The organism is Erythrobacter tepidarius (assembly GCF_002155695.1).
Taxonomy (GTDB): domain Bacteria; phylum Pseudomonadota; class Alphaproteobacteria; order Sphingomonadales; family Sphingomonadaceae; genus Erythrobacter; species Erythrobacter tepidarius.
The window spans coordinates 223,862-279,112 of sequence record NZ_MUYJ01000001.1; the positions used below are offsets into that span (position 1 = coordinate 223,862).

The 55,251-nt window shown below is 66.0% G+C and carries 54 protein-coding genes and 1 tRNA gene (2 of these 55 only partly in view); 34 read left to right on the forward strand and 21 right to left on the reverse strand.

Annotated elements, in window-relative coordinates; translation table 11 throughout:
• A protein-coding gene (locus BZF61_RS01075) for a putative bifunctional diguanylate cyclase/phosphodiesterase (RefSeq protein WP_245804444.1) crosses the window boundary here: on the reverse strand, window positions 1-1,365 show its 5' portion. The gene continues 303 nt to the left of window position 1, outside the view; only the first 1,365 of its 1,668 coding nucleotides appear in the window; it begins with the start codon at window positions 1,363-1,365; its stop codon lies beyond the left edge, outside the window.
• Between the two features lie 193 nt (window positions 1,366-1,558).
• Here BZF61_RS01075 and BZF61_RS01080 point away from each other — a divergent pair, with 193 nt between their 5' ends.
• Window positions 1,559-1,966, forward strand: coding sequence for an EVE domain-containing protein (locus BZF61_RS01080; RefSeq protein WP_086616777.1), 408 nt, complete (start codon window positions 1,559-1,561; stop codon window positions 1,964-1,966).
• Between the two features lie 115 nt (window positions 1,967-2,081).
• On the opposite strand, the gene BZF61_RS01085 is transcribed toward BZF61_RS01080, so the two are convergent.
• Window positions 2,082-3,764, reverse strand: a complete 1,683-nt coding sequence (locus tag BZF61_RS01085; protein ID WP_086616778.1) for a thiamine pyrophosphate-binding protein — start codon at window positions 3,762-3,764, stop codon at window positions 2,082-2,084.
• 161 nt (window positions 3,765-3,925) lie between these two features.
• On the opposite strand from BZF61_RS01085, the gene BZF61_RS01090 reads away from it, so the two are divergent.
• On the forward strand, window positions 3,926-4,174 hold the full coding sequence (locus tag BZF61_RS01090) for a hypothetical protein (protein WP_086616779.1): 249 nt from the start codon (window positions 3,926-3,928) through the stop codon (window positions 4,172-4,174).
• An 18-nt stretch (window positions 4,175-4,192) separates the two neighbouring features.
• On the opposite strand, the gene BZF61_RS01095 is transcribed toward BZF61_RS01090, so the two are convergent.
• Window positions 4,193-5,521: an MFS transporter gene (locus BZF61_RS01095; RefSeq protein WP_086616780.1), complete on the reverse strand. Its 1,329-nt coding sequence runs from the start codon at window positions 5,519-5,521 to the stop codon at window positions 4,193-4,195.
• Window positions 5,522-5,672: 151 nt separating this feature from the next.
• Here BZF61_RS01095 and pgsA point away from each other — a divergent pair, with 151 nt between their 5' ends.
• A complete protein-coding gene (gene pgsA / locus BZF61_RS01100) occupies window positions 5,673-6,281 on the forward strand; it encodes a CDP-diacylglycerol--glycerol-3-phosphate 3-phosphatidyltransferase (protein ID WP_086616781.1) in 609 nt (202 codons plus the stop codon).
• Here pgsA and BZF61_RS01105 read toward each other — a convergent pair.
• From BZF61_RS01105 to rnd, 3 genes are all read right to left on the reverse strand, one after another.
• Complete coding sequence (locus BZF61_RS01105) at window positions 6,235-6,546, reverse strand: hypothetical protein (RefSeq protein ID WP_086616782.1); 312 nt, start codon at window positions 6,544-6,546, stop codon at window positions 6,235-6,237. The genes pgsA and BZF61_RS01105 overlap by 47 nt on opposite strands.
• 115 nt (window positions 6,547-6,661) lie before the next feature.
• A complete protein-coding gene (locus tag BZF61_RS01110; RefSeq protein WP_086616783.1) occupies window positions 6,662-7,558 on the reverse strand; it encodes a LysR substrate-binding domain-containing protein in 897 nt (298 codons plus the stop codon).
• 10 nt (window positions 7,559-7,568) lie between these two features.
• The gene (gene rnd, locus BZF61_RS01115; protein WP_086616784.1) at window positions 7,569-8,771 is read right to left on the reverse strand and encodes a ribonuclease D; all 1,203 of its coding nucleotides are present in this window, start codon (window positions 8,769-8,771) and stop codon (window positions 7,569-7,571) included.
• A gap of 176 nt (window positions 8,772-8,947) precedes the next feature.
• On the opposite strand from rnd, the gene aspS reads away from it, so the two are divergent.
• Window positions 8,948-10,738, forward strand: a complete 1,791-nt coding sequence (aspS, locus tag BZF61_RS01120; protein WP_086616785.1) for an aspartate--tRNA ligase — start codon at window positions 8,948-8,950, stop codon at window positions 10,736-10,738.
• Here aspS and BZF61_RS01125 read toward each other — a convergent pair.
• A complete protein-coding gene (locus BZF61_RS01125; protein WP_281251517.1) occupies window positions 10,735-11,769 on the reverse strand; it encodes a histone deacetylase family protein in 1,035 nt (344 codons plus the stop codon). The two genes, aspS and BZF61_RS01125, sit on opposite strands and share 4 nt — an antisense overlap.
• A 149-nt stretch (window positions 11,770-11,918) precedes the next feature.
• Here BZF61_RS01125 and BZF61_RS01130 point away from each other — a divergent pair, with 149 nt between their 5' ends.
• The 19 genes from BZF61_RS01130 to BZF61_RS15730 all read left to right on the forward strand — a co-directional run bounded on the left by BZF61_RS01130 (window position 11,919) and on the right by BZF61_RS15730 (window position 27,116).
• A complete protein-coding gene (locus BZF61_RS01130) occupies window positions 11,919-12,155 on the forward strand; it encodes an acyl carrier protein (protein WP_027443094.1) in 237 nt (78 codons plus the stop codon).
• 178 nt (window positions 12,156-12,333) lie between these two features.
• Window positions 12,334-13,593, forward strand: coding sequence for a beta-ketoacyl-ACP synthase II (gene fabF / locus BZF61_RS01135; protein ID WP_086616786.1), 1,260 nt, complete (start codon window positions 12,334-12,336; stop codon window positions 13,591-13,593).
• 4 nt (window positions 13,594-13,597) lie between these two features.
• Window positions 13,598-14,563, forward strand: a complete 966-nt coding sequence (gene mltG, locus BZF61_RS01140; protein WP_086616787.1) for an endolytic transglycosylase MltG — start codon at window positions 13,598-13,600, stop codon at window positions 14,561-14,563.
• A gap of 22 nt (window positions 14,564-14,585) precedes the next feature.
• Complete coding sequence (locus BZF61_RS01145) at window positions 14,586-15,116, forward strand: 2'-5' RNA ligase family protein (protein WP_086616788.1); 531 nt, start codon at window positions 14,586-14,588, stop codon at window positions 15,114-15,116.
• Between the two features lie 115 nt (window positions 15,117-15,231).
• A tRNA-Met gene (locus BZF61_RS01150) sits at window positions 15,232-15,308 on the forward strand.
• A 493-nt stretch (window positions 15,309-15,801) separates the two neighbouring features.
• The gene (locus BZF61_RS01155) at window positions 15,802-16,734 is read left to right on the forward strand and encodes an MBL fold metallo-hydrolase (protein ID WP_086616789.1); all 933 of its coding nucleotides are present in this window, start codon (window positions 15,802-15,804) and stop codon (window positions 16,732-16,734) included.
• Entirely contained in the window at window positions 16,731-17,180 is a 450-nt protein-coding gene (locus BZF61_RS01160; protein ID WP_086616790.1) for a YeeE/YedE family protein, read from the forward strand. Before BZF61_RS01155 ends, BZF61_RS01160 begins: the two co-directional genes overlap by 4 nt.
• Entirely contained in the window at window positions 17,177-17,593 is a 417-nt protein-coding gene (locus tag BZF61_RS01165) for a DUF6691 family protein (RefSeq protein ID WP_086616791.1), read from the forward strand. Before BZF61_RS01160 ends, BZF61_RS01165 begins: the two co-directional genes overlap by 4 nt.
• Window positions 17,594-17,595: 2 nt before the next feature.
• The gene (locus BZF61_RS15815; protein WP_169711918.1) at window positions 17,596-18,015 is read left to right on the forward strand and encodes a protein tyrosine phosphatase family protein; all 420 of its coding nucleotides are present in this window, start codon (window positions 17,596-17,598) and stop codon (window positions 18,013-18,015) included.
• Window positions 18,016-18,040: 25 nt separating this feature from the next.
• Complete coding sequence (locus BZF61_RS01170) at window positions 18,041-19,267, forward strand: NAD(P)/FAD-dependent oxidoreductase (protein WP_169711919.1); 1,227 nt, start codon at window positions 18,041-18,043, stop codon at window positions 19,265-19,267.
• Between the two features lie 10 nt (window positions 19,268-19,277).
• Window positions 19,278-21,035 carry a SulP family inorganic anion transporter gene (locus BZF61_RS01175; RefSeq protein WP_086616792.1) on the forward strand — a complete coding sequence of 586 codons (1,758 nt, stop codon included), beginning with the start codon at window positions 19,278-19,280 and terminating at the stop codon, window positions 21,033-21,035.
• Between the two features lie 251 nt (window positions 21,036-21,286).
• A complete protein-coding gene (locus BZF61_RS01180) occupies window positions 21,287-21,763 on the forward strand; it encodes a ferritin-like domain-containing protein (RefSeq protein ID WP_086616793.1) in 477 nt (158 codons plus the stop codon).
• 36 nt (window positions 21,764-21,799) lie between these two features.
• A complete protein-coding gene (locus BZF61_RS01185; RefSeq protein ID WP_086616794.1) occupies window positions 21,800-22,429 on the forward strand; it encodes a peroxiredoxin in 630 nt (209 codons plus the stop codon).
• A gap of 125 nt (window positions 22,430-22,554) precedes the next feature.
• Complete coding sequence (locus tag BZF61_RS01190; RefSeq protein WP_086616795.1) at window positions 22,555-24,006, forward strand: cytochrome ubiquinol oxidase subunit I; 1,452 nt, start codon at window positions 22,555-22,557, stop codon at window positions 24,004-24,006.
• A complete protein-coding gene (cydB, locus tag BZF61_RS01195) occupies window positions 24,006-25,001 on the forward strand; it encodes a cytochrome d ubiquinol oxidase subunit II (RefSeq protein WP_086616796.1) in 996 nt (331 codons plus the stop codon). The genes BZF61_RS01190 and cydB overlap by 1 nt, the downstream gene beginning before the upstream one ends.
• Window positions 25,002-25,143: 142 nt before the next feature.
• Window positions 25,144-25,278 carry a DUF2474 family protein gene (locus tag BZF61_RS01200; protein WP_086616797.1) on the forward strand — a complete coding sequence of 45 codons (135 nt, stop codon included), beginning with the start codon at window positions 25,144-25,146 and terminating at the stop codon, window positions 25,276-25,278.
• Window positions 25,275-25,622 (forward strand): thiol-disulfide oxidoreductase DCC family protein, encoded by a 348-nt coding sequence (locus BZF61_RS01205; RefSeq protein ID WP_086616798.1) that lies wholly within the window; start codon window positions 25,275-25,277, stop codon window positions 25,620-25,622. Before BZF61_RS01200 ends, BZF61_RS01205 begins: the two co-directional genes overlap by 4 nt.
• Window positions 25,623-25,691: 69 nt before the next feature.
• A complete protein-coding gene (locus BZF61_RS01210) occupies window positions 25,692-26,858 on the forward strand; it encodes an alpha-hydroxy-acid oxidizing protein (RefSeq protein WP_086616799.1) in 1,167 nt (388 codons plus the stop codon).
• Window positions 26,859-26,960: 102 nt separating this feature from the next.
• Window positions 26,961-27,116 carry a hypothetical protein gene (locus BZF61_RS15730; RefSeq protein ID WP_158094042.1) on the forward strand — a complete coding sequence of 52 codons (156 nt, stop codon included), beginning with the start codon at window positions 26,961-26,963 and terminating at the stop codon, window positions 27,114-27,116.
• Window positions 27,117-27,135: 19 nt separating this feature from the next.
• On the opposite strand, the gene BZF61_RS01215 is transcribed toward BZF61_RS15730, so the two are convergent.
• Window positions 27,136-28,587 carry an NAD-dependent succinate-semialdehyde dehydrogenase gene (locus BZF61_RS01215; protein ID WP_245804445.1) on the reverse strand — a complete coding sequence of 484 codons (1,452 nt, stop codon included), beginning with the start codon at window positions 28,585-28,587 and terminating at the stop codon, window positions 27,136-27,138.
• 95 nt (window positions 28,588-28,682) lie between these two features.
• Here BZF61_RS01215 and ald point away from each other — a divergent pair, with 95 nt between their 5' ends.
• Window positions 28,683-29,771 (forward strand): alanine dehydrogenase, encoded by a 1,089-nt coding sequence (gene ald, locus BZF61_RS01220; RefSeq protein ID WP_086616801.1) that lies wholly within the window; start codon window positions 28,683-28,685, stop codon window positions 29,769-29,771.
• A gap of 94 nt (window positions 29,772-29,865) precedes the next feature.
• Here the strand turns inward: ald and BZF61_RS01225 are convergent, their stop codons facing one another.
• From BZF61_RS01225 to tsaD, 9 genes are all read right to left on the reverse strand, one after another.
• Window positions 29,866-30,876, reverse strand: a complete 1,011-nt coding sequence (locus tag BZF61_RS01225) for a fumarylacetoacetate hydrolase family protein (protein WP_086616802.1) — start codon at window positions 30,874-30,876, stop codon at window positions 29,866-29,868.
• Entirely contained in the window at window positions 30,873-31,523 is a 651-nt protein-coding gene (gene maiA / locus BZF61_RS01230; RefSeq protein WP_086616914.1) for a maleylacetoacetate isomerase, read from the reverse strand. The genes BZF61_RS01225 and maiA overlap by 4 nt, the downstream gene beginning before the upstream one ends.
• A 124-nt stretch (window positions 31,524-31,647) precedes the next feature.
• Window positions 31,648-32,865 (reverse strand): acyl-CoA dehydrogenase, encoded by a 1,218-nt coding sequence (locus BZF61_RS01235; protein WP_211276690.1) that lies wholly within the window; start codon window positions 32,863-32,865, stop codon window positions 31,648-31,650.
• Window positions 32,866-32,930: 65 nt separating this feature from the next.
• Window positions 32,931-33,287, reverse strand: a complete 357-nt coding sequence (locus tag BZF61_RS01240; protein ID WP_169711920.1) for a response regulator — start codon at window positions 33,285-33,287, stop codon at window positions 32,931-32,933.
• Window positions 33,288-33,361: 74 nt separating this feature from the next.
• Window positions 33,362-33,886 (reverse strand): hypothetical protein, encoded by a 525-nt coding sequence (locus BZF61_RS01245; protein WP_086616803.1) that lies wholly within the window; start codon window positions 33,884-33,886, stop codon window positions 33,362-33,364.
• Window positions 33,887-33,976: 90 nt separating this feature from the next.
• Window positions 33,977-35,620 carry a vWA domain-containing protein gene (locus BZF61_RS01250; protein WP_086616804.1) on the reverse strand — a complete coding sequence of 548 codons (1,644 nt, stop codon included), beginning with the start codon at window positions 35,618-35,620 and terminating at the stop codon, window positions 33,977-33,979.
• A 190-nt stretch (window positions 35,621-35,810) separates the two neighbouring features.
• Window positions 35,811-37,349: a lipopolysaccharide biosynthesis protein gene (locus BZF61_RS01255; protein ID WP_086616805.1), complete on the reverse strand. Its 1,539-nt coding sequence runs from the start codon at window positions 37,347-37,349 to the stop codon at window positions 35,811-35,813.
• Window positions 37,346-38,353 (reverse strand): NAD(P)H-dependent glycerol-3-phosphate dehydrogenase, encoded by a 1,008-nt coding sequence (locus BZF61_RS01260; RefSeq protein ID WP_086616806.1) that lies wholly within the window; start codon window positions 38,351-38,353, stop codon window positions 37,346-37,348. Before BZF61_RS01260 ends, BZF61_RS01255 begins: the two co-directional genes overlap by 4 nt.
• Window positions 38,350-39,423, reverse strand: a complete 1,074-nt coding sequence (gene tsaD, locus BZF61_RS01265; protein ID WP_086616807.1) for a tRNA (adenosine(37)-N6)-threonylcarbamoyltransferase complex transferase subunit TsaD — start codon at window positions 39,421-39,423, stop codon at window positions 38,350-38,352. The genes BZF61_RS01260 and tsaD overlap by 4 nt, the downstream gene beginning before the upstream one ends.
• Before the next feature lie 44 nt (window positions 39,424-39,467).
• Between tsaD and hemC the strand changes: the two genes are divergently transcribed.
• The 3 genes from hemC to BZF61_RS01280 are packed head-to-tail and all read left to right on the forward strand — an operon-like array spanning window position 39,468 to window position 42,083.
• Entirely contained in the window at window positions 39,468-40,409 is a 942-nt protein-coding gene (gene hemC, locus BZF61_RS01270) for a hydroxymethylbilane synthase (RefSeq protein ID WP_086616808.1), read from the forward strand.
• On the forward strand, window positions 40,406-41,122 hold the full coding sequence (locus BZF61_RS01275) for a uroporphyrinogen-III synthase (RefSeq protein ID WP_086616809.1): 717 nt from the start codon (window positions 40,406-40,408) through the stop codon (window positions 41,120-41,122). Before hemC ends, BZF61_RS01275 begins: the two co-directional genes overlap by 4 nt.
• A 49-nt stretch (window positions 41,123-41,171) precedes the next feature.
• Window positions 41,172-42,083 (forward strand): MICOS complex subunit MIC60, encoded by a 912-nt coding sequence (locus BZF61_RS01280; protein WP_169711921.1) that lies wholly within the window; start codon window positions 41,172-41,174, stop codon window positions 42,081-42,083.
• Between the two features lie 62 nt (window positions 42,084-42,145).
• Here the strand turns inward: BZF61_RS01280 and BZF61_RS01285 are convergent, their stop codons facing one another.
• Window positions 42,146-43,372 (reverse strand): FAD-dependent monooxygenase, encoded by a 1,227-nt coding sequence (locus BZF61_RS01285; protein WP_281251518.1) that lies wholly within the window; start codon window positions 43,370-43,372, stop codon window positions 42,146-42,148.
• 50 nt (window positions 43,373-43,422) lie between these two features.
• Between BZF61_RS01285 and BZF61_RS01290 the strand changes: the two genes are divergently transcribed.
• Entirely contained in the window at window positions 43,423-45,579 is a 2,157-nt protein-coding gene (locus BZF61_RS01290) for a protein-disulfide reductase DsbD family protein (RefSeq protein ID WP_245804446.1), read from the forward strand.
• On the opposite strand, the gene BZF61_RS01295 is transcribed toward BZF61_RS01290, so the two are convergent.
• From BZF61_RS01295 to uvrB, 3 genes are read right to left on the reverse strand one after another with little or no spacing between them, the layout of a single operon-like run.
• A complete protein-coding gene (locus BZF61_RS01295; protein WP_086616810.1) occupies window positions 45,494-46,069 on the reverse strand; it encodes a hypothetical protein in 576 nt (191 codons plus the stop codon). The genes BZF61_RS01290 and BZF61_RS01295 overlap by 86 nt on opposite strands.
• A complete protein-coding gene (locus BZF61_RS01300; protein ID WP_086616811.1) occupies window positions 46,069-47,577 on the reverse strand; it encodes a S10 family peptidase in 1,509 nt (502 codons plus the stop codon). Before BZF61_RS01300 ends, BZF61_RS01295 begins: the two co-directional genes overlap by 1 nt.
• A 47-nt stretch (window positions 47,578-47,624) precedes the next feature.
• On the reverse strand, window positions 47,625-49,820 hold the full coding sequence (gene uvrB, locus BZF61_RS01305) for an excinuclease ABC subunit UvrB (RefSeq protein WP_086616812.1): 2,196 nt from the start codon (window positions 49,818-49,820) through the stop codon (window positions 47,625-47,627).
• Window positions 49,821-49,932: 112 nt separating this feature from the next.
• Between uvrB and BZF61_RS01310 the strand changes: the two genes are divergently transcribed.
• The 6 genes from BZF61_RS01310 to BZF61_RS01335 all read left to right on the forward strand — a co-directional run.
• A complete protein-coding gene (locus BZF61_RS01310) occupies window positions 49,933-50,469 on the forward strand; it encodes a DUF3617 domain-containing protein (RefSeq protein ID WP_158094043.1) in 537 nt (178 codons plus the stop codon).
• Between the two features lie 94 nt (window positions 50,470-50,563).
• On the forward strand, window positions 50,564-51,409 hold the full coding sequence (locus BZF61_RS01315) for an alpha/beta hydrolase (protein ID WP_245804447.1): 846 nt from the start codon (window positions 50,564-50,566) through the stop codon (window positions 51,407-51,409).
• A gap of 93 nt (window positions 51,410-51,502) precedes the next feature.
• Window positions 51,503-52,933: a circularly permuted type 2 ATP-grasp protein gene (locus tag BZF61_RS01320; RefSeq protein WP_086616813.1), complete on the forward strand. Its 1,431-nt coding sequence runs from the start codon at window positions 51,503-51,505 to the stop codon at window positions 52,931-52,933.
• An 18-nt stretch (window positions 52,934-52,951) separates the two neighbouring features.
• Window positions 52,952-53,896 (forward strand): alpha-E domain-containing protein, encoded by a 945-nt coding sequence (locus BZF61_RS01325; RefSeq protein ID WP_086616814.1) that lies wholly within the window; start codon window positions 52,952-52,954, stop codon window positions 53,894-53,896.
• Between the two features lie 5 nt (window positions 53,897-53,901).
• Window positions 53,902-54,744: a transglutaminase family protein gene (locus BZF61_RS01330; RefSeq protein WP_086616922.1), complete on the forward strand. Its 843-nt coding sequence runs from the start codon at window positions 53,902-53,904 to the stop codon at window positions 54,742-54,744.
• A 78-nt stretch (window positions 54,745-54,822) separates the two neighbouring features.
• Window positions 54,823-55,251 carry the 5' portion of a proteasome-type protease gene (locus BZF61_RS01335; protein WP_086616815.1) on the forward strand. 318 nt of this gene lie beyond the right edge of the window, so only the first 429 of its 747 coding nucleotides appear in the window; the start codon lies at window positions 54,823-54,825; its stop codon lies off the right edge, out of view.

Genomic DNA, 55,251 nt, shown 5'->3' on the forward strand with positions numbered 1-55,251 from the left:
GAAGTGGCGATCGATCTTGATCCGGTCGAACGGCAGATCGCGCAGCTGTTCAAGGCTCGCATAGCCGGTGCCGAAATCGTCGAGGCTGACCTTTACCCCCTGGTTTCGCAGGGAGGTGAGCATGGCGCGCACCAGTCCGATATTCTCGTGCAGGCAGCTTTCGGTGATTTCGATCTCCAGCCGCTGCGGCGGGAAATTGTTCGCCACCAATCGCTTCAGCAGGCGCTGTGCGAACCACGGATCGCGCAGCTGCACCGGCGAGATGTTGATCGACAGCATCAGTCCTTCGTCCCATTCGCGTGCATCGGCGAAGGCGCGGTCCATCAGCTGTTCGGAAAGCTGGGTGATCAGCCCCATTTCCTCGGCGATCGGGATGAAGATGTCCGGGCCGACAAGGCCGAGCTGTTCCGACTGCCAGCGCGCCAGCATCTCGAAGCCGACCAGCTCGCCGGTCTGGATGTCGATCTGCTGTTCGTAATAGGGGACGAATTCGTGCTGGCTGATCCCGCGGCGGATGCCGGTTTCCAGCTGGTTGCGGAACCTGATCTCGCTTTCCATGCCCGGATCGAACCAGAAGTGGCGGTTGCGACCCTGCTTCTTGGCATGGTAGAGCGCCATGTCGGCACGATGCATGAGGGTTTGGGCATCGAGCCTCGGACCAGGCGAAGCATCGGCATCATAATCGGTGGCAAGCCCGATCGATACCGTCAGCTCGACGGTGACATCATGCGTTTCGATCGGCGCGGCAATGCTGGCCAAGACCCGGACGACGAGATCGTCGATCCGGTCGGTATGGCCCACCGGATAGGGCATGACGAAGGCGAATTCGTCGCCTCCGAGCCGCGCCAGCCGGGCATCACGCGGGAGCAGCTCGCGGATCCGTTGGCTCACCCTCACGAGCACTGCGTCGCCGCAGGAATGGCCATACATATCGTTGATCTGCTTGAAGTTATCCAGATCTATCATGGCATAGGCGATGGCCTCGCCGCGCTGTGCGGCCCAGGCGCGCAATTGTTCGCTGGCGTCGGCCATGCTGCGACGGTTGAGGCATTGGGTGAGCGGATCGGTCGCCGCCAACAGGCGGGCCTGCTCTTCGGCCCGGCGGCGCTCGGCGATTTCGTGGGTGAGTTCGCGGTAACGCCGCCAGCCGAAGATGATCAGCGCGATGTTGAGCAGCAGCGCGCTGACCAGGAGTTTATCGGGCGCGCTTCCCGATCCCAGCAGCGATTGCACCGCTGCGGGCATGACAGCGCCTCCGGTTGCCACCAGCAGCAGGATCGCGGCTGCTGCAATGCCCAATGCGACAATGTCGCGTTCAGCATTGTGGAGCGGATCGTCTGGTTCCTTGTCCTGCAAAGCCGTCAACCCTGAGTCTTCCCATGGGACTGCAGCCGATGCCGCGCCTTCCCCCAATCGCGTGCATTATCGCAGGGGGCGCTAAAGATCGGGTTAATCGCGTGCCTGACGCGCAGCGGGGCTTGAGTGCTTGCGTGCCGGCGGGCTATCGGCGGGGCCGGCCTTTCCCGTATCTATCCGCTTGCAAGGAGCCGCACGCGCAATGGCCTACTGGCTGATGAAATCCGAACCCTTCAAGTACAGCTGGGATGATCTCGTCGCCGAGGGCGAGGGCACCTGGGATGGGGTGCGCAATTACCTTGCGCGCAACAATCTGATGGCGATGCAGGTAGGGGACGAGGCGTTTTTCTACCACTCGCGCGAGGGCCTGGAGATCGTCGGCATTGCCGAGATCACTGTCAGCGGGATCAGCGATCCCACCGACGAGACCGGCAAGTGGGCGGCGGTGAAGCTGAAGGCGAAGGAGAAATTCGCCCACCCCGTCGCGCTCGCTGCGATCAAGGCCGAACCGCGGCTCGCCCAAATGCAGCTCATCCGCCTCTCGCGCCTTTCGGTCTGCGCGGTCACGCCGGCCGAATGGGCGGTGATCTGCGAGATGGCGCGGGGTTAGTGCGGCGCGGCGACTGTTTCCCGTGAAACCGACCAAGGCCTGCCAATGATCGGACAATGACGGCCCAATGGCCGGTCAACCCTGCAGTGCCCCGCTTCACCCCACCCCGCTGCAATCATCGGGCCCGCGCGCGCAGGCCGCTGATGGTCGCGCCGCTGGCCGCGATCCGCTCGAGATCGGTCAGAGCATGGATCAGGCGGATGCCGGAGCGGGCCTTGGCTTGTTCGAGCGCGGCGACGAATTGCTCTGTTGTCGTGGCCTTGGCGCTCCACCCGCCGAAGGCCGCGCCCAGCGCCGCGAAATCGGGGTTCACCAGGCTCGTCCCCGAAACGCGGCCGGGATATTCGCGCTCCTGGTGCATCCGGATCGTGCCGTAGGCGCCGTTGTCAACCACCACCACGATGAGGCTTGCTCCATATTGCGCGGCGGTGGCGAGTTCCTGCCCGTTCATCAGGAAATCCCCGTCCCCGGCAACCGCCACGACCGTCCGCTCGGGATAGTGCAGCGCGGCTGCCACGGCCGCCGGCACGCCATAGCCCATCGCCCCGCAGGTGGGCGCAAGCTGGCCGGGATAGGCGGTGTAGCGCCAGTAGCGGTGCCACCACCCGGCGAAATTGCCCGCGCCGTTGCAGATGATCGTATCGGCAGGCAGCGCCGCGCGCATCGCCGCCACGCAGGTGGCCAGATCCATCGCCGCGTCGGAAGGCTGCGGGGTTGCCCATTCCAGCCATTCGCGGTGCGCCTCGGCCCCCGCATCGAAGGGGATAATGTCGGTATCCTCCCAGAGCGCGGCGGCCTCGGCGAATTCATCCACCGAACAGCACAGCGCCAGATCGGTGCGATAGACGCGGCCCAGTTCCTCTGGGTCGGGGTGGATGTGGACGAGGATCTGGCCGGGGTGGTCGGGCGTGGGGACGGTGTAGCCCTCGGTGGTCGCCTCGCCCAGCCGCGCGCCCACGGCGATGACGAGGTCGGCGTTCCTTACACGTTCGACCAGCTTGGGGTTGGGGCCATAGCCGAGATTGCCGGCATAGACCGGGCTGTCGGGCGCGATCGCGTCCTGCCGACGGAAGGCGGTGGCGACGGGCAGGCCGATGCGTTCGGCAAACTGCTGGAAATAGGTCCGCGCCTTGGCGTTCCAGCCCGCCCCGCCGATGATCGCGATCGGGCTGGCGGCATCGGCGATGAGACCGAGCAGCGTCTGCATCGCATCGGGGCACACGGCCTGCGCGGGGCGGGTGACATAGGGGCGCGGCACGAGACTGACGGGCACCTGTTCCACCAGCATATCCTCGGGCAGGGCGAGCACCACCGGGCCGGGCCGCCCGCTCATCGCCACTGCATAGGCGCGGGCGATGTATTCGGGGATGCGCGCCGGAACGTCGATCCGCGCCGCCCACTTGCAGATCGGGGAAAAGAAGGCGGTGAAATCGATCTCCTGAAAGCCTTCGCGCCCCTGCATCGCGCGGGCCACGTCACCGACGAACAGGATCATCGGCTGGCTGTCTTGATGCGCGACATGGACGCCGATCGAGGCATTGGTCGCGCCCGGCCCGCGGGTGACGAAGGCGATGCCGGGGCGGCCGGTGTCGGCAGCGTTCATCGCCCCCTCGGCGCAGGCCATGAATGCCGCGCCGCCTTCCTGCCGGCAGGTCACCACCGCGATTTCGGGCCGTTCGGGGAGGGCATCGAGCACGGCGAGGAAGCTTTCCCCCGGCACGGTGAAGATCCGCGTCACGCCCTGCTCGGCAAGGCAATCGACCAGCAGCGCGGCGGCGCTGCGCGTGGAATCAGACACGTGAACTCTCCCGTCTTTCCGTTCTTTCCGGCCTCTACAGCCCGGCGCGCGGCGGCGCAAACCCGTGGGCACGATGCCCCCTTGGCGCAGGTCTGTCCCACGCTGTGACAGGTGGGGTGAGAGCCGTTCCAAAAGGTAAAGAAAGTGTTAACGTCCCCCCCATGACTCGCGCCCGCCTGACCAGCGACCTCATCACCCGCCCGCGCGGCGACCATCGCACCCGCCGGAGCCTGGTGCTCAGCGATGAGAGCGCCCGCCATCCCTTCCGCGCGTTGCTGCCGCCGCACGTGAAGCGCGATCTAATCCCGATTCCGGCGGAAGACCTGTGGCGGCTGACGCTGGCCGACGTGCGCGGCTTTGCCAGCGCCTATGTCGCCGCGACCGCAGCGATCCTGACCTTCATCATCTGAAGCAGACCCTTTCGGGCCTCACCTGGCGGCATCGGCCGCGCGCGGATTGCCCGCTTCCAGCGCGTGCAGCTTGCGCGCCAGCTGGGCCGATAGCAGGCACAGGAACAGGCTGATCAAAAGTTGTTCCTGTAGCGGGATGCCGAGGAAGCCGAGCGCCCCGGCCGCGCCTGCGCCCACCACCATGAACACCGATGAGATGAAGTTGTTCGCCGCCACCGAGCGCGAGGCTTCCGACTTGTCGACCTTGGTGGTGAGAAAGGCATAGAGCGGCACCACGAACATGCCCCCCGCCACCGCGATCAGCACGAGATTGGTCAGCAGCACCAGCGCCAGCGGCTGGGCAATGAATTCGCTCACGGTGAACAGCGCGCCCGAGGCCGGGGAGAGGTTCCACGCCCGGCACAGCAGATAAAAGCCGATCAGCAGCACGCCGAGCGCCAGCACCGAGGGCGCGCAATAGCGTGCCGAGATAGCGCCCTTGAGCAGCGCATTGATCGATACCGAGCCGATCGCGATCCCGGCCGAGAAGGCCACCAGCATCACCGCGGCGACCTGCTTGTCGGCCAGCAGCACGTTCTTGGCGAGGGGGATGAACTGCACCGAAAGGATCGCAGCGATGGTCCAGAAATAGGAAATCGCCAGCACCGAATAGCGCAGCTCGGGATTGCCCATCGAAAAGGCGATCAGCGATCGCGACGCGCGGATCGGGTTCCAGTCGACCTTGGTCTCTTCGGTCTGCGGCGGGGCAGGCGGCACCCAGCGGCACACCAGATAGCCGACCAACGCAATCGCGATCACCGCGATGATGCTCCACATGATCGGCATCGCCCCGCCCAGCATCATGCCGACCAGAATCGCGACATAGGTTCCCGCCTCGACGAGGCCGGTGCCCGCCAGCACCTCGTCCTTTTCGAGATGCTGCGGCAGGATCGCGTACTTGATCGGACCAAAGAAGGTCGAATGCATCCCCATCGCGAACAGCGCGAGGAACATCAGCGGGATGGCGAGCGTGCCGACCTGCACCCCCTTGGCCGCCAGCAGCAAGCCGGTGGCGCCGACCGACATGATGATGATCTCGGCAAACTTGATCCAGCGGATGATGGTGGTCTTGTTGCGCATGTCGGCGAGCTGGCCCGAGGTCGCGGAGAACAGCACGAAGGGCAGCACGAACAGCGCGGTGGCGATGCCGCTGACGAAGGTCTCGGTCTCAGGCGAATCATAGACCTGATAGACCACGAACAGGACCATCGCCTGCTTGTAGAGATTGTCGTTGAGTGCGTTGAGCAGCTGGGTCAGGAACAGCGGCAGAAACCGTCGCTGCCGCATGAGGTTGGTCGATGTGGTCATGCGGATCGGTGCCGGTGCTTCCCTGTGCGATGCAGGCGACATAGCGTGCAGGACCGCATTAACAAGCCCCGCACGCCCGCTGTCATGCGGTGGAGGGCAGCGCGCGCGGGCTTTTGCCGCCGCGCCTGCCGCGCTAGAGCAGGGGCCAGCCATGTCGAGCCTGCCCAATATCCTCACGCTCTCGCGCATCTTCGCGGTGCCGCTGCTGGCCTTCTTCCTGTGGTGGCCGGGCTGGCAGCTGGGCTATCTGATCGGTTTCGGGCTCTATTGCATCATCGCCATCACCGATTTTTTCGACGGCTATCTGGCGCGCGCGCAGGGGACGGTTTCGAAGCTCGGCATCTTCCTCGATCCGATCGCCGACAAGATCATGGTCGCGGCGGTGATCCTGGTGCTCACCGCGCAGGGCTATCTGCGCGGGCCCTATGCAGGCGATGTGCATGTGATCGCCGGCCTTGTCATCCTGATCCGCGAGATCGCGGTTTCGGGTCTGCGCGAGTTCCTCGGCGGGATCCAGGTTTCGGTGCCGGTGTCCAGGCTCGCCAAGTGGAAGACCACATTTCAGCTGGTGGCGCTGGGTGCGCTAATCCTCGGCGGGGCGGTGCACGGGCCCCCGTGCCAGTCGGTGCTGGAGGGATGCGGTTCCATCGCCGACAGCTGGGTGCACCTGGTGGGTCTCGTCAGCCTGTGGACCGCGGCGGTGCTGACCTGCATCACGGGGTGGGATTACCTGCGCGTCGGCCTGAAGCATATGGATTGAGACTGGCGCATAGCGGCGCAATCGGGCTAACCTCGCCCGCATGGGATCGGATTCCACGTCCGGTGAAGGCCAGTATGTGGACCAGCTGGCCAATCATGCGCGCAAGCTCCAGCGCGAGGCGCGCAGCGCCATCGCGCAGGGCGATTATGCCCGCGCGTCCGCGCTGATCGGCGATGCCGAGCTGCTGGCCGAGGATGTCCACGGCCTTGTCGACGCCATCGAGCAGCGCCAGAACCAAGAGATCGCGCAGATGGCGGGCGGCCATGCGCCCGCCGACGGGCAGGCGGATCGAAAAATCAGCCGTTCGCGCCTGCGCCTGTTCATGGCGGCTCTCGGCGCAGGTCTGGCGCTTGGCCTCGCGCTGGTGGAGTGCCGATCGTCTAGCCCGCCCGCAGCTCTTCCGCCAGCAGTTGGAAATCAGCCTCCCGGGGCGAGTTCTTTCGCCATGCCAGCACGATCTCGCGCTTGGCGGTGGGGCTGTCAACGGGCCGCGCCACCACCTGCGTGCCGTTGAGGATGCCGGCTTCCAGCGCCATTTCGGGCAGCATGGTCAGGCCGAGGTCATTATTGACCAGTTGCACCAGCGTGTGCAGGCTCGTGCCGATCATCGCCGCGCTGGTGCGCAGTTCCGAGCGGCTGCAGGCTGCGAGCGCGTGATCGCGCAGGCAGTGACCATCCTCGAGCAGCAGCAGCCGCCCGGTATCGATCATCTCGGGCGGAATGCTCGCCGGGGGATTGCGCGGATCGTCCTTGGGGAAGGCGACGAACAGGCGATCATCGGCGATGTGGGCGATGGCGGCATCGCCCGTGTCGAAGGGCAGGGCCAGCAGCACGCAATCGACCCGCCCGTGATGCAGCGATTCGAGCGCATCCTGGCTGGTCTCCTCGCGCAGCATCAGCTTGAGTTCCGGCCGCTCGCGCTTGAGACGCGGCAGCAGGCGCGGGAGCAGGAAAGGGGCGATGGTGGGGATTACGCTCATGCGCAGCTCGCCCGACAGCGGCTTGCCCGCGGCCTGCACCAGATCGGCCAGTTCTTCAGCCTCGCGCAGCAGCCGGCCCGCCTTGGCCACCACCTGTTCGCCCAAGGCGGTGAAACGCACCACCCGCCGCGAGCGTTCGACCAGCGTCACGCCCAGCAGGGATTCAAGCTCGCGGATCCCGGCCGACAGCGTCGATTGCGACACGAAGCTGGCATCGGCGGCCTTGCCGAAATGGCCATGCTCATGCAGCGCCACGAGATATTGCAGCTGCTTGATGGTGGGAAGATAGGTGCTCACCGCTCGCCCGTTATTCCGCTGCCAGCCTATCGGGCGCGGGGGCGATGACATCGTCGATATGGGTCATCTTGAGCCGCCCCTGCTCGACCGCGAAGGCGAGCTTGCCCTCGACGAGGTCGAGCGCGTCCTTGCCGAACACCTCGTAGCGCCAGCCTGTGAGCACCGGCAGATCGCGCACCCCCGCGGCGAGCGCTTCCAGCTCCTCGGCGCGGGTCAGCAGCCGTGCGGCGACATCGATTTCGCGGGCGCGGATCTTGAGCAGCAGCTTCAGCAGATCGGCCACCAGCGCACCTTCCTTGCCCAGCGGCGCCCCGCGTCCGGCCTTTTCGGGCATCTCCTCCTTGGGCAGGGGCTTGGCTTCGGCCAGCACCTTCATCAGCCGCTTGCCGATGTCGTTGTCCTTCCACGCCGCCGAAAGCCCGCGCACCTTGGCGAGTTCGGCCTGCGTCTTAGGCGGGTGGCTGGCGATGTCGGCCAGCGTCTCGTCGCGCATGATGCGCCCGCGCGGGATGTTCTTGTGCTGGGCCTCGCTCTCGCGCCAGGCGGCGAGCGCCTTCATCCGCCCGAGCACCTGCGGATTGCGCCCCGGCTGGCGGATGCGCTTCCACGCCGCGCCCGGATCGGTGAGATAGTTCGCCGGATCGGCGAGCTTTTCCATTTCGGCATCGAGCCAGATGCCGCGCCCGGTCTTGATCAGTTTCTTGAGGATGCGCGGGAAGATGGTGGCGAGGTGGGTGACATCCCCGATCGCATATTCGATCTGCCGCTCGGTCAGCGGGCGGCGGCTCCAGTCGGTGAAGCGCGCCCCCTTGTCGATGGTCAGGCCCAACCAGGTCTCGACGAGGTTGGCATAGCCGATCTGTTCCGACTGGCTTATCGCCATCATCGCGATCTGGGTGTCGAAGATGGGATGCGGGGTCTTGCCCGTCATATTGACGATGATCTCGACATCCTGCCCGCCGGCGTGGAAGACCTTGAGCACGTCCTCGTTGTTGGTCAGCAGATCGAGCAGCGGGGTGAGGTCGATTCCCTCGGCCATCGGATCGATCGCGGCGGCTTCCTCGGTATTGGCGATCTGCACCAGGCACAATTCGGGCCAGTAGGTGTTCTCGCGCATGAACTCGGTATCGACCGTGACGAATTCGGATTTCGCGAGGCGGGCGCAAAGCTCACGGAGAGCCTCGGTGGTGGTGATCAGCGGATGGATTTTCATGTCTTCTTTTCGCATTGTCAGGCGGAGTGCCGCCCTCGGGATGTGTCCCGGTCTGCTCTCGCACCGCTTGACAAAGCGCGAGGCTTCCCCTGTTAGCGCGCCGACAGCGGAGCCCGGCTCCGACCAACGCACCCGCGCGCCCTAGCGTCATAGCCGCGAACAGGACAAGAGTTTAGATGCATCCCTATCGCACGCATACTTGCGCACAGCTTTCTTCCGCCGATGTCGGCGAAACCGTCCGCCTGTCCGGCTGGATCCACCGAAAGCGCGATCATGGCGGCGTCTTGTTCGTTGATCTGCGCGATCACTACGGCATCACCCAGATCGTTGCCGACAGCGACAGCCCGGCGCTGCCGGTGCTCGAGGGCCTGCGCGTTGAAAGCGTCGTCACCATCGAGGGCGAGGTCAAGGCGCGCGTGGCCGAGACGGTCAACCCCAACCTTGCCACCGGCAGCATCGAAGTCTTTGCCCGCGGCGTGACGGTGCAGAGCGCAGCCGAGGAGTTGCCGATGCCGGTCGCCGACGAACAGCCTTACCCCGAAGACATCCGGTTGAAGTACCGCTTCCTCGATCTGCGGCGCGAGACGCTCCATCGCAACATCATGACCCGCGTGGCGGTGATCGCCGATATGCGGGCGCGCATGACGGCCGCGGGCTTCAACGAGTTCTCGACTCCGATCCTCACCGCCTCGTCGCCCGAAGGTGCGCGCGACTTTCTCGTGCCGAGCCGCATCCACGCCGGCAAGTTTTACGCGCTGCCCCAGGCGCCGCAGCAATACAAGCAATTGCTGATGGTGGCGGGCTTCGACCGCTACTTCCAGATCGCCCCTTGCTTCCGCGACGAAGACCCGCGCGCCGACCGGCTGCCGGGCGAATTCTACCAGCTCGATCTCGAAATGAGCTTCGTCACCCAGGAAGAAGTGTGGGAGACGATGGAGCCGGTAATCCAGGGCACCTTCGCAGCCTTTGCGGGTGACAAGAAGGTAACGCCTGCGGGGCAGTTCCCGCGCATTCCCTATGACGAGGCGATGCTGAAATATGGCAGCGACAAGCCGGACTTGCGCAACCCGCTGGTGATTGCAGACGTGTCGCACCACTTCGCGCAGTCCGGCTTCGGCCTGTTCGAGAAGATCGTTGGCAGCGGCGGAGTGGTGCGCGCCATCCCCGCACCCGCCACCCACGAGAAGAGCCGCAAGTTCTTCGACGACATGAACGAATGGGCGCGGCGGGAAGGCTATGCGGGCCTTGGCTATGTCACCCGCAAGGGCGGCGAGTTCGGCGGCCCGATCGCCAAGAACCACGGCCCCGAGCGCATGGCCGCGCTTTATGCCGAGCTAGGGCTGGGCGAGAATGACGGGCTGTTCTTCGCCGCGGGCAAAAAGGCCGATGCCGCCAAGCTCGCGGGCGCGGCGCGCATCCGCGTGGGCGAGGAGCTGGGCCTGATCGACGAAAACGCCTTCGCGCTGTGCTGGATCGTCGATTTTCCGTTCTACGAGTGGAACGAGGACGAGAAGAAAGTCGATTTCAGCCACAACCCCTTCTCGATGCCGCAGGGCGGGATCGCGGCGCTGGAGGGGCAGGATCCGCTCACCATCAAGGCCTATCAGTACGATCTGGTCTGCAACGGCTATGAAATCGCGAGTGGTTCGATCCGCAACCACAAGCCCGAAATCATGGTCAAGGCATTCGAGATCGTGGGTCTTTCCCAAGCAGATGTCGAGCAACGCTTCGGCGGGATGTACCGCGCCTTCCATTACGGCGCGCCGCCGCACGGGGGCATGGCCGCGGGCGTGGACCGCATCGTGATGCTGCTGTGCGGGGCGAAGAACCTGCGCGAGATCACGCTGTTCCCGATGAACCAGCGCGCCGAGGATCTGCTGATGGGGGCGCCGTCGCCTGCCGAGCCGCGTCAGCTGCGCGAGCTTGGCCTGCGGGTGGTCGAGCCGCCGGCCAAGCCCGCGGGCTAGGCGCTTTCCAGCCCGGCGAGAAAGGCGGCGACATTGTCGCCCAGCGCCGGCACGTCGTAGCCGCCTTCCAGCACCGTCAGGGTCGGCAGGCCGAGCCTGGCGATGGCTGCGCCCATGCGCGCCATGTCGTCTCTGGTAAGGGCGAAATGCGCAATCGGATCCCCGGCAAGGGTGTCCGCGCCGTAGCTGACGATGAGCATCCTCGCGCCGAAAGCGGCAATCGCCTCCAGCGCCTTGGCGAGCGCGCCTGCATAGGCCCGCCACACGGTGCCGCGCGGCAGCGGCAGGTTGAGGTTCGCCCCTTCGCCCGCACCTGCCCCGCGCTCTTGCGCGTGACCCCAGAAGAACGGGAAGTCGGTGCGCGGATCGGCGTGGATCGAGACAAACAAGACGCTCCCGTCGGCGTAGAAGATGTCCTGCGTGCCGTTGCCGTGGTGATAGTCGACATCGAGCACCGCCACCGGCCCCATGCCAGCCGCGATCGCCGCGCGCGCGGCGATCGCGGCGTTGTTCAGGTAGCAATAGCCGCCGAAATAGTCCGCGCCGGCATGGTGCCCCGGCGGGCGGCACAGTGCGAAGGCCTGGCGTGCCTCGCCTGCCGCGATGGCTGCAATCCCGCCGAGAGCGGCCTGCGCCCCCCAATAGGCCGCCTCCCACGTGCCTGCGGCAATTGGCGTGACCGCATCGAAGCCGAACTGTCCGAGCTTCGCATCGATCCTTGCCAGCGCCAGCCGGCGCCGGGCGCGGACCGGGAAGGCATAGCCGATGGCGTCACCATCGCGCCCTGCCACTCGCCATTCGCCAAACGCCGATTGCAGAAAGGCCAGATAGTCCGCCTCATGCACGGCAAGGATCGGGGCAAGGCCGTGATCGGCCGGCGCGCGCACCGGGCTGCTGACCTGGGCCAGCACGCTATCGAACCGCTGCGGAGTTTCGGCGTGATTCTCCGCCTTGCCGTTGACGATCTCGTGGCTGGGCGCGTGAACTTTCTGGACGGGCGAGCCGAAGATCAGCATGACCTGCCAAGCCATCGCACGGCGACGCGGCCGCTGGCAAGCTTGGGCTCGACCCGCGCTCCGGCGCGGTCGTGCACGGGTCGTCATGCCCACTTGCGCATCCCCTCGCCCTTCATTAGGGCGGGCACGAGTTTACCCCAACCCCAGTTTCAAGAGGGAATATCATGAGCGATACTGCCGAACGGGTGGCAAAGATTGTCGTCGAGCACCTCGGCGTCGAGGCTGACAAGGTCACCCAGGATGCCAGCTTCATCGACGATCTCGGTGCGGACAGCCTCGACATCGTCGAGCTGGTGATGGCCTTCGAAGAGGAATTCGGCGTCGAAATTCCCGATGATGCGGCGGAAAAGATCACGACTGTCGGCGACGCCACCAAGTACATCGAAGAGCACAAGGGCTAAGACCCGCAAGGACGCCCCGGTGTCCGCGCCTGCGTCCTGCCTGTCCGTCGGGGACAAGGCGGGACATTTGTCCGGCAAGCCGTTTGCCGATGCGCGGATCAGGGCCTAGACAGGCTCAGCCCTACCCGGGTTGGGCCTGTTGCTTTTTCGGAGCCAAGCTCCCTTTCGGAGAACGCGAATGCGCCGTGTGGTTGTTACCGGCCTCGGTCTTGTCACCCCGCTCGGGGGCGATGTCGAAACCTCTTGGGCAAATCTGATTGCTGGCGAAAGCGGGGCGGGACAGATCACCCGTTTCGATGCCTCGAACCAGAAGTGCACCATTGCCTGCGAGGTCAAGCCCAAGGATCACCCCTGGGGTTTCGATCCCGACAAGCGGGTGGATCACAAGATCCAGCGCCAGGTCGATCCCTTCATCGTCTATGGTATCGATGCCGCCGGACAGGCGCTCGAAGATGCGGGCCTGACCAACATGACCGAGGCCGAGAAGGAGCGCACCGGCTGCTCGATCGGTTCGGGCATCGGCGGCTTGCCGGGGATCGAGTTCGAAAGCGTCAATCTCCACGAACGTGGCCCGGGCCGGGTTTCGCCGCACTTCGTGCACGGCCGCCTGATCAACCTCATCACTGGGCAGGTGCAGATCAAGTATGGCTTCATGGGTCCGAACCATGCGGTGGTGACGGCGTGCTCGACCGGCGCGCATTCGATCGGCGACGCTGCGCGGATGATCGCGATGGACGATGCCGACGTGATGCTCGCAGGCGGGGCGGAAAGCACCATCAACCCGCTCGGCATTGCCGGCTTTGCCCAAGCGCGCGCGCTCAACATGAGCATGAACGACCGCCCGACCGAAGCCAGCCGGCCTTACGACCGCAACCGTGACGGTTTCGTCATGGGCGAGGGCGCGGGCGTGGTGGTGCTGGAAGAATACGAGCGCGCCAAGGCACGCGGCGCCAGGATCTACGCCGAAGTCACCGGCTATGGTCTTTCGGGCGATGCCTATCACGTCACCGCCCCGCACCCCGAGGGGCGCGGCGCGGAGCTGGCGATGCGCATGGCGCTGAAGAAGGCCGGTCTCGGGCCGGGCGATATTGATTACATCAACGCCCACGGCACCTCGACCATGGCCGACACCATCGAACTCGCGGCGATCAAGCGGGTGCTGGGCGATGATCTCGGCGGTGCGTCCATGTCTTCGACCAAGAGCGCGATCGGCCACCTGCTCGGTGGTGCGGGCGCGGTGGAAGCGATCTTCTGCATCCTTGCGATGCGCGACCAGATCGTGCCTCCCACGCTCAACCTCCACGATCCCGACGATGGCACCGAGGGCATCGATCTGGTGCCCTTGAAGGCGCGCAAGCGCGAGGTGCGCGCGGTGCTCAACAACTCTTTCGGTTTCGGTGGCACCAACGCCTCGCTGGTCATGCAGAAGGTCGACTGATCCGGTGAGCCGCGCGCGTCTGGCCGCCCTCGGGTTTGTTGCGCTGGCGCTTGCCGGGCTGGCCTTCGCCCGGATCCTGCTGGGCGCGGCAACCATTGAAAAGGATACCACTTTCACCATTCCGGCCGGGGCATCGGTAGCGCGGGTGGCTGACAAGCTTGAGGCCGAGGGACTGATTACCTCGGCCTCCGGCTTCCTGCTGCAGGCGCGCATCTTCGGTTCCGATGCGCCGATCCAGGCGGGCGAGTTCCTGCTTACCCCCGAGATGAGCCAGGGCGATATTCTCGAAGCCTTCCAGTCGGGTGATGTGATCCGCCGCTTCATCACCATCCCCGAAGGCATGCCCTCGATCCTGGTGTGGGAACGCCTGATGGCCGAGGAGCTGCTCACCGGCCCGGTCGATGTGCCGCCCGAAGGCTCGATCCTGCCCGATACCTACGCTTTCGAGCGCGGACAGAGCCGCAAGAGCCTCGTCGAGCAGATGCAGGCGGCGATGGACAAGGCCCTGGCCGAGGAGTGGGTGAGGCGCGGTCCGGGAATCGCGGTCGATACCATGCGCGATGCGCTGATTCTCGCCTCGATCGTCGAGAAGGAGACCGGCAAGCCAGAGGAGCGCGCGATGGTTGCAGGGCTTTATTCCAACCGCTTGCGCGCTGGCATGAAGTTGCAGGCAGACCCCACCATCATCTACCCGATCACCAAGGGCAAGCCGCTCGGTCGCCGGATCCGCCAGTCGGAGATTGCCGCGGTCAATGGCTACAATACCTATACACGCGTCGGTTTGCCCGAAGGCCCGATCACCAATCCTGGCCGCGACAGCATCGCCGCGGTGCTCCATCCGGCGCGCACCAATGCGCTGTTCATGGTCGCCGACGGCACCGGCGGCCACTGGTTCGCCGACACGCTGGAACAGCACAACGCCAACGTCGCCAGGTGGTATGCGATTCGCCGCGAACGGGGCGAAATGTAGGCCTGTCAGGCTGCGGCGGGCGATGGCTGATCCCTTCATCCTCACCGCCGCCCTGCCGCCCGATCTGGCGGGCTTTGCCGAAGGGCTGCGCCGCGCGCATTATCCGCCGGAACGCAACCATCTCCACGCCCATGTCACGCTGTTTCACGCCTTCGCGCCTGCGCTGCGGGCGGAGCTGACGGACTTCATCCCGCGCATCGCCGCCCAATTCGCCGCGCCGCATGGCGCGGTCAACGGGGTGATGGATCTGGGCAAGGGCACCGCGATCGCACTCGAGGCGCCGCAATTGCTGACTTTGCGCGCGCTGATCGCCGAGCACTTCCATGGCAGTCTGACCGCGCAGGACCTTCACGAGCCGCGTCCGCATATCACGATCCAGAACAAGGTGAGCAAAGCGGAGGCGCGGGCGCTGCAAGCGGCCCTCACGCCGATGCTCGCCCCGTGGATCGCCAAGGGGCGCTTCGCCTTCCCGGCGCTCGAACTGTGGCGTTATCGCGGCGGGCCGTGGGAACGCGTCAAGGCCTGCGCCTTCCGCGGGCGCGAGAGGCTCTGACTTGCGCGACACAACGAAGGCTTGACCCCGCGCTGCGCCCGCCCTAAGTGCGCGCCTCGCGCAGGGGACACCCGGCGCCGAATCCGGCCCGCAAAGCTGCGCCGGATGTCCATGGGGCGGAGTAGCTCAGCCGGTTAGAGCAGCGGAATCATAATCCGCGTGTCGGGGGTTCGAGTCCCTCCTCCGCTACCAACGGGATAAGCCTGCTATCGGCCGATGCTCTGTTCGGGGATTCCCGGTTCCGTAAGGAACGGCTCCGAACAGCTCTTGAAGCGCCCCGGTTTTTCCCGAAGGCCATTTCACGCAAGTTATGTAGCCATGGCGCGTCGTCCAGGATGGACGAGGACTATCAGCGCCTCGATCAGATCATCATTGCAAATCAGGCCTTGCTGCTGGTGTCGTGCAGCAACCAGCCGGTGATGTCATCGCCGCTATAGACCGTCTCGAAATCGTAGGTGGGCGCGGCCAGCTTCGCTTCGCAGGTTTGCCGCCTGGCGGGGGCCAGCGCGGCCTCGGCATCGATCGCCTGAAGCCCAGCGAGGATGCAGAGCCCTTCCGCAACCGACCGGCCGCGGCTTCGCGGGCGGGGGCAAGGAGGCGGAGGCGTTCAGGGCGGCACTCGTGAAACTTGACACCGTGGCCAAATAACATATACACAGTTTATGTAAATACATGGAGAAATGAAATGAGTGCTCACGACTCGGTACTTGCCGCCGCCACCGCCCAGGTCGCGCAGGCGCGCGCCGATGCCGCGCTCCGCCCCGAAGTTGCGGGCTTCTTCGACCCTGCGACTTTTACCGTCACCTATGTCGTGCATGATCCGGCGACGCGCGAGGCGGCGATCGTGGATTCGGTGCTCGACTTCGATCCCAATGCGGCTCGCACTTCGACGGCCTCGGCGGATGCGGTTATCGATTACGTCACGTCGCATAATCTGAAAGTGACGTGGCTGCTCGAAACCCATGCCCATGCTGATCACTTGTCGGCCGCGCCCTATCTTCAGGAAAAGCTTGGCGGGAAGATCGCGATCGGCGAGCACATCGTCACGGTGCAGCAGGTGTTCGGCAAGCTGTTCAACGCCGGCACCGAATTTGCGCGCGACGGGTCGCAGTTCGACGCCCTGTTCAAGGATGGTGACACCTTTACCATCGGCAACCTGCCGGTGACGGTGATGCACGTGCCCGGCCACACCCCGGCTTGCATTGCCTATGTCGTGGGCGAGGCGGTGTTTACCGGCGATACGATGTTCATGCCCGATTATGGCACCGCGCGCGCCGACTTCCCCGGCGGTGATGCGCGCACGCTGTTCCGCTCGCTGCGCCGTATCCTCTCGCTACCGGGCGAGACCCGGCTGTTCATGTGTCACGACTATCTGCCCAAGGGCCGCAGCGAATATGTGTGGGAGACCACCGTCGCCGCCGAGCGCGCCGGCAATATCCATGCCCATGACGGCGTGACCGAGGACGAATTCGTCGCCATGCGCGAGGCGCGCGATGCGACGCTCGACATGCCGCGCCTCATCCTGCCGAGCGTGCAGGTCAATATGCGCGCCGGGCACCTTCCGCCGGCCGACGATAACGGCATCGTCTATCTCAAGCTGCCGGTGAATGCGGTATGAGCTTGCCCGGCTTTCCCGATGCGGCCCCGCTGCCGGGCCTGATCGGCGGACTGCTGATCGGCCTTGCGGCGGCGCTGATGCTGCTGGGGGCGGGGCGGATCGCCGGGGTGTCCGGCATTGCCGCGCGCGCCTTCGGCATCGCCTCAAGCTCGCTTGCGCGGATGGGGGCTTGGGCCTTCATCATCGGTCTGCCGCTCGGTGCGTTGATCGTGACCCAATTGACGGGCGCGACGGCCCCCACTTTTGCCGGCCCCGTCCCGTTGGTGGTGGCAGGGCTGATCGTCGGGATCGGCACGCGGCTCGGATCGGGCTGCACCAGCGGGCACGGGGTGTGCGGCATGAGCCGCTTTTCGCAACGCTCGTTGGTCGCCACTGCCACCTTCATGGCGACCGGCTTTGTCACCGTCGCGGTGATGAACGCGCTCGGACTGGCGGTGCTGCCATGATCCGCGACATTCTGGTGTCGCTTGTCTCGGGCACGGTCTTCGGCGCCGGGCTGGCGCTTGGCGGAATGACCGATCCGGCGCGGGTGCGGGGCTTTCTCGACCTGTTCGGCGCGTGGGACCCGACGCTTGCCTTCGTGATGGGCGGGGCGGTGCTGGTGATGGCGCTCGCCTGGCTGATTCAGAAACGGATGCAGCGTCCGTTGTTTGCCGAGGGCTTCTCGCTCCCCGACCGCCGCGACATCACCCCCCGACTGGTTGGCGGCTCGGCACTGTTCGGCATTGGTTGGGGTATTGCCGGCTTGTGCCCCGGCCCCGGCTTCGCCTCTTTCGCGATCGAACCGGCGTCGGCGGCGATCTTCGTGGCCGCCATGCTTGGCGGAATGCTGCTGGTGCGGCTGGTGGAAGGGAATTGACAATGGAACTGCGCAATATCGATGCGACCTTGGCGGTGGCCCCGCAGATGCAGCCCGAAGAGCTGGCGGGCCTTGCCGCGCAGGGCTTTGCCGCGGTGATCTGCAACCGCCCCGACGGCGAGGAGCCGGGCCAGCCGCCGCTCGACGAGATGCGGCGCGCTGCGCAGGAAGAGGGCCTCGCCTTCCACCACGTGCCCGTAGCCGGCGGACTGTTTCCACCCGCTGCCGTGGCTGCCTTCGCAGCGATCCGGCGCGGCACGCAGGGCAAGGTGCTGGCCTATTGCCGCACCGGCACCCGCTCGGCCACGCTCGATGCCCTCGCCAATATCCACGGGCTGAGCGTGGAAGAACGGCTGGCGAATGCCAAGGCTGCCGGATACGACCTTTCGGCGCTCGCCGACCGAATGGCGACTGGCGACTAGGCCGGAACATCAGGAGGGATCGGGCATGAGCAAGAACGGTCACAAGGTCGTCGTGGTCGGCGGCGGAGCCGCGGGGATCGCCACAGCTGCCTCGATGCAGAAGCGTCGCCCGGGGCTTGACATTGCGATTGTCGAACCTTCGGACAGCCACGCCTACCAGCCGGGCTGGACGATGGTGGGCGGCGGGGTGTTCGATGTCGGCACCACTATTCGCCCGATGGCAAGCGTGATCCCCAAAGGCGCGCGCTGGATTCGCCAAGCGGTCGCCAGTTTCCAGCCCGAGGACAATCAGGTCACCCTCGCCGACGGCAGCACGCTGGCTTACGAGGTGCTGATAGTCGCTCCCGGCATCCGGCTCGCCTGGGAAAAGATTGCGGGGCTTGAAGCGACGCTCGGCCAGAACGGCGTCACCTCGAATTACCGCGCCGATCTTGCGCCCTATACCTGGGAACTGGTCCAAAGAACGCGCGGCGGACGCGCGATTTTTACCCAGCCGCCCATGCCGATCAAATGCGCCGGTGCCCCCCAGAAATCGATGTATCTTGCCTGCGACCACTGGCGACGGGCGGGCGTTCTGGGGGACATCGAAGTGCAGTTCCGCAATGCCGGGGCGGTGCTGTTCGGGGTGGCCGATTACGTCCCCGCGCTGATGGAATATGTCGAGAAATACGGGATCCACCTCCATTTGGGCAGCAATCTCGTCGCCATCGACGGCCCGGCCCGTCAGGCCACCTTCGCCGCTGCCGACGGCGAGGAGACGGTCAGCTTCGACATGATCCATGTTGTTCCGCCGCAGGTCGCCCCCCAGTTTCTTGCCGAAAGCCCGCTTGCCGGGGCCAGCGGCTTTACCGATGTCGACCACCATACGCTCCAGCATGTGCGCTATCCGAACGTGTTTGGCCTTGGCGATGGAGGCTCTACCCCCAATGCCAAGACAGCAGCGGCCGCGCGCAAGCAGGCGCCGGTGGTGGCGGTCAACGCGCTGCGCCAGCTTGACGGCAAGGGGCCGACCGCAGGCTACGACGGTTACGGCTCGTGCCCGTTGACGGTGGAGCGCGGCAAGATCGTGCTGGCCGAGTTTGCCTATGGCGGCAAGCTCGCACCGAGCTTTCCGACCTGGCTGATCGACGGCACCAAGCCTGCGCGCATTGCATGGATGCTCAAGGCCGACGTGCTGCCGTGGATTTACTGGAACGGGATGCTCAAGGGCCGCGAATGGCTTGCCGGGCCTGGCGGGTTGATCGCGCAGTAAAGGGAAGTCCATGCTGCAACGCTACTTCCCCATCCTGGCATGGGGCCGCACCTATGATCGCGGCGCGCTGACCAGCGATCTGATGGCGGCGGTGATCGTCACCATCATGCTGATCCCGCAAAGCCTCGCCTACGCGATGCTGGCAGGGCTACCGCCGGTAGTGGGCCTCTATGCCTCGATCCTGCCGCTGTTTGCCTATGCCATCTTCGGCACGAGCCGGACGCTGGCGGTGGGGCCCGTGGCGGTCGTGTCGCTGATGACAGCCAGCGCGGCGGGAGCGGTTGCGGCACCGGGGACGGCGGCATACTGGGAGGCGGCCATCACCCTGGCAGCGCTGTCGGGCGTGATGCTGGTGGCGCTGGGCCTGCTCAAACTCGGCTTTCTTGCCAATCTGCTCTCGCACCCGGTCGTGAGCGGATTCATCTCGGCCAGCGGGGTGCTGATTGCCACCAGCCAGCTCAAGCACATTCTCGGCGTGAAGGCCGGGGGCGAGACCTGGCCGGAGATGCTGGCCGGACTGGCGCGCTCGCTTGGCAGCACCAACTTCGCGACCCTGGCAATCGGCATTCCGGCAACGCTGTTCCTGTTCTGGGTGCGCAAGGGACTGAAGCCGGCGCTGATGAAGCTTGGCCTCACGTCCCATGCTGCCGATATGATCGCCAAGGCCGGCCCGGTGGCGGCGGTGGCCTTGTCAATCTTTGCGGTGATCGGGTTCGGCCTGGAAGCCAAGGGCGTCTCGATTGTCGGCCGTATTCCGCAAGGCCTGCCTCCGTTCATGCTGCCTTCCTTCGATCTTGCATTGATCGAAGCCCTATGGGTGCCTGCCTTGCTGATTTCGGTGATCGGCTTTGTCGAGAGTGTCTCGGTCGCGCAGACGCTCGCGGCCAAGCGCCGCCAGCGGATCGATCCCGATCAGGAGCTGATCGGTTTGGGGGCAAGCAATATCGCCTCGGCGCTGTGTGGTGGCTATCCGGTGACCGGCGGCTTCGCACGCTCGGTGGTGAACTTCGACGCCGGTGCGCAAACACCGGCAGCGGGGGCCTTCACCGCAGTGGGCATCGCGCTTGCCAGCCTGTTTCTCACCCCGCTGCTCTACAACCTGCCCAATGCGACGCTGGCGGCGACCATCATTGTCGCGGTGCTGAGCCTCGTCGATTTCAAGACTCCGCGCCTGCTGTGGGCCTATTCCAAGGCCGATTTCGCTGCCCACGCCGCAACCATCATCGTCACGCTGGCAGCCGGGGTTGAGATGGGCGTGATCGCGGGCGTTGCGGTCGGCCTGCTGCTCTACTTGTGGCGTGCCAGCCGGCCCCATGCCGCGATCGTCGGGCGGGTGCCGGGCACCGAGCATTTCCGCAATGTCGAGCGCCACAAGGTGCTGACCTTGCCGCACCTGCTTACCATCCGCGTCGATGAAAGCCTGACCTACCTCAACGCCCGCTGGCTGGAGGAATATGTGCTTGAACAGGTCGCCGAGCGGCCCCAGCTGCGCCACGTGGTGCTGATGGCCAGCGCGGTCAACGCGATCGACGCCTCGGGGCTCGAAAGCCTTGAAGCGATCAACCATCGCCTCGCCGCTGGCGGCATCACGCTGCACCTGTCGGAGGTGAAAGGCCCGGTGATGGACCGGCTCAGGCGCAGTCATTTCCTCGACGATTTGTCGGGGCGTGTGTTCCTGTCGCAGGATCAGGCCTTTGCCGAACTGGCGAGCGAAACCGGCGAGACCCCCCCATTGCCGGTTTCCGACGAGGCCCGCGGGCTCATCTGAGCCGCGTAACCAGGCGTTTGCAGATTCAATTACATCAATATGATAAGTGAATGTGCAGCAATGCGCCATTTTTGGCGCAATTGTAGGCAAGAGGCCATAACTTAGAAATTCGATTACAATAAGTGAGATATTCAAGTTGCGCGACTCGAGAGCAGGGGTTAACTCGCCTGACGAGAATAAAGGAGGCTGGTATGGCTGGCCGAAAGCGCAATTTTTCCCAGGTTGCCGGTGGGCTCGCTGTGACTGCCGCAATGGCTGGCGCCGCAGCTTCGGCGCAGTCGGACGGTGATGCGGCAGCGCTGCGTGCCGCGCTGGATGACGAATATTGCGCCGAGGCGACCTACGCTGCGGTCATCGCGGCGTTCGGCGAAGTCCGCCCCTTCATCAACATCATCGAGGCCGAACGCCGGCACGCGGCGCAGGTCGAGGACCAATTGGACCGGCTTGGCATGCCTTACACGCGCGCCAACCCATACCTTGGCAGGCTCACTGCGCCGGTATGGGTGCTGGCTGCCTGCGAACAGGGCGTCGCCGCCGAGATCGAGAATATCGCGTTGTACGATCGCATTCTGCCCACGATCAAGAATCCGCAAGTGCGTGAGACACTCACTCGTCTGCAATCCGCCTCGCACGAACGCCACTTTCCGGCCTTCGAGCGCTGCGTTGCCCGTGGCGGGCAAATGGGATGCGGGGGTGGCCGCGGTGCCGGGCGCCCGGCATCGCACTGATCAGCCCTCAATTCTGGAGATGCAAAGGAAAATCTCATGTCCCTGCACATCGGCGATACCGCCCCTGACTTCACCGCCGACACCACCATCGGCCCGATTAGCCTGCATGAATGGGCGGGTGACAGCTGGGTGTTCTTCTTCAGCCATCCGGCCGATTTCACTCCGGTCTGCACCACCGAAATGGGCATGACCGCACGCCTTGCCTCCGCGTTCGACAAGCGCAAGGTGAAGCCTCTGGGCCTGTCCACCGACACGGTCGAGGAGCACCTCGCATGGGTCAAGGATGTCGACGAGACCCAGGGCGTGACGCTATCCTTCCCGATCGTGGCCGATCCCGAACTGACGATCGCCAAGCTCTACGACATGATCCATCCCGACCAGTCCGAGACCGCGGCGGTGCGTGCGGTGTTCATCATCGATCCGGCCAAGAAGATCCGCCTGACCATGACCTATCCGATGAGTGTGGGCCGCAATTTCGACGAGATCCTGCGCGTGATCGACAGCCTGCAGCTCGCCGACAAGGCGAAGATTGCCACGCCCGCCGACTGGCGCCCCGGCGCCAAGGTCATCATCCCGCCCTCGATCCCCGACGAGAAGGCGAAGGAAATGTTCCCCCAGGGCTTCGAGACGATCAAGCCCTACTTGCGGATGGTTCAGGTGGACTGATCATCTCTTCCCTGTGCACCGCCGGACATTCCCCCGTCTGGCGGTGCAACCCTTTGGGGCGCAAATCGTATTGTCGTTGCAGCCATTGCAATTGATCGACGTGGGGAAGGGATTAGGTGCCAATCATGCTGGAAAATCTCGATGCCCTGCTGCTCGCGCGGATCCAGTTCGCCTTCACGGTGAGCTTCCACTTCTTCTTCCCGGCCTTCTCGATCGGGCTGGCGAGTTATCTCGCGGTGCTGGAAGGGCTGTGGCTGAAGACGGGCAAGAGCGTCTATCTCGACCTGTTCAAATACTGGCTCAAGATCTTCGCGATCGCCTTTGCCATGGGGGTCGTCTCGGGGATCGTCATGTCCTACCAGTTCGGCACCAACTGGTCGGTGTTCTCGGACAAGGCGGGGCCGGTGATCGGCCCGCTGATGGCCTATGAGGTGCTTACCGCCTTCTTCCTCGAGGCGGGCTTCCTTGGTGTGATGCTGTTCGGGATGGAAAAGGTCGGCAGGAAGCTGCACTTTGCCGCCACGCTGATGGTTGCGCTGGGCACCTTCGTTTCGGCATTCTGGATCCTCAGCGTCAACAGCTGGATGCAGACCCCGGCGGGCTATTTCGTGGGCGCGAACGGCCAGTTCATGCCGGGCGAGAGCTGGTGGGCGATCGTCTTCAACCCGAGTTTCCCCTACCGTCTCGTCCACACCGTGATGGCGGCCTATCTCACCACCGCCTTCGTGGTCGGTGCGGTGGGTGCATGGCATCTGCTGAAAGACCGCGCCAATCCCCATGCGCGCAAGATGTTCTCGATGGCGATGTGGATGGCCGCGCTCGTCACGCCGGCGCAGATTTTCGCCGGCGACATGCACGGATTGAACACGCTCGAACATCAGCCCGCCAAGGTGATGGCGATGGAGGGGCACTATCAGAGCCACCCCGAAGGCGCCCCGCTGATCCTGTTCGGCATCCCCGACAGCCAAGCCAAGCAGGTGCGCCATGCGATCGAAATCCCCAAGGCATCCTCGCTGATCTTGAAGCACGATCCCGACGCGCCGCTCGCGGGGCTGGACACCATTCCCGATGACGAGGAGCCGCCGGTCGCAATGGTGTTCTGGGCTTTCCGCATCATGGTCGGCATCGGCTTTGCGATGCTGGGCATCGGGCTGTGGAGCCTGTGGGGCCGGATCCGCGGACGACTTTATGACATGCCGTGGCTCCACCGCGCCGCGGTGCTGATGGGGCCGAGCGGTTTTGCCGCCGTTCTCGCCGGATGGATCACCACCGAAGTCGGCCGCCAGCCCTATGTGGTCTATGGCCTGCTGCGCACCGCGGATGCGGCGAGCCCGTTGGATCAGCCGGCCGTGGCGGCATCCTTGCTGGCCTTCATCCTCGTCTATTTCACCGTTTTCGGCATCGGCGTGTGGTATATCCTCAAGCTGATGGGCAAGGCCCCGCACGCGGGCGAATATGGAGTCAAGCGCGGCGATACCGGTCCGATCCGCACCGCCGGAATCACCCCGGGGCCGACCCAAAACCCGCTCGGCGAGGAGACGCTGCCCTCGGCCCCTTCCGAAAAGGAGCCGGTGTGATGGATCTTACCGTCATCTGGGCCTTCATCATCGCCTTTGCCGTGTTTGCCTATGTGGTGATGGACGGCTTCGATCTCGGCATCGGCATCCTCTTTCCCGCCTTTGCCTCCGGGCGCGAACGCGATCGGGCGATGAACTCGATCGCGCCGGTGTGGGACGGCAACGAAACCTGGCTGGTGCTGGGTGGGGGCGGGCTGTTTGCCGCCTTTCCGCTGGCCTATGCGGTAATCCTGCCCGCGACCTATCCGCTGATCATCGCGATGCTGCTGGGTTTGGTGTTCCGCGGGGTCGCCTTCGAATATCGCTGGCGCGACCCTGCGCACCAGAAATTCTGGGACATGGCCTTCACCGGCGGCTCGCTGGTCGCCGCGCTGGCCCAGGGGATGACGCTGGGGGCGCTGCTGCAAGGGATCGAGGTTTCGGGCCGCGCCTATGCCGGCAGCTGGTGGGACTGGCTCACGCCCTACACCCTGCTGACCGGCCTCGGCACGGTGGCGGGCTATGCCTTGCTGGGAGCAAGCTGGCTGATCTGGAAGCTCGATGGGGCGGAACAGGCCCACGCGCGCAAGCTCGCGATCGGTTGGGGTGCGGCAACCATCGTGCTGATGGGTGCAGTCAGCCTCTACAACATCGCCTTGAAGCCCGAATATGCCGAACGCTGGCTGTCCGCGCCGGAGATCTACTGGGTCGCCCCGGTGCCGATCGTCACCGCGATTGTCGCGCTGTCGATGCTGCGCGCGATCCTCAAAGCGCGCAATTCCAAGCCATTCTGGCTCGGCATCGCGCTGTTCTTTCTCGGGATGAGCGGGCTGGGCGTGACGATCTGGCCCTATGCCGTGCCCGAAGCATTGACCATCTGGGACGCCGCCGCGCCCGAGCGCAGCCAGATCTTCATGTTGGTGGGCGTCGCGCTGACCATGCCGCTGATTATCGCCTACACGGCCTGGGCCTACTGGGTGTTCCGCGGCAAGGTGGCCGATGAGGGGTATCACTGATGTCCTCAAGCAGCGAAGCGTTAGGACAGAAAATACCTTCCTCAAGCAGCGAAGCGTTAGGACAGAAAATACCTTCCTCAAGCAGCGAAGCGTTAGGACAGCAAATACCCTCCTCAAGCAGCGAAGCGGCAGGACGAAAATAATGCTTGCCCCGCCCGAGCAACCGCCCGAAGCGCCGCTGTGGCAACGCCTCCTGTGGATGGCAGGCATCTGGGCTGCGAGCGTGGCGGTGCTGGGCGCGGTCGCCTTTGTCCTCCGCCTGTGGATCGCCCCTTGAGCCGCGTGAAAGTCTGGTACGACGGGGGCTGCCCGCTGTGCCTGCGCGAGATCGCCCTGATGCGGCGGCTCGATCGGCGCGGGCGCATTACCTTTGTCGATGTCGCGGCCGATGCCGACCCGTCCTGCCCTATCGACCGCGCCGAGCTGCTCGCGCGCTTCCATGCCGAGGAGGATGGCGTAATTCACGATGGCGCGGCGGCCTTTGCGGCAATGTGGCGCGCGATTCCCGTGCTGCGTCCGCTCGGCCTCGCTGCGCGCTCGCCTGGGGTGCTGCGGGTGCTGGAGGCGGCCTATGTGCGTTTCCTCGAACTGCGGCCGCGCCTGCAACGCCTGCTCGCCTGAAAAACCGCTTGCCCCGCTGCGCCTGATCGTCTGAATCCTTCCCGAAAACGACGGGAGAGACGACACGCCATGACCTATTTCGGCGCGATGCAGAACGAGATCTACAATGCCGGTCTCAGGGGAATCCTGCCTACCTTCCCGGTCGATTTCGCCACGCTCGAAAGGCGCGCGCACGAGGCCTTGGGGCCGAGCCTCACCAACTATATCGCGGGCGGCTGCGGGGACGAGCACACGCAGGATCAGAACGCCGCCGCCTTTCACCATTGGGGCATGGTGCCGCGCATGATGGTCGATTGCAGCACGCGCGACCTGTCGATCGAGCTGTTCGGCGACACCTATCCCACACCGCTGTTCATGGCCCCGATCGGCCTCAATGGCGAAGCCTCGCAGGACCGCCACGGCGACATCGCCGCCGCGCGGGCCTCGGCGCTGACGGGGGTGCCGTTCTGCGCCTCTACCCTTGCCAATGATCCGCTGGAGGACGTGAAGGCGGCTTGCGGGGACACGCCTGCGTGGTTCCAGCTCTACACCCCGAAGAACCGCGAGCTTGCCACCAGCCTCATTCGCCGGGCCGAGGCGGCAGGCTACAAGGCGCTGGTGGTGACGCTCGACACCTGGGTGACGGGCTGGCGGCCGCGTGACCTCAACGCCTCGAATTTCCCGCAGCTGCGCGGCAAGGTGTTGCAGAACTATTTCTGCGATCCCGTCTTCCGCGCGCTGCTGGCCAAGCCGCCGGAGGAGGATCCCGCGGCGGCGATCTTCACCTGGGCCGCGACCTTTGGCGAGGTGCTCACCTGGGACGACATGGCGTGGTTCAAATCGGTGACCAAGCTGCCGATTGTCCTCAAGGGCATCTGCCATCCCGATGACGCGCGCCGCGCGGTCGATTGCGGGGCGGATGCGATCTATTGCTCCAACCATGGCGGGCGGCAGGCCAATGGCGGGATTGCCGCCATCGACCTGCTGGAGGAGGTGGTGAAGGCATCGGGCGATACGCCCGTCCTGTTTGACAGCGGGATCCGTTCCGGCACCGATGCTGTCAAGGCGTTGGCGATGGGTGCACGCGCGGTGGGGGTGGGGCGGCCCTATACCTACGGCCTCGCGCTGGGCGGGGCGGAAGGCGCGGCCTGGGTGTTAAGATCGATCCTCGCCGAGGCCGATCTGCTGATGGCGGTTAACGGTTATCCGACCCTTGCCGCTGTGCGCGCTGCCGGGGTGCGCCGAACCGATCGCTGAGCCGGAGAGAAGCGCTCGCGTTAACCAAATTCGCTCTAGGTTTTCCACAGATTTGTTGCTAATTTTCGGCATAGAACAGCAAGCGAATCGGGGACGCGATCCATGGCACGACCGACAATCTGGTCCAGCGGGCCAGATCCCTTGCGCCGCACTTTCTGCCTTCAGGACGAATTCACGCGCCGCGCGCGCTATGGCCGAATCCGGCCGATGGACAGCCAGCATTCGCTGCTCAAGCGGATCGCGCGCCTGATCCCGTGACAAGGCGGGGCAAGGCGGATCAGCCGCCCGCCTTGGCCAGCATCACCAGCTTGGTATCGGTGAAGGCAAGGTAGCCTTCCTCGCCGCCTTCCGATCCGAAGCCGCTGTCGCCGATCCCGCCGAAGGGGGTTTCGGGCGACGACACGATCAACTGGTTGATGCCCACCATTCCGGCGCGTAGCGCGCGAGCGAGATAATGCGCCTCGTCGAGATCGGCGGAGAAGGCATAGGCGGCAAGGCCGTAGCGCAGCGAATTGGCAATCCGCACGGCATCCTCGATCGTGTCGTAGGGCACGATGGCAGCGATCGGCCCGAAGGGTTCTTCGGTCATCACGCGGCTGTCGGCGGCGGGATTGGCGATGACGGTGGGCTGGAAGAAGAAGCCGTTGCCGGCAATCGCGCTGCCACCGGTCACCACCTCGCCGCGGTTGCCTCCGGCATCGGCGACCAGCGCTTCCATAGCCGCGATCCGGCGGGCGTGCGCGAGCGGGCCCATGTCGACGCTTTCATCCACGCCCGGATCGCCGACCTTGAGCTTGCCGGCGCGCGCCGCGAATTCGGCAAGGAAGCGATCGTAGATCGTCTTGTCGACGAGGAAGCGTGTGGGCGAGACGCAGACCTGGCCGGCATTGCGGAACTTGGTTGCCGCGCACATCGCCACCGCGCGTTCGAGATCGGCATGTTTGCTGACGATTACCGGGGCATGACCACCCAATTCCGGAGTGAAGCGCTTCATGTGCCGTGCGGCCAGCGCGCCGAGATGCTTGCCGACCGCGGTCGATCCGGTGAAGCTGACCTTGCGGGTCGCGCTGGAGGTGATCAGGTGCTCGGAAACCGGACCGGGATCGCCGTAAACGAGGTTCAGCACGCCTGCTGGCACGCCTGCATCGACGAAGCATTCCACCAGCAGCTGGGCCGAGGCGGGAGTGTTCTCGGCCGGCTTGAGGATCGCGGTGCAGCCCGCGGCCAGCGCGCCGGCGATTTTCTTGGCGGGCAGATTGATCGGGAAGTTCCACGGGGTGAGCAACACCGCCGGGCCGACCGGCTCGTGCGTTACCATCTGCACGTGCAGCAGGTTGCCCCGGGCGGGGATGAGGCGACCTCCCTTGCGCTTGGCTTCCTCGCCGAGAAAGTCGATCACATCGGCCGAACCGGTGATCTCGCCAATGCCCTGCGCGCGGGGCTTGCCCATTTCGGCGGTGACGACACTGGCGATGGCGGGGGTGCGCTGGCGCAACAGATCGGCGGCACGGCGCAGGATCGCGTGGCGTTCGGCACCCGAAGTGCGGCTCCATGCAGCAAAGGCATCCTCAGCCGCTTTGAGCGCGGCATCGAGCTGGGCGGGGGAGGCCTTGGGACAATGACCGATAACCGCGCCGGTTGCCGGGTTCACCACCGGCATTTCCCCTGCTTCGCCGGTCTCCACCCATGCGCCGGCGATGAACATTCTGACGGTGGGGTAGGCAGTCACAGGCAGGCTCCTTGATCCGATTCGACCTTGCGCAAACTTGAAATTTTATTGCGCATTCGTTAGCGATATTTCCCCGTCATCGCGAGGAGAGAATTATGCTTGTCGGCGTTCCCAAGGAAATCAAGCCGAGCGAGTTCCGTGTCGGCCTCACACCCGAAGCCGTGCGCGAATATGTCGCCGCCGGGCATCGCGTGATCGTCGAGACCGGGGCGGGCCTCGGGATCGACAAGAACGATGATGTTTACCGCAAGGCCGGGGCCGAGGTGGTGGATACCGCCGAAGAAGTTTTCGCGCGGGCCGAGATGGTGGTCAAGGTCAAGGAACCGCAGCCCAGCGAATGGGTGCAGCTGCGCGAAGGCCAGATTCTCTTCACTTACCTTCATCTTGCGCCCGATCCCGAGCAGGCGAAAGGGCTGATGGCTTCGGGCGTTTCGGCAGTCGCTTACGAGACCGTGACTGGCCCGGCTGGTGGCTTGCCCTTGCTGGCGCCGATGAGCGAGGTGGCCGGCCGTCTCGCGATCGAAGCGGGGGCGCTGGCGCTGCGCGCCAGCACCGGCGGGCGCGGAACCCTGATGGGCGGGGTGCCCGGCGTGCTGCCCGCGCGCGTCGTGATCCTTGGTGGCGGCGTGGTCGGCACGCAGGCGGCGCGTATGGCGGTGGGGCTGGGGGCCAGCGTCGAGATCTTCGACCGCTCGCTGCCGCGCCTGCGCCAATTGGACGAAATGTTCCAGGGCCGCGCGATCACCCGCTTTTCCACCGCAGGCACGATCGAGCAGGCGGTCAGCCAGGCCGATGTCGTGATCGGCGCGGTGCTGATTCCCGGAGCGAGCGCGCCGCACCTTGTCACCCGCGCGATGCTGTCCGAGATGAAGCGCCGCGCGGTGCTGGTCGATGTCGCGATCGATCAGGGCGGGTGCTTCGAGACCTCGCACCCCACCACCCATGAGAACCCGACCTACGAGGTTGACGGGATCATCCACTACTGCGTCGCCAATATGCCCGGTGCGGTGCCGCTGACGAGCTCCTATGCGCTCAACAATGCGACCCTGCCTTTCGGCCTAGCGCTGGCGAGCAAGGGGCTGAAGGCCTGTGAGGACGACCCGCATCTCGCCCCTGGCCTCAACGTGCATCAAGGGCGGATCGTCAATCCGGCGGTGGCTCAGAGCCTCGGTTTCAGTTCGTGAAATGTTCCACGTGAAACATTGGCCCGGATCGTGCGCGCCCTGCGCGATGGGGATGGCCCGGCAATGATCCGGCAATGCAGCCGCCATGACCTGGCTATGCCGCCACCACCCGCTGCTCGATCGCGCCGAAGATCGAGTGGTTGTGCGCATCGCGCATCTCGATCCGCACCGTGTCGCCTGCCTGCATGAACGGGGTCTTGGGCGCGCCGTCGCGGATGGTCTCGATCATGCGGATTTCGGCGATGCAGGAATAGCCCGCGCCGCCCTCTGCCACCGGCTTGCCCGGCCCGCCATCGGCGCCCTTGTTCGAGACCGTGCCAGTGCCGATGATCGTGCCCGCGGCAAGGTTGCGGGTCTTGGCCGCGTGGGCGATCAGCTGGGCAAGGTTGAAGGTCGCATCCACCCCGGCATTGGCCCGGCCGAAGGGCTTGCCGTTCAGATCCACCATCAGCGGCAGGTGGATCAGTGAGTCAGCCCAGGCATCGCCCAGCGCGTCCGGTGTCACCGCCACCGGCGAAAAGGCGCTGGCCGGCTTGGACTGGAAGAAGCCGAAGCCCTTTTCCAGCTCGGCCGGGATCAGCCCGCGCAAGGAAACGTCGTTGACCAGCATCAGCAGCTTGATGTGCCCAGCCGCTTCTTCGGCCGAAACGCCCATCGGTACGTCATCGGTGATGCAGGCGATTTCGCCTTCCATGTCGCAGCCCCAGGCCGGATCGCCGAGCGGAATGTCCTGTCGCGGGCGCAGGAACGAGTCCGACCCGCCCTGATAAATCAGCGGATCGTGGTAGAAGCTCTCGGGCACCTTCGCCCCGCGCGCGGCCCGTACCAGTTCGACATGGTTGATATAGGCGCTGCCGTCGGCCCATTGATAGGCGCGCGGCAGCGGCGAATGGGCCTGACGTTCGTGGAAGCGCTCGCAGGGCACCGCCTCGTGCTCGACATCGCGGGCGAGGACTTCGAGCTCGGGCGCGACCCGCTCCCAATTGTCGAGCGCATATTGCAGTGTCGGCGCGATGTAGCCGGCCGCGCAGCAGCGGGTGAGGTCTTTCGACACCACCACCAGCTTGCCGTCGCGGGTGCCGTTATCGAGAGTCGCGAGCTTCATCTCTGGTCCCTTTCCGGGCTGTCCACTTGGTGATCGGGGTGCGCCGCCGCGAAGGCGGGCAGCGCGAGGCAGGCGGCTTCGATGCGGGTCATGTGGGGGCTGGCCGACAAATCGTAGTGGAACCGCCGGGCATTGGCGAGCTGCGGGATCAGCACGATCTCGAACAGTCCGGGTGCGTCGCCGTGGAGGAAATCGCCGGTTCCCAGCGCCCGCAGCCGCGCCTCGACCGGATCGAGCGTGCGCTTCAGCCAGGTGCGATACCAGATGTCGATTTCATCCTGACTATGGCCGAGAGTGTCCTTGAGATATCTGAGCACCGGCAGGTTATTGACCGCGTGGATCTCGGTAGCGATGGCATAGGCCAGTTCGCGCACCGTATAGCGCGCTTCGATGTCCTGCGGGAGAAAGGGCGGGTTCGGATAGGCCTCGTCGAGCCACTCCAGCAGCGCCATCGATTGCGCCCGGTCACGCCCGTCCGCCTCCAGCATCGGCAGCGAGCCGAAGGGATTGCGGGCGGTGAAGGCCGCGTCCTTGTTTTCCCCGGTCACCAGATTGACCGGCACGTTCTCGACGGGCAGGCCCTTGAGGTTGAGCGCAATGCGCAAACGGTAGGAAGTCGACGAACGGAAATAGCCGTAGAGTTTCATGGTGCTCATGTCTTCGTCATTGCGAGCGGCGCAGCCGCACGGCAATCCATGGCCTGGCCGGTTCGGCAAACGCAGTCCATGGATTGCTTGGTCGCTATGCTCCTCGCAATGAGGATGCCCTGCATCAAAACGCCGGGATCCCTGTGATTGCCCGGCCGAGGATCAGCGCGTGAATGTCATGCGTGCCTTCATAGGTGTTCACCGTCTCAAGGTTCACCGCGTGACGAATGACTTGATATTCTTCGGATATTCCGTTTCCACCATGCATATCGCGGGCCTGGCGGGCAATTTCCAGAGCCTTGCCGACATTGTTGCGCTTGACGATCGAGATCATGTCGGGGGCAAAGCGCCCCTCGTCCATCAGCCGGCCGACGCGCAAGCTCGCCTGCAGGCCGAGCGCAATTTCGCTCATCATGTCGGCGAGCTTCTTCTGGTAGAGCTGGGTTGCGGCCAGAGGCCGGCCGAACTGGCGGCGATCGAGGCCGTATTGGCGCGCGGCGGCAAGGCAGAATTCCGCCGCCCCCATCGCCCCCCAGCTGATGCCGTAGCGCGCGCGGTTGAGACAGCCGAACGGGCCTTTCAGGCCTTCCACGTTCGGGAGCAGCGCCGATGCGGGCACACGCACCTCGTCCATCATGATCATGCCGGTGGTCGAGGCGCGCAGCGAAATCTTGCCCTTGATCTTGGGCGCGGACAGTCCCTTCATGCCCTTGTCGAGCACGAAGCCGCGGATCGCGCCGCCATGTTCCTCGCTCTTGGCCCAGACGACGAAGACATCGGCGAAGGGCGCGTTGGAAATCCACGTCTTGCTGCCGGAGATGACATAGTCATCGCCATCCTTCTTCGCGTAGGTCTTCATCCCTGCCGGGTCGCTGCCCGCGTCAGGCTCGGTCAGGCCGAAGCAGCCGATCAGCCTGCCGGCGGCAAGGCCGGGGAGATATTTGCGGCGCTGCTCGTCCGAGCCGTAGGCATGGATCGGGTGCATCACGAGGCTCGACTGCACGCTCGCCATCGAACGGTAGCCCGAATCAACCCGCTCGATCTCGCGGGCGATCAGGCCGTAGGCGACATAGCTCGCGCCGGCGCCGCCGAATTCTTCGGGAATCGTGGCTCCGAGCAAGCCCGCTTGTCCCATCAACGGGAAAAGTTCGGGCGCGTCCAGCTCCTCGCGAAAGGCCGCGATCACCCGCGGCTGGAGTTCGGATTGCGCAAAGCCGCGGGCGGCATCGCGGATCATCCGCTCTTCTTGGGTGAGCTGGCTTTCGAGGTCGAACGGGTCTTCCCAGTTGAACGGGGCGATACCGTTCTTGGTGGGCCCGCTCGTGGGGGGTGTGCCATGCATGGCGTTGCTCCTCGCGTCTTTGGTTGCCTGTCGCCTTCGCAGGCTTGGCCGGCCAGAGCAAGGGCTCAGGCGGTCGCCAAAACGCGCCCCACCGCATCCAGCAGGATCGTGGGCGGGCAGGGTTTTGGCAGGGCCGTCGCGCGCGGGAAGCGCGCGGCGATGGCATCGCATTGCGCTGGTTCGGAATGGAGGATCACCGGCACGTTCTCGTCCAAGAGCTTCTGCGCCAATTCATAGCTCGGCCCGTCGATCAGCTCGATATCGAGAACCGCCAGATCAGGTCTTTTTTTCTGGCAGGCCAGCATCGCCGAGGAAATCCCGGCGTGCGGCCCTTCGACCTCGTAGCCGGCTTCCTCAAACGTGTCGCACAAGTCGAAGGCGGTGATGAACTCGTCTTCGGCCACCAGGATACGCACGGCCATGGACCACCTCCCCGTCCCGCGACTCCCCTAGTCGCCGAGTGTAACACGGGACGGGCGCAAAGCTTGCGCGAATATTATCCGTTCTTGCCGAATCTTTCGGCAAAGCCGGCCTCGTCGCCTGCCGCGAGCAGCCTAGCCTGTTCGATCCACCGGTCACGGGTGATGCGGCCGGCGAAGCGGCCAAGCTGGGCGTCGATGCGCGCGACATCGGCATCGGTCCAGGCGGCGATCTGGGCGTAGGAGGTGACGCCGAGTTCGCCGAGCAGCGCGACCAGCTTGGGGCCGATGCCCTTGATGCGCCCTAGATCATCGGCAGCTGCCGGAGCCGGAGCCGGGGCAGGTGCGAGAGGCGCAGCGGGCACCGGAGCCGGCGTCGGCTCCGGTGCAGGTGCAGGCCTTACCGCCGCCGGCGCTGCATCGATTAGCGCCTGATTGCGCCGCGCGCGTTCGGCGCCTTCGTCGAGCACGTCCTTGTTCAGGCTGCCGTCATCGATCACGGTGGTCTTGCGGTTGGCCTTGGTCAGCAGCCACACGGCCACCACCAACACCACCAGGCCGATCAGGATGAAGGGCAGCAAGGCATTCAGATCATTCGTCATCACGGCAAGTTGCTCCGCCACAGAATCAGTCGCGGCTGCCCTTAGCAGCCCCGAGCCCATAGCCCCAAGTCTGCCGGCTCGCGCGCGCCCTCAGCCGCCCTTCATGCTGCCGGCAAGGGCGTTGAGGCGGAGGAATTCCTGCCGCCAGAAATTGTCCTGCTTGCTGGCGAGCAGGCCGATATCGGCGTGGCTGAAGCCCATCATCAGCGCGTCGCCGCGCAGCACCTGCCCGAAGGCGGCGACGGCGGCGGCGAAGGCGAAGTCGTCAAGCGGGGCGGCGGCCGATTGGAGCGCGCAGCTGGGCACAACCTGCTCGATCAGCTTGGAGGTGTCGCTCTCGGGCAGCTTGTAGCGCAGCTTGACCGTGGCAGCCTCCGCCAGCCGCGCGGTCGCGGCCCGCGCGGGCGCGTCCTCGTATTTGCGCGGAGCGATCCAGCCCTTGCCGCCGACCGGCACCACTTCGTAGATCGCGGTGACCTGGTGGCCCGCACCGATATCTCCCGCATCGACCAGGTCATTGTCGAAATCTTCCTCGCGCAAGCTGCGGTTCTCGTAGCCCACGAGCCGGTATTGGCTGATAACGGCAGGGTTGAATTCGATTTGGATCTTCACATCCTTGGCGATGGTGAACAGAGTGCTGTTCATCTCCTCGCCCAGCACCTTCGTCGCTTCGAGCGCAGAATCGATATAGGCGTAGTTGCCGTTCCCGTGGTCGGCGATCTGTTCCATCATCGCCTCGTTGTAATTGCCCTGACCAAAGCCCAGGGTTGTCAGCGTGATGCCGCTGTCGCGCTTCTTCTCGATCAGCGCGATCAGCGCCTTGGTGTCCGATACGCCGACATTGAAATCGCCGTCGGTGGCAAGGATCACGCGGTTCACGCCGCCCTTGATGAAATTGTCCTCGGCGATGCGGTAGGCCAGTTCGATCCCTGCGCCGCCCGCGGTGGAGCCGCCCGCTTCGAGGCTTTCGAGCGCACGGCGGATTTGCGCGGTGTCATGGGTGGGTTCGAGCACCATGCCCGCAGCCCCGGCATAGACCACGATTGCGACCCTGTCTCTGGGGCCGAGCTTGTCCGCCAGCCCGGCCAGCGCGGTCTTGACCAGCGGCAGCTTGTCGGGGCTTTTCATCGACCCGGAGACATCGATCAGGAACACGAGGTTGGCCGGCGGACGCTCGGCCCTGTCGATGTCGTAACCGCGCAATCCGATGCGCAGCAGATAGGTGCCCGCATTCCACGGCGTCTTCGCCACGTCGGTCGTCACCGTGAAGGGCTGCGCGCGATCCTTGGGCCGCGGGTAATCATAGCGGAAGTAGTTGATCAGCTCCTCGGTGCGCACCGCCTCCGGCGGGGGCAGCATCCCTTGGGTCAGGAAGCGGCGGGCATTGGCATAGGCCCCGGTGTCAACATCGACACTGAAGGTGGATACCGGCTCGGCCTGAGCGAGCTTGACGGGCGAGACTTCCTTGCCGTCATACTTCTCGCGGCCCGGATCGGGGGCGATCATCACGCGCGGGGCAAGATAGGCCGCTTCGGAGGCAACCGGACCGGTGCGTGCCAACGATCCCGTGACCACGACGGCCTGCGCGGGCGCGGGAGCATAGGCAGGCGGCGGGGGCGGCGCGATGGATGGCGGCGGGGGCGGCGCCTCGGCCAGCTTCTTGGGCGCCTTGCCGGCGCAGCCCGCAAGCGCCGCGCACAGCGCCGTCGCGGCGATCAGTCTGGTTCCTCGCATCACCTTTGCTCCCCCCTTATGGCAAGGCGAAAAAATCGATTGGGGGTTGTGAATAGCGACTGAACGCGGGTTTTGTTCGCGTGCCCGCCTCCGCGGGCACGTCCCCGGTGCTGTTCCCTCGCTGCGCTACGGGCACCTGCGGGCAGGCGGTTGCCCTCGCGGCTCGTGCGTTGGCGGGCCGATAATGATCTCAGGCCGATGGCGCGTCAGGCTTGGGGACGACATTCCTGCGGAACAGCACCTTGTCGTTCTCGTCGAACCCGCGCCGCCAGATCACCAGCGCATAGGTGCCCAGCACGGCGGGAATCCCGATCAGCAGTTCAGCCCATTCGGGCAGATAGGTGAACGCCTGGCCGACCACCACCGCCGCCGCCGCCGCATGGACGAGCGCCCAGCGCCAGCTGGCGACGCGCGCCTCCAGCAGGCGGGACAGCAGCAGCGCCTTGACGAGGCTCGACGCGCCCAGCGCCAGCATCAGCGCCCCTGCCGCGCCCGCCGCCTCGTAGCCCGCACCCAGGCCGGCATTGCGCGCGGCAAGGATCAGCGCCACCGTCAGCCCGGCTTGCAGCGCGATGATCCCGACCGAGATCGCCAGATTGCGCTTGCGGGCGATATAGACCAGCACGCTTTCCGACACGACTGCCAGCGAGGCGACCACTTCGGCCGCGAGCAGAAAGGCGAGCGCGGCGGTGCCCGCGACATAGTCCGGCCCCCACAGGCCCATCACCGCCTCGCCCGGCACCCCCAGCACCAGCGCGATGCCCAGTTGCACCGCGATGATCCAGAACCCCACCTGTCGCACCTGCGCGGCGATGGCTTCCATGTTGCCGACTCGCAGGTTCCGGGTGATGACGGGCGAGAGGATCGGCTCGAAGCTGGTCTTCAATTTCTGCGGCAGCGAGGCGATCTGCTGGGCGGCATAGTAGATCCCCACCGCCTGCGGCGGCGCGAACAGGCCGAGGATGAAGATATCGAGCAGCCGCGTGCCGCGCTCGATCGCGTCCGCGCCGACAATCGGGAAGGCGCGGCCCGACATCGCCAGCATGGCGCGGGCCTGCGGTCGCCAGCCCATGGGCCGGCCATAGGTGCGCAGGAACGGCCACAAGGCCGTCAGCAGCCCGGCATAGATCGAGGCGATGAAGGCCAGCGCCAGACCCGCATCGCGCGTGCCCGGCAGGTAGAAGAACACGCCTGCCGCAATCGAGATCGTCCACGGCTCGACCACCGCCCGCGTGCGCACCGTGGTGGCAATGTCGAAGCGATAGGCCTGGGCAGCGAGCAGGATCTCGGTGACGGCAAAGGCGGGGATGGTGGCGACCAGCCAGATGTCCCAATCCGAGTTCATCCCGTTGGGGAACATCGGTTCGGGGAAGACCAGCAGCACCGCCGCCGCGACCGCCGAATAGAGCAGCGCCAGAAGGATGCCATCGTAAACAAGATTCGTTTCCGCCGCCCGGTCATCGCCCGCGCCTTCGGACAGGCGCTGGGCAAGGCCACGCTTCTCGCCGAGCGAGCAGATCAGCGCGACGATCTCGATCAGCACCAGCGCCGAAGCGAAGCGTCCGAGCGCCTGCGCGCCGTAAAGCCGGGTGGCGATGACAAGGAAGGGGATACGCGCGATCAGGCGCACCACGAACCCCATGGTGTTGGTGCGTCCGCCCTTGGCGAGGGTGGCGAGATCTGCGCCGCTTCGGTCAGCGGCGGATGGTGCGGCGGGGGGCGTGCTCACGCCGGCAAATCCTTGGCATCGCTCTCGCTCTCGGCGCGCAGCGGGCGGGCGAGCAGTTCGGCCACCACCTGCTTCGCATTCGCGCCGCTCAGAATGGCGTTCACCGCCGCAACGATCGGCATGGGAATGCTGCGCCTGACGGCCAGTTCGGCGAGCACCGGCGCGGTGAAGGCACCTTCGGCCACGGTCCGGCGGTCAGCCATCAGCGCGGCGGGATCGCTCCCCTGGCCAAGCGCCTTGCCGAGCGAGAAATTGCGGCTCGAGGGGGACGAGCACGTCAGCACCAGATCGCCGAGGCCGCACAGGCCTGCAAGCGTTTCGCCCTGCGCCCCCAGCGCCTCGCCGAAGCGTAGCATCTCGGCATAGCCCCGCGCGATCAGCGCCGCGCGGGCGTTCTGGCCGAGTTCGAGACCCTCGACCACCCCGCAGGCAATCGCCAGCACGTTCTTGACCGCGCCGCCGATCTCCGCGCCCGTGACATCGTCGGAGTAATAGGGCCGGAACGCGGGCCGCGCGATGGCGGGGACGAGGCGTTCCCACTGGGCCGCGCCGCCACCGCAGGCGAGGGTGACGGCGGTCGGCAGGCCCGCGGCCACTTCATGCGCGAAGGTCGGCCCCGAAAGGACGGCGATCTCGCTTTGCGGCGAGGCCTCGCGGGCGACGTCGTTCATCAGCCTGCCCGTGCCCGCCTCGATCCCCTTCGAGCACAGCACCAGATCGCGCGGCGGGCGGTTAAGCCCCGCCAGCACCTTGCCCAGCACCTGCGCGGGCGTCACCACCAGCACGGTGTCGATCGCCGCCAAATCGGCGAGATCGCCGGTGGCGCGGATGCTTGGCGCAAGGCGCGCCGAGGGCAGATAGAGCGGGTTGCGACCTTCGGTGTTGATCGCCGTGACGACTTCGGGCTCGTAGGCCCACAGGATGACATCGCGCCCGTCCGAGGCGATCATCTGCGCCAGGGCCGTGCCCCATGCGCCTGCGCCGATCACGCCAACCCTGTTCATGCCTTGTACCCCGCGCCGCGCACCGCCTCGGCCGCCGGATCGAGCGGCCAGCGCGGGCGCGCGGCGATATCGAGCGGGTCGCCGGTGAAATCCGCACCTTCGAGCGCCATGCGCTCGCAGCCCGCCCAGGCGATCATCGCGGCATTGTCGGTGCACAGCATCAGCGGCGGGGCGGAAAAGCGCATCGCGTGGGCTTTGGCAAAGGCTTCCAGTGCGGTGCGAACCGCCTTGTTGGCCGCCACCCCGCCGGCCACCACCAGCGCGGGGAACGGCCCCGCGGCCTCGAGCGCGTGTTCGAGCCGGTCGATCAGGCATTCGACCGCCGCCTGCTGGAAGCTCGCGGCGATATCGGCCGGCGTGTGTTGGCCGCTCTCGAGCGCGCGCAGCACCGCGCTCTTGAGCCCTGCGAAGGAAAAATGCGGCTCGCGCGAGCCCTTCAGCGGGCGGGGCAGCGGCACGGCCTGCGGGTTGCCTTCCAGCGCCAGCCGTTCGACCTGAGGGCCGCCGGGATAGCCGAGCCGCAACAGCTTGGCGGTCTTGTCGAAGGCTTCCCCCAGCGCATCGTCGATGGTGGTTGCGAGGCGGCGGTAGCGCCCCACGCCTTCGACGCTGAGGATCTGGCAGTGCCCGCCGGAGACCAGCAGCAGCAGATAGGGAAAGGCCAGGCTGCGATCTGCCAGCCGGGGCGAGAGCGCGTGGCCTTCGAGGTGGTTGATCGCCAGCAGCGGCTTGTCCGACGCCATTGCCAGCGCCTTGGCGCTGACGAGGCCCACCATCACCCCGCCGATCAGCCCCGGTCCGGCGGTGGCGGCAATCGCATCGACGCCATCCAGACCCACGCCCGCCTCGCCCATCACCCGTTCGAGCATCGGCGCGAGCCGTTCGGCGTGGGCGCGCGCGGCGATCTCGGGAACAACCCCGCCATAGGGCGCGTGTTCGGCCTCCTGGCTGGCGATCGCCTGCGCAACAATCGTCCCGTCGCCGCGCACCAGCGCGACGGCGGTCTCGTCGCAGCTCGACTCGATGCCGAGGACGAGGCGCGTGTCAGGAGTGTGCGTCGGCAATCCCATGCGGCTTCCATCTAGTCCTTGCGCGGGCTAGAGCAAGCACAGCTATGAACCACGCATCCCATTTGGCGCCCCGCCTGCGGCTCGGCACCCGCAATTCACCGCTGGCGATGGCGCAGGCCCGCGAGGCCCGCGCCCGCCTGTGCGCTGCCCACGGCTGGGCCGAGGAGGCGGTCGAGATTGTCCCGGTGCTGGCAAGCGGCGACAAGGTGCTCGACCGGCCGCTGGCCGAGATCGGCGGCAAGGCGCTGTGGACCAAGGAGCTTGATCAATGGCTGGGCGAGGCTCGCATCGACCTTTCGGTGCATTCGGCCAAGGATGTCGAGACGCTCCGTCCAGGTGCGTTCCACTTTGCAGCCTGCCTCCCGCGCGCCGACCGGCGTGATTGTCTGATCGGGGCAAAAAGCATCGCCGCCATTCCGCCGGCTGCGCGCGTCGGCACCAGTGCCCCGCGGCGTGCGGCGCAGCTGCTCAACTTGCGGCCCGACTGCAAGATCGTGACTTTCCGCGGCAATGTCGCCACCCGGCTGAGGAAGCTGGCGGAGGGCGAGGCCGATGTGACCTTTCTTGCCGCCGCGGGGCTGGAGCGGCTCGAGCAGAGCGGGGTCGGCCACCCGCTCGGTGAGGATGAATGGATTCCGGCCGCCGCGCAGGGCGTGATCGCGGTCGAATGCCGTGCCGATGATGCGGCGACAACGGCGCTGCTCGCCGCGATCGACGATGCGCCGACCCGCGCCGAACTGGAAGCCGAACGCGCGCTGCTCGCTGCACTGGGCGGGACGTGCCATTCGCCGGTTGCGGTGCTGTGCCGCTGGTCGGATGATGCGCTGGCCTTGCGCGCCGCGCTGTTCAGCCCCGACGGGGCCGAGCGGGTCGAGGGCAGCGCCACCTTCGCTCCGGGCGATGAAACGGCGGTGCGCGCACTTGCTGCCGATCTGCTGGCACGCGCCACGCCGGGCATCGCCCCGCATTTCTGCAAGGCGGGATGAGCTTTCATCTGCTTGCCTTGCGGCCCGAACCCGGCCTCGCGGCGACGCTGGAGAAAGCCCGCGCCATGGGCCTTGCGATCACCGGCTCAGCGCTGTCGGCGATCCGCCCCGTGGCGTGGGACTGCCCCGATCCGGCGCGTTATGATGGCCTCTTGATCGGCAGCGCCAATGCATTGCTGCACGGCGGCGAAAACCTTGCGCGGTTTGCGGACAAACCGGTTTACGCCGTAGGCCGAGCCACCGCCGAGGCCGCGCGTGCGCGGGGCTTTACCGTGGCGCTGACCGGCAGCGGCGGCCTTCAGGGCGTGCTCGACACCATCGCGGCTCCCTGCCACCTGCTGCGCATCGCGGGCGAGGAGCACCTGCCACTCGCGCCCCCTGGGGGCATTACCTTCGACACCGTGATCGCCTATCGCAGCGTCACGCTGCCGCTCGATCCAGTCGCCCCGCTGCTGGCATCGGGAGAGGTGCTGGCGCTGCTCCATTCCGGTGCCAGCGCGCGTCACTTTGCTGCCGAGTGCGCGCGGCTCGGCCTTGTCCGTTCCACCATTGCGTTGGCCGCGCTGGCCCCGCGGATCGCGGTCGCGGCGGGCGAGGGCTGGGGCGCTGTCCATATTGCCGCCCGGCCCGACGAGGACGCCTTGTTGGCATTGGCGTTAGATCTGTGCCAGAAGGGGCGGGCCACTCCCGCTCGCCCAGCCGGACAGCCGTAAGACATCGCCGGCACGGCAAGGACAACAAGGGTCGCAAGAACGGATCGCGATGGAATCGAAGTTCGGAAGCCGCCGCAAACCAGCCTCCGGCCGGGGCATCATGTGGGTCGCCATCGCCGCCTTCATCGCCGGCGGCGGGCTGGTGGGCTGGGTTGTGCGGTACAATCTCCAGCCCGAACATGCCGCAGGCCCGCGTTCCGGTATCGAAGCGGTGGCCGGCGCGGGCAAGAACCCCGATGCCGCGCTGTCGCCCTCGCCCAGCCCATCGGGGCAAGCGGTCGCCAACGCCAAGACCGTGCAAGCGGTCGAACGTGTCGCCGAACAGCAGGGCGGGTTCGACCAGCGCCTTGCCGCTGCCGAACAGCGCCTCACCCAGCTCGATCTCCAGGCCCAGGCAGCCGCCGGCAATGCCGCGCGCGCCGAAAGCCTGCTGATCGCCTTCGCGACCCGCCGCGCGGTCGAACGCGGGGCCGAGCTTGGCTATCTCGCCGACCAGCTGCGCCTGCGCTTCGGCGACCAGTGGCCCAATGCGGTCAGCACGATCATCGAATTCTCGCGCGATCCGGTGCGGCTCGATGCTCTGGTGGCGCGGCTGGAGGGTCTGGGTCCGCAACTGCGCGAAAGCAACGGCGGCCCGTCATGGGCTGCGTTCAAACGCGAGCTTTCGCAGCTCTTCGTGTTCCGCCGCGAAAGCACCCCTTCACCGCAGCCCGAACGCCGGCTGGAGCGGGCGCGCTGGGCGCTGGAACAGGGCCGCTACCAGAACGCGATCGACGAGGTGAAGGGGATGCCCGGTGCCGACAAGGCCGCGGCATGGATCAGGGATGCCGAACGCTATCGCAAGGCGATGGAAGCCCTTGAAGTGATCGAAACCGCTGCCGTGCTCGACCAGCGCGGTTTGCGCGACGGCGCGGGCAATCCCGTGCGGCAACTCAACAGCCCGCTGATCGTGGCGAACTAGGGCGCTTTGTCGGGCTGAGGCGCTGGCGAAGGCGGCACGCAAACAAACGCACGCAAAAAAAACTAGGCCTTGAGCAATTCCGGCAGATCGCCCGAAACGCCTCGGGCCTCGTCCATGAAGAACTGCTTGAGCAGCGGGGTGCGCTGCACCGCGCCCATGCCGAGCCGGCGCACCGCGCTTGCGGTCTTGCCCGGCACGCCGAACAGACGGGTGAGGCCGTCGGTGGCGAGGGCCACCATGAAGCTGTCGAGCCCGCGCCACGCCTCGTAACGCTTGAGCAGTTCCGGATCGCCCGGATCAAGCCCGAGCCTTGCGCCATCCGCGAGCACCTCCACCAGCGCGCCGACATCGCGCAGGCCGAGGTTGAGGCCCTGTCCCGCAATCGGGTGGATGCCGTGCGCGCTATCACCGACCAGCGCGAGGCGCTCGGCGGTGATCTTGGCGGTATGGTGGAAACCGAGCGGATAGCTTGAACGCTGGCCGACGCTCAGCACCCGGCCCAGCACCCCGCCGGTGCGCTTTTCCACCTCGGCCAGAAAAGCGCGGTCGCCGAGCTTCATCACCGCCGCCCCGTCCTTTTCCGACACCGTCCAAACCAATGATGAGCGGTGGGCGCCCTTGGCATCGTCGTTCATCGGCAGCAGCGCGAAGGGCCCGGCGGGGTAGAAGATTTCCCAAGCGACATTGTCGTGCGGCTTCTCGTGGGTCAGCCCGGCGATGATCGCGCGGTGGTGGTAATCCCACTTGGCAATGGTGATGCCGGCCCAATCACGGGTGGGCGATTGGCGGCCTTCGGCGGCGATCATCAGCCGGCCCTTGAGCTTGGTGTCGTCCGCCAGCACGGCGGTCACGCCATGATCGCTGCGCTGGCGCGCGGTGACGCTGGCCTTGGCGACCCAGTGGATCAGCGGCTCCTTCGCCGCCGCCTCGAACAGTGCGAGGCGCAGGCGGCGGTTGGGGAACATCCGGCCCAGCGTGCCATCATCGGGGCCGGGGACGAAATCGAGCCGCCCAGGCCTGTTCTGGTCGGTAACCGCGATCGCGGCGATATCGCAGGCGAATGCCTCGAGCCCCGCGGCGATCCCGATATTCTCGAACAGGTGCCAGCTGGCGGTGGAGATTGCGGTGGCGCGATCATCGAAGCCTTCGGCGGTGAGTTCGGCCGGATCGGCGCGGTCGATCACGTGGGACGACAAGCCCTTTTTCGCCGCCGCCAGCGCCAGCGTCATGCCGACGAGGCCGCCGCCGAGGATCACCAGATCGCGCGTTTCGTGTGGGGGCTGTGTCACCGCTTCGGCTCCGATTGCGAAGTTACCCTTGCGAGCCTAGAGGGTTGGCCGTGTTGCGCGCAAGAACCTTCCCGCTCCCGATCCGATACTTCGCTGCATTGTGGCTTGCTCTCCTCGCAAGCGTGATGCTGGCGGGCCAGGCCCATGCCCGGCCGGCCGAGCGCAAGGCGCTCTACGGTGACGAGAATATCGAGGTGGAGCTGTTCATCGATCCGGCGCCGGTGAAGGGCACGCAAATGCTGGCGCTGCGCTTTACGCCCAAGTCGCCCGAATGGCACGGCTACTGGTCGAACCCGGGTGATGCGGGGCAGGGGATGCGCCTCACGCTCGATCTGCCGCCGGGTTGGGAGGCGGGCGATCCGCTCTATCCCGTGCCGCAGCGGCTCACCATCAGCGGGCTGATGAACCACATCTACGAAGGGCAGTATGTGGTGCTGGTGCCGGTGAAGCTGCCCGCAGGCGCGGATGGCGCGCGCGCGCCGCCGATCACCGGCCATGTCGAATATCTCGCCTGCACCGACCAGATCTGCGTGCCGCAGGACGCGCTGCTGGCCTCGCGCCCCGGCGGCGACTTCGCGCGCTGGCGGGCGAGCGTTGCGCCGCTGCTCGATGCCAGGTCGCGCTTTGCGATCGCGGGCGCGACGCTCAGGCTGGCGATCCCGCTGCCGAGCGGTGTGGGTCTGCGCGATGCGCACGTCTTTGTCGGTGAAAAACGCATCACCCAATCCGCCGATGTCGATTTTGCGGCGCCTCAGGTTTTTCGGCGGACGGGCGATCTGCTGGTCGTCGAGATCCCGCTCAAGTCGCTGCCAGCACTGCCGGCAGGGGTCGCAGCGCCGCCCTTCGCGCCGCCGATGCAGGTGACCGGAATCCTGGCGTTCGGGGACGGAGCCGGGGTGCGCTTTGCCGCTGTGCCCGGCGCGGTTCCCACCGGCGGCGAGGTGATTGCCGGGCCGCAGACGCCACCCATCCCGCCGTGGTGGACGCTGGTGCTCGGCGCGCTCTTGGGCGGAGTGCTGCTCAACATCATGCCCTGCGTGTTTCCGATCCTCAGCCTCAAGGCGCTCTCTCTCGCCCGCGCGGGCGAGAGCGAGGCAAAGGCGCGGGCCGAGGGCCTGGCCTATACCGCAGGCGTGATGCTTGCCTGCATCGCACTCGGCGGGGTGATGTTGGCGCTGCGCGCGGCGGGAGAGCAGGTCGGCTGGGCGTTCCAGTTGCAGGAACCGGGCGTCGTCGTCGCGCTGCTGGTGCTGGCCGCCGCGATCGCCGCCAACCTCGCCGGACTGTTCGAACTGCCCTCGATCTCGGTCGGCCTGGGGGGCGAGCGCGCCGGGGCCTTTGCCACCGGATTGCTCGCCGCCTTCGTCGCGACGCCGTGCACGGGTCCGTTCATGGCGGCGGCGCTCGGCGCAGCCCTGCTGCTGCCGACTGCGCCGGCGTTGCTGCTGTTCGCAGTGCTCGGCCTTGGTCTGGCGCTGCCGTTCCTGCTGCTCGGCTTCGTCCCGCCCCTGCGGCGGATGCTCCCCAAGCCCGGTGCATGGATGGAGCGGTTCCGGCGGCTCATGGCGGTCCCAATGGGGTTGACCGCACTCGCGCTGGTGTGGCTGACGGTGCAACTGGGCGGGCGGCCATTTGCTCTGGTGGCTTTGGTGCTGGTCATCGGCGTGCTGATCGCCCTGTGGGTGGTGGGGCGCTTGCAGCAGGCGGGCAAGCTGGCGTGGCCCGCCTTCGGCCTCGTCGCCGCGCCCTTCCTCGCCTTTGCCCTCATCGCGCTGCCCAATGTCTACGAGGCCAAGGGGGGCGAGACCAAGCAGAGCATCCACTCCCCGCGCGCCTTCAGCCGCGAGGCGCTCGCCCAGGCGCGGGCCTCGGGCCGGCCGGTGTTCTTGTGGTTCACCGCCGATTGGTGCGTCACCTGCAAGGTCAACGAGACCACCGCGATCGAGCGCGCGAGCGTGCGCGATGCCTTCGAGCAGGCGGGCGTGATCACCATGGTGGGCGACTGGACGGTGCGTGACGAGGCCATCACCGCCTTCCTTACCGAACAGGGCGCGGCGGGGGTGCCGCTCTATCTGTGGTATGCGCCCGGAGCCTCGGCACCCGAGCAATTGCCACAGGTGCTCACGCCGGAGCTGCTGGAGACGCGGGCACAGGCGTCTCGGGCTGCCCCCGGCACGCTTCCACCAGCTGCATCGGCAGCGGGCTAGGGTTGAGCTTCACCAGCCCGGCGCCGGGCACGGTGACAGTGGCCTCGCGCAAGGGCGTCAGAGCCTCCCATTCCGGGCGGGCGGCCGGCACCGCGCCCTGCCACACCAGCTGGCCGCGCACGCGGGTCGCATCGACCGGGAAACGTCCGATCCTGCCATTGCCGATCAACGCCAGCAGCGCGCCGGCGCCGCGATCGGCCGGGGCATGACGGGTGATCCGCAATTGCGCCTCGGGGGTGCCCGCGCCCTCGCATTGCAGCGCCAGCAGCACCGGCTCGCCCGGAACGCCATAGACCAGCCGCAGCGGCCCGCCGCTTGCGACCCAGACGGCATTGGCGGTGTCGGGGGAGTCGATTGGTTGCGATGGTCTGGGCAGCAGCGGCAGATTGGCGGCCTGCGCGCTGCCGACATCGGCGGGAGCAGGCTTGCACGCCGGCAATGCCAGCACCGCGCAGAGCATCAGCATTGCGGCAAGGCGCGCAGTCGGCATCAGCGCGCCCTGATGAAGTTGCGCAGATCGGCCGAGAGCTTCGCCCGATCCTCGTCGCGGACATACATCATGTGGCCCGCCTCATAATATTTCCAGGTAATCCGCTCCTGCGGGATGCCGCTGCGCTTGAGCGAATATTCGGCGCCGAAGAAGGGTGTGGCGAAATCGTAATAGCCCTGCGCGTTGAACAGGCGCAGCTGGCTGTTCTGGCGCATCGCCTGCCCAATCAGCGGGGCGATGTTGAGATAGGCCTGCCGCCCCCAGCCGCTGCCGAGCGACCAGTCCCACTGCCCGCCGACATTGCCGATCGACTGGTACTGCCGGTCGGTCTTGTAGCCCAGCGTCTCGCGCGCCCACTGATTGATCGCGGCGGTATAGCCCGCGTCGATGCCGTAGAAGCTCGGATCATCGTCGGGCGTTTCGCCCGCGTTGTCGAAGTCCTTGCCGGTGTAGCGCGCGTCGAGCCGCCCGATGGTGAGGCCGCGGTCGCGCAGCAGCTCCTTGTAGAAGCGCTGGTCGGTGACGCGCAGATCGGCCTGTTCGAGATAGGTCTCCGACAGGCCGGTGAGGCGCGCGAGTTCGCGGCGCACGCTGGCGCGTTCCCCGGCGGGCAGTTCCTGCCCCTTGAGCAGCGCGGTGGCATAGGGTCCGATGGCAAAGCGCCGCGCTTCCTCGACGATCGCCTCGACCGAGGGGGCCTCGACCTTGCCGTGGTAATAGGCGGCGGCCGCCATGCTGGGCAGCGTGACGACATAGGCCAACTCGTTTCCAGGGGTCGGCTCGCGCCCGGCGAAATCGAGAATGGTGGAAATGAGGATCAGCCCGTTGAGGCCGACATCATTGTAGGTGCCGCCCTCAAGCTCGTCCACCACCATTGCAGTCCGGCTGGTGCCGTAGCTTTCCCCGCCGAGATATTTGGGACTGCCCCAGCGGCCATTATCGTTGATCCAGCGCCGGATCACCTGCGCGACGGCGCGGGCATCCTGCCTGAGACCGTAATATTTCTTGGGATCGGTGCCCTGCGTCAGATAGCTGAAGCCGGTGCCGGGCGGATCGATGAAGACGAGATCGGCGACATCGAGCAGGCTGTCGGGGTTGTCGCGCAACGGATAGGGCGGCGCGCCATCATCCTTGGCGTCCGAGGGTATCGCCACGCGCTTCGGCCCGAAGGCCCCCATCTGCAACCACACCGAGCCTGAACCCGGCCCGCCGTTATACATGAAGAACACCGGGCGGGTGGGGTCCACCGGGGTCTTCACATAGGAGGTGGTGACGATCACCGCCTCGGCCTTGCCCGCTTCGTCACTCAGGATCGTGTCGGCGATCGTGGCGCGATAGGTGATGCGCTGCCCGCCGAAGGTGCCGACAAGGTCTCGACTGCGGATCTGCGGCTCGGGCGCGGGCGCAGGCTTTGCGCTTTCGGCCTTGGGCGCGTCCTGCGCGATGGTGGGAGCGGTAAGAGCGAGGGTGCTGACAGCGGCCAGCGCGGCGAGAAGTCTTGCGTTCATGGGATGAGCGAATTGGCAGGGTTGGGGGTGCGGTTCAAGGGGCGCGCCTAGGGCTTCCCACCCATTCGCTTGTAGCGTGTCTTGCCATAGCGCGTCTTGCGCGTCCCCGGCTTGCCTTCGTTGCTGCGCCCCACAAGCGGTGCGCGTTTCTGGCTGTCCGGCAATCCGAGTTCGTCCGCCTCCAGCCGCCGGATCTCGTCGCGCAGCCGTCCGGCTTCCTCGAATTCGAGGTTCGCCGCCGCCTCGCGCATCCGCTTTTCGAGGTCTTCGATGTAGCTGCGCAAGTTGTGCCCGACGAGATTGTTGCGTTCGTCGTCGCCCGTGTCGACCAGCACGCTATCCTGCGCCGCGGTGTGGGCCACGATGTCGTGGATGTCGCGCTTGATCGTCTGCGGCGTGATCCCGTGCGCTTCGTTGAACGCCCGCTGCTTGGCCCGGCGGCGTTCGGTTTCGGCCAGCGCACGTTCGATCGAGCCGGTGATACGGTCGGCGTAGAGGATCACCCGGCCATCGACGTTGCGCGCGGCGCGGCCGATGGTCTGGATCAGCGAGGTCTCGGACCGCAGGAAACCTTCCTTGTCGGCATCGAGAATGCACACCAGCCCGCATTCGGGAATGTCGAGACCCTCGCGCAGCAGGTTGATTCCGACCAGCACGTCATAGACGCCGAGTCTCAGGTCGCGGATCAGCTCGATGCGCTCCAATGTCTCGATATCGGAATGCATGTAGCGCACGCGCACGCCGGCCTCGTGCATGAATTCGGTAAGGTCTTCGGCCATGCGCTTGGTGAGCGTGGTCACCAGGGTGCGGTAGCCCAAGGCGGCGGTCGCCTTGCACTCGGTGATGCAATCCTGCACCTGATCTTCGACCGGGCGGATTTCGACTGGCGGGTCAATCAACCCGGTGGGGCGGATCACCTGTTCGGCAAAGACCCCGCCGGTCTGCTCCATTTCCCAGCTGCCGGGGGTGGCCGAGACCGCGACGGTCTGCGGGCGCATCGCGTCCCATTCGTTGAAGCGCAAGGGGCGGTTGTCGATGCAGGAGGGCAGGCGGAAGCCATATTCGGCCAGCGTCAGCTTGCGGCGGTGGTCTCCGCGCGCCATCGCCCCGATTTGGGGGATCGTCTGGTGGCTTTCATCGACGAACAGCAGCGCGTTTTCAGGCAGGTATTCGAACAAGGTCGGCGGCGGTTCGCCGGGAAGCCGCCCGGTGAGGAAGCGGCTGTAATTCTCGATCCCCGCGCAGGAGCCGGTTGCCGCGATCATCTCGAGGTCGAAATTGGTGCGCTGTTCGAGCCGCTGCCGCTCCAGCAGCTTGCCTTCCGCCTCCAGCTCCTTGAGCCGCTCCTCCAGCTCGAACCTGATCGCCGCCATCGCCTGCTTCATCGTCGGCCCCGGCGTGACATAGTGCGAATTGGCATAGACCCGCACCTTCTCCAGCGTCGCCCCCCTGGTCCCGGTGAGCGGATCGAATTCGCTGATCGCCTCGATCTCGTCGCCGAAAAAGCTAACCCGCCAGGCTATGTCCTCATAGTGCGAGGGGAAGATTTCGAGGCTGTCGCCGCGCACGCGGAAGCAGCCGCGGGTGAAGGCCGCATCGTTGCGCTTGTATTGCAGCGCGACGAGCTTGCGGATCAGCTCGCGCTGGTCGACGCTTTCGCCCACCTTGATATCGAAGATCATCGCCGAATAGGTTTCGACCGAGCCGATGCCGTAGAGGCAGGAGACCGAGGCGACGATAATCACGTCATCGCGTTCGAGCAGCGCGCGGGTGGCCGAGTGGCGCATCCGGTCGATCGCCTCGTTCACGCTCGATTCCTTCTCGATATAGGTGTCCGAGCGCGGGACGTAGGCTTCGGGCTGGTAGTAGTCGTAATAGCTGACGAAATATTCGACCGCGTTTTCGGGAAAGAAGCTCTTGAATTCGCCATAGAGCTGCGCAGCGAGGATCTTGTTGGGGGCAAGGATCAGCGCCGGGCGTTGGAGCGTCTCGATCACCTTGGCCATGGTGAAGGTCTTGCCCGAGCCCGTCACCCCCAGCAGCACCTGCGTCTTCTCGCCTCTGCGCGCGCCTTCGACCAGTTCGGCAATCGCGTTCGGCTGGTCGCCCGCCGGCGCATAGTCGGACACCAGCTTGAAGGGGATGCCGCCCATCGACTTTTCGGGCCGCCGGGGGCGGTGCGGGGTGAAGTCGGCACCCGTTTCGGGCTCGTCCAGTCCGCGGCGGATCACGAGTTCGGCCATGGAGGCTTGTATGGGGAACAAAGCAGGCACGTGCAAGCCGGGCGCTGTTTTTCCTGCCATGTTCCGGCACGAATGCTGCTATGGCAGGGCAAAGGCAGCAGGAGAGACGGACATGAAGCGCATCACCATCATCGCGAACCTCGGGGCGGTTTTGCTGGCGGGCTGTTCGGGCGGCGGGAATGCCGATGCCGACGGCAATGGCGAAGTCAGCATGAAGGAAGCCGCCCGGCAGGCCGAGGCTGAAGGGCTGAAGCCCGAGCCGGGCCAGTACAAGGCCGTGATCACCATGACCGGTATGGAAATCCCCGGATTGCCGCCCGAAATGAAGGGTCACGGCGCGGGGCTGACCACCACCACCGACTATTGCCTCACCCAGGACGATGTCGACAAGGGCTTCGAGGAAATGATGAAGCGCGGCCAGAACGGTGAGTGCGCCTATGAACGCTTCAACCTCAAGGACGGCAAGATGGACGCGGTGATGGTTTGCAAGACCGCCGAAGGCGATGCGCGCATGGCGATGGACGGCACCGTCACTCCCACCAGTTCGGAATTCACCGCAACAATGGCAATGCAACTGCCGGATAGGGCCGAGGGGACAATGAGCTTCACCGCCAAGCATGAACGTGTCGGCGACTGTCCGGCCAGATGATCCTGCCGGCACCCCGCGCCGGGAAATATGTCGGAATTGTTGCAAGCGTTACAATTAATTGAAGATTCATGGCGGATCTGGCTTGCTAAGGGCCATGATTCAGCCTCGCATCGCTCTGGAACGTCCCCGACTGCCGGCTCCCTTGCTGGGGGCGGCGGCGAGCGTGGGCACGCAGGTGCGACAGGCCTATGTCGCCTCCGGCCTTGCACGGCGCGTGGCGCTGGCGCGTGAGGTCATCCCGCAGGAGCGCGAGGCCGGCAAGCCGCGGTTGGGGCGACTGCTGGGCGAGGCGCAGGCGCTGCTGGAGCCGGTTCGCCGTCCGCGCCGAAAGCTCGACATTCCCGCCACCAGCAATCCGCAGATGGTGATGATCCTGCCCGGCTTTGCCACCCATCCGGTACGGATGCGCTATCTCGCGCACCAGCTCGAAGCGGCCGGTCACAGCACCAAGCGCTGGGGATTGGGCTTCAACTGGGGTCCGGATGAGGAGAAGTTCCAGTTTCTCGAGCTGCGGCTGGCCGATCTGCATGCCCGCCATGGCCGCCCGGTGGTGCTGCTTGGCTGGAGTCTTGGCGGTCTGTTCGCGCGCGAGCTGGCCAAGCGCCAGCCTGATGCCGTGGCCAAAGTCATCACCATGGGATCGCCCTTCAGCGGCTCGCCGCGCGCCAACAACGTGTGGCGCGCCTACCAGTTCATCACCGGCCATTCGGTCGATGCGCCGCCGATTGCCGCCGATCTTGCGGCCAAGCCGCCGGTCGAAACCGTGGCGCTGTGGAGCGCCAATGATGGCGTGATCGCCCCGCGCTGCGCTGCCGGGCGTCCGGGCGAGCGTGACCGCGCGATCGCCCTGCGCTGCACCCATATCGGCTTCACCTATGATCCGCAGGTGATAATGACCGTGCTGGCCGAGCTTGAATCCACCCGGCGACACGCGCCTTGAGCGCAAAGATGTTACGTCATCCCGCGCAACCGCTTTCCTTTTGCAAAACCCCCGTTAATTGTTGTCTTGCACCCAAGGGCCATGCGGGGGTCAATGAGCGCTGGAAGCGGCAGTTTCGATGAGATGTTCGACGGCAGTGGCCAGACGCGGCCCGCCTATGCCGAATATTGCCGCTGGTTCGACGAGCAGCCGGGCGAATTCCTCAAGCGCAAGAACCGCGAGGCCGATGACACCTTCCGCCGCACCGGCATCACCTTCAACGTCTATGGCGAGAACGAGGCGGAAGAGCGCCTGATCCCGTTCGACATGGTGCCGCGGATCATCACCGCCAGCGAATGGCGCCGCCTGTCGCGCGGGATCGAGCAGCGGGTGCGGGCGCTCAATTCCTTCCTCTACGACCTCTATCACCGCCAGGAGATCGTGCGCGCAGGCCGTCTTCCCGAACGCCTGCTGCGCACCAATGATGCCTGGCTTGCCAACATGGTCGGCTTCACCCCGCCGGGCGGGATCTACACCCATATCGTCGGGATCGATCTGGTGCGCACCGGGCCGGACGACTTCTTCGTGCTGGAGGACAATGCCCGCACGCCTTCGGGGGTCTCCTACATGCTGGAGAACCGCGAGACGATGATGGCGATGTTCCCCGATCTGTTCAGCCGGATCGCGGTGGAAAGCGTGTCGAACTATCCTCGCCGCCTTGCGCGCAGTCTTGCCGCCTGCGTTCCGCCCGCGTTCGGCGGAGGCAAGCCGGTGGTCGCGGTGCTGACGCCGGGGATCTACAATTCGGCCTATTTCGAGCACGCCTTTCTGGCCGACCAGATGGGCGCCGAGCTGGTCGAGGGGAGCGATCTGCGCGTGGTGGAAGGCCGCGTGCAGATGCGCACCACCCGCGGCTACAAGCCGATCGATGTGCTCTATCGCCGGGTCGATGACGATTTCCTCGATCCGCTGACCTTCAACCCCGATAGCGTGCTCGGCGTTCCGGGAATCATGGACGTTTACCGCTCGGGCGGGATCACCATCGCCAACGCGCCGGGCACCGGGATCGCCGACGACAAGGCGATCTATTCCTTCATGCCCGAGATCGTCGAGTTCTACACCGGCGAAAAGCCGCTGCTGCCCAATGTGCAGACTTGGCGCTGCGCCGATCCCGACAGCCTCGCCTATGTGCTCGACAATCTCGCCGAGCTGGTGGTGAAGGAAGTCCATGGTTCGGGCGGCTACGGGATGCTGATCGGCCCGACTTCCTCGAAGCGCGAGATCGCCGCCTTCCGCGCCAAGCTGGTCGCCAAGCCCGAAAACTACATCGCCCAGCCCACGCTCGCGCTCTCAACCTGCCCGATCTACACCGCCAAGGGCCTCGCTCCGCGCCATGTCGACCTCAGGCCCTTCGTGCTGGTCAACCCTGAGGGGATCGACATCACCCCGGGCGGCCTTACCCGCGTGGCGCTGAAGAAGGGATCGCTGGTGGTCAACTCAAGCCAAGGGGGCGGCACCAAGGATACCTGGGTGCTCAAGGACTAGGATGGGGAGCAGCGCACCATGCTAGGCCGCACCGCCAACAGCCTGTTCTGGATGTTCCGCTACCTCGAGCGGGCCGAGAACACCGCGCGCCTGCTCGAGGCGGCGCTGCGCATGGCGCTGACCCGCGACATCGTTGCTGCCGAGGCCGAATGGCGTTCGGTGATCGCCACGCTCGGGCTGCAGATGCCCTATGAGGCTGTGAATGACGGCTATGACGGGATGGCGGTGTGGAATTTCGTGCTGCGCGGGGCATCCAATCCCGGCAATGTCCGCTCTATGTTCGGCGCGGTGCGGGCGAATGCGCGGGCGGCGCGGATCAACATCTCCTCGGACGTGTGGGAGGCCGTCAACGAGAGCTGGATGAAGCTCGACAAGATGCTCGCGCGCCCCGTCGGTCCGACGATGGTGGGCGAGGTGCTGCTGGCGATCCGCCGGGCGGGCACGCAGGTGCACGGCGCCTTCGACGGCTCGATGCTGCGCGATGAGGGCTATCACTTCAGCCGCGCGGGCACCTTCATCGAGCGCGCGGATTCCACCACGCGCATTCTCGACATGAAGTATTTCCTGCTGCTGCCCTCGCTCGCCTATGTCGGGTCGAGCCTTGATACCGGGCAGTGGGAGCAGGTGCTGCGTTCGGTCGCCGGGGCGCGGGTCTATTCCTGGCTCAACGCCGGTCAGATCGAGGCGCGCGGGATCGTCGAGTTTCTGGTGCTTGACGAGCGCTTCCCGCGCAGTCTTGCCTTTTGCCGCAACGCCCTGCGCGAGAACCTCGCGGCGCTGGCCCGGATGCACGGGGCCGAGGGGCGCTCGAACGCCCTGATGCGCGATGTCGATACCCGCCTCGGCAATCTCACGGTCGATCAGATTTTCGAGCAGGGGCTGCACGAATTCCTCGTCGATTTCCTTGCCCGCAATGCTGCCATCGCCGAGGCGATTGCCGAAGACTACCGGTTCCTTGCATGAGCACGATGACCCTCGCCATCCGCCACACCACGCACTACGCCTTCGGCGAGCCGGTGATGCACGCGCTCCAGCGGCTGCGGCTGACCCCCAAGGAAACACAGGGCCAGCGGGTCATCGCGTGGCGGATGATTTTCGACAATGCCCATGCCGAGCTTGAATATGACGACCAGCACTTCAACCATGTCACGCTGATCGGGGTCGAGCCTGGCGCGCGCGAGGTGACGGTGACCTGCGAGGGGATCGTCGAGACCGAGGACAATGCCGGCGTGATCGGGCGCCATTCGGGCCATCTGCCGCTGTGGAGTTTCCTGCGCCAGACCCCGCTCACGCGCCCGGGGCCGAAACTGCGCGCCCTGTTGCGCGAGATGCCAGGGGCGGCACGGGACACGCCGCTCGATTTCCTTCACGCGCTCTCAGGCCGGATCCGCGAACGCATCGTCTACGAGGCCGGGCGCACCCATCCGGCCACCACCGCCGAGGAGGCTGTGGCGCACGGCTGCGGCGTGTGTCAGGATCATGCGCATATCTTCATCGGCGCGGCGCGGGCGAGCGGGATTCCGGCGCGCTATGTCAGCGGCTACCTGATGATGAACGACCGGATCGAACAGGAGGCGACCCACGCTTGGGCCGAGGCCCATGTCGAGGGGCTGGGCTGGGTCGGTTTCGATGTCTCGAACGGCATCTGCCCCGATCCGCGCTATGTCCGCGTCGCCACCGGGAGCGACTACCGCGACGCTGCGCCGGTGACGGGGATCAGCTTCGGCGGGATGGACGAGGTGCTGCGGGTCGGGGTTGCGGTCGCGCAGCACACGCCGGAGCCTCAAGGTCAGGGCCAGACCAGCCAGTAAGCCCGTGCTTTGCCTGCGCAGCGCTTTGCGCTAGGGCGAGGCTCTTGCAGCGAGCGTGCGGGGTGGAGACAGACCGAGATGACCTATTGCGTTGGCATGGTGCTGGACCGTGGCCTCGTGCTGATGAGCGACACGCGCACCAATTCGGGCGTCGATAACATCTCCACCTTCCGCAAGCTGTTCCACTGGAGCGTTCCGGGAGAGCGCATCATCGCGGTGATGACCGCGGGCAACCTTGCCACCACCCAGGCCGTCATCAGCCAGCTGGAAGAACGCACCAAGGCCCCCTCCGAGCGCGAGAACACGCTGCTTATGGGGCCAACCATGTTCCGGGTGGCGACCGAGGTCGGACGGCTCCTGCGCACCACCATTGAAACGGTGCAGACGGATAACGGCGAGATCGGCAAGGGGCGGTTCACCGCCACCATGATCGTCGCCGGGCAGATCGCTGGAATGCAGCCGCGGCTGTTCCTGGTCTATCCCGAAGGCAATTTCATCGAGGCGAGC

What these genes read in the sequence shown, in the direction of transcription:
- BZF61_RS01180 (WP_086616793.1), top strand. Translation starts at nt 21,287, where the DNA reads ATGGCTGGCGCCGCAGCTTCGGCGCAGTCGGACGGTGATGCGGCAGCG.
- BZF61_RS01245 (WP_086616803.1), bottom strand. Translation starts at nt 33,886, where the DNA reads ATGACGAATGATCTGAATGCCTTGCTGCCCTTCATCCTGATCGGCCTG.
- tsaD (WP_086616807.1), bottom strand. Translation starts at nt 39,423, where the DNA reads ATGGGATTGCCGACGCACACTCCTGACACGCGCCTCGTCCTCGGCATC.
- uvrB (WP_086616812.1), bottom strand. Translation starts at nt 49,820, where the DNA reads ATGGCCGAACTCGTGATCCGCCGCGGACTGGACGAGCCCGAAACGGGT.
- BZF61_RS01105 (WP_086616782.1), bottom strand. Translation starts at nt 6,546, where the DNA reads ATGGCCGCCCGCCATCTGCGCGATCTCTTGGTTCTGGCGCTGCTCGAT.
- aspS (WP_086616785.1), top strand. Translation starts at nt 8,948, where the DNA reads ATGCATCCCTATCGCACGCATACTTGCGCACAGCTTTCTTCCGCCGAT.
- BZF61_RS01260 (WP_086616806.1), bottom strand. Translation starts at nt 38,353, where the DNA reads ATGAACAGGGTTGGCGTGATCGGCGCAGGCGCATGGGGCACGGCCCTG.
- BZF61_RS01095 (WP_086616780.1), bottom strand. Translation starts at nt 5,521, where the DNA reads ATGACCACATCGACCAACCTCATGCGGCAGCGACGGTTTCTGCCGCTG.
- BZF61_RS01170 (WP_169711919.1), top strand. Translation starts at nt 18,041, where the DNA reads ATGAGCAAGAACGGTCACAAGGTCGTCGTGGTCGGCGGCGGAGCCGCG.
- BZF61_RS01325 (WP_086616814.1), top strand. Translation starts at nt 52,952, where the DNA reads ATGCTAGGCCGCACCGCCAACAGCCTGTTCTGGATGTTCCGCTACCTC.
- BZF61_RS01145 (WP_086616788.1), top strand. Translation starts at nt 14,586, where the DNA reads ATGGCTGATCCCTTCATCCTCACCGCCGCCCTGCCGCCCGATCTGGCG.
- BZF61_RS15815 (WP_169711918.1), top strand. Translation starts at nt 17,596, where the DNA reads ATGGAACTGCGCAATATCGATGCGACCTTGGCGGTGGCCCCGCAGATG.
- cydB (WP_086616796.1), top strand. Translation starts at nt 24,006, where the DNA reads ATGGATCTTACCGTCATCTGGGCCTTCATCATCGCCTTTGCCGTGTTT.
- BZF61_RS01315 (WP_245804447.1), top strand. Translation starts at nt 50,564, where the DNA reads ATGATTCAGCCTCGCATCGCTCTGGAACGTCCCCGACTGCCGGCTCCC.
- ald (WP_086616801.1), top strand. Translation starts at nt 28,683, where the DNA reads ATGCTTGTCGGCGTTCCCAAGGAAATCAAGCCGAGCGAGTTCCGTGTC.
- BZF61_RS01225 (WP_086616802.1), bottom strand. Translation starts at nt 30,876, where the DNA reads ATGAAGCTCGCGACTCTCGATAACGGCACCCGCGACGGCAAGCTGGTG.
- BZF61_RS01185 (WP_086616794.1), top strand. Translation starts at nt 21,800, where the DNA reads ATGTCCCTGCACATCGGCGATACCGCCCCTGACTTCACCGCCGACACC.
- BZF61_RS01200 (WP_086616797.1), top strand. Translation starts at nt 25,144, where the DNA reads ATGCTTGCCCCGCCCGAGCAACCGCCCGAAGCGCCGCTGTGGCAACGC.
- BZF61_RS01275 (WP_086616809.1), top strand. Translation starts at nt 40,406, where the DNA reads ATGAGCTTTCATCTGCTTGCCTTGCGGCCCGAACCCGGCCTCGCGGCG.
- BZF61_RS01190 (WP_086616795.1), top strand. Translation starts at nt 22,555, where the DNA reads ATGCTGGAAAATCTCGATGCCCTGCTGCTCGCGCGGATCCAGTTCGCC.
- BZF61_RS01240 (WP_169711920.1), bottom strand. Translation starts at nt 33,287, where the DNA reads ATGGCCGTGCGTATCCTGGTGGCCGAAGACGAGTTCATCACCGCCTTC.
- BZF61_RS01155 (WP_086616789.1), top strand. Translation starts at nt 15,802, where the DNA reads ATGAGTGCTCACGACTCGGTACTTGCCGCCGCCACCGCCCAGGTCGCG.
- BZF61_RS01295 (WP_086616810.1), bottom strand. Translation starts at nt 46,069, where the DNA reads ATGCCGACTGCGCGCCTTGCCGCAATGCTGATGCTCTGCGCGGTGCTG.
- pgsA (WP_086616781.1), top strand. Translation starts at nt 5,673, where the DNA reads ATGTCGAGCCTGCCCAATATCCTCACGCTCTCGCGCATCTTCGCGGTG.
- BZF61_RS01250 (WP_086616804.1), bottom strand. Translation starts at nt 35,620, where the DNA reads ATGCGAGGAACCAGACTGATCGCCGCGACGGCGCTGTGCGCGGCGCTT.
- BZF61_RS01320 (WP_086616813.1), top strand. Translation starts at nt 51,503, where the DNA reads ATGAGCGCTGGAAGCGGCAGTTTCGATGAGATGTTCGACGGCAGTGGC.
- BZF61_RS01235 (WP_211276690.1), bottom strand. Translation starts at nt 32,865, where the DNA reads ATGCATGGCACACCCCCCACGAGCGGGCCCACCAAGAACGGTATCGCC.
- BZF61_RS01210 (WP_086616799.1), top strand. Translation starts at nt 25,692, where the DNA reads ATGACCTATTTCGGCGCGATGCAGAACGAGATCTACAATGCCGGTCTC.
- rnd (WP_086616784.1), bottom strand. Translation starts at nt 8,771, where the DNA reads ATGAAAATCCATCCGCTGATCACCACCACCGAGGCTCTCCGTGAGCTT.
- hemC (WP_086616808.1), top strand. Translation starts at nt 39,468, where the DNA reads ATGAACCACGCATCCCATTTGGCGCCCCGCCTGCGGCTCGGCACCCGC.
- BZF61_RS01160 (WP_086616790.1), top strand. Translation starts at nt 16,731, where the DNA reads ATGAGCTTGCCCGGCTTTCCCGATGCGGCCCCGCTGCCGGGCCTGATC.
- BZF61_RS15730 (WP_158094042.1), top strand. Translation starts at nt 26,961, where the DNA reads ATGGCACGACCGACAATCTGGTCCAGCGGGCCAGATCCCTTGCGCCGC.
- BZF61_RS01280 (WP_169711921.1), top strand. Translation starts at nt 41,172, where the DNA reads ATGGAATCGAAGTTCGGAAGCCGCCGCAAACCAGCCTCCGGCCGGGGC.
- BZF61_RS01300 (WP_086616811.1), bottom strand. Translation starts at nt 47,577, where the DNA reads ATGAACGCAAGACTTCTCGCCGCGCTGGCCGCTGTCAGCACCCTCGCT.
- BZF61_RS01330 (WP_086616922.1), top strand. Translation starts at nt 53,902, where the DNA reads ATGACCCTCGCCATCCGCCACACCACGCACTACGCCTTCGGCGAGCCG.
- BZF61_RS01310 (WP_158094043.1), top strand. Translation starts at nt 49,933, where the DNA reads ATGAAGCGCATCACCATCATCGCGAACCTCGGGGCGGTTTTGCTGGCG.
- fabF (WP_086616786.1), top strand. Translation starts at nt 12,334, where the DNA reads ATGCGCCGTGTGGTTGTTACCGGCCTCGGTCTTGTCACCCCGCTCGGG.
- BZF61_RS01130 (WP_027443094.1), top strand. Translation starts at nt 11,919, where the DNA reads ATGAGCGATACTGCCGAACGGGTGGCAAAGATTGTCGTCGAGCACCTC.
- BZF61_RS01125 (WP_281251517.1), bottom strand. Translation starts at nt 11,769, where the DNA reads ATGGCTTGGCAGGTCATGCTGATCTTCGGCTCGCCCGTCCAGAAAGTT.
- BZF61_RS01080 (WP_086616777.1), top strand. Translation starts at nt 1,559, where the DNA reads ATGGCCTACTGGCTGATGAAATCCGAACCCTTCAAGTACAGCTGGGAT.
- maiA (WP_086616914.1), bottom strand. Translation starts at nt 31,523, where the DNA reads ATGAAACTCTACGGCTATTTCCGTTCGTCGACTTCCTACCGTTTGCGC.
- BZF61_RS01165 (WP_086616791.1), top strand. Translation starts at nt 17,177, where the DNA reads ATGATCCGCGACATTCTGGTGTCGCTTGTCTCGGGCACGGTCTTCGGC.
- BZF61_RS01090 (WP_086616779.1), top strand. Translation starts at nt 3,926, where the DNA reads ATGACTCGCGCCCGCCTGACCAGCGACCTCATCACCCGCCCGCGCGGC.
- BZF61_RS01175 (WP_086616792.1), top strand. Translation starts at nt 19,278, where the DNA reads ATGCTGCAACGCTACTTCCCCATCCTGGCATGGGGCCGCACCTATGAT.